Genomic DNA, 56315 nt, shown 5'->3' on the forward strand with positions numbered 1-56315 from the left:
AACATCACCCCAGAGCATATCGCAACCCATCTCGCGGCATTGCCAAGTTACGCCCGCCCAACTTCGGTGATCATGGTTCCTGCCAATCTGCCAAATCTATTGAAAGCAGGCGGCGGCATTGCTCGCAATATGCTGTCCGAATTGTCGAAAACCGCCCCGAAATTTCCCCTCACCTACCCAGCAAAGGAATATGCTTAATGTCGTCCCATCCACCCTTAGCTGTCATCACAGGCGCAGGTTCTGGCATTGGCCGCGCCCTTGCCCTCGAAGCGGGGCGAGCAGGCTACGATTTGGTTTTGGTTGGTCGCCGTCTTTCTGCACTTGAGGAAACAGCGGCACAGATCACGGGCGTTTCCATAGTTGTGGTCGATGCAGACATCACCCGTTGCGAAGATCGCCTTCGTATCTGTGATGCAATCGGGGATGGGTTGGATCTGCTGATCAACAATGCAGGTTGTCTCAGCGTAGGACGGATCACCGATCAACAAGATCACGACATTGCGCGCGTGATGGAGACGAACCTAATCGCACCGATTTTGCTCACGCGCGATCTGATCCCTGCCTTGGCGCGCCGTAAAGGGCATATCGCCAATATCGGCTCAATGTTTGGGATGATCGCTTTTCCTTATTTCACAAGCTATTCCGCAAGCAAATTTGCCTTGCGCGGCCTGTCCGATGCACTTCGCCGCGAATTAGAGGAATATTCCATCACCGTCAGCTATATCGCGCCGCGCGCCACACGGACACCAGCGCAATCGCAATTTGACCATCTCATCGCACCCTTTGAGATGAAATTAGATAGTCCCGAACAAGTCGCGCGCAAAGCATGGCACGGCATCACCAAACGGCGCAGCACTGTTTACCCAGGCATGGCTGAACGGATTTTTGCAGGGCTCAATGCGCTCATTCCCGCGGTGGTGGATAACGCCCTTATCAAGCAGTCCAAACGGATCCCCACGCATCCCTTGCCCTATGTGCCGTCAGAAAACGAAAAGGTCTGATCCATGAGCTATAATATCATCCGCCCCACTGCCGAGGCGCAAACCCTCACCGACCCAGCTGTTCTGACACAGCTGCGCGAAGATCTCACCCGTGACGGGTGGGTCATTCTCCGCGGGTTTGACGCTGATATTTCCAAATTCAGTGCCCTCACGACCGCCTTGTGCAAGAAGATCACGTTTGACCCCGCCCGCGAGTATGGCGACAAAAACACGCAAAAGGTTGATGCAGGCACGGGGCCTATCGGTCTGCATACGGAAAACGGCAACACACCTGTTTGCCCAGATATTGTTGCCTTCTACAGCCCAATCGCCGCCTTTGAAGGCTCGCAAACAACTATTTGTGACGGGCGCGCCGTGTTTGAAGGCATGACCGAGGATCAAAAAGCCCGTTGGCAACAACCGATGGTGGTTGAACGCTATTTGCCTGAGGCTCTTTGGAAACGCTATCTTGCTAACGAGCATCCCGCGATTTCCAGCCCTGACGAAGTGACCGACCGTCATATTGAGGAATTCCGCGCCTTTATTCCAAACCAAGATTTTGACCTCTTGGAAGATGGCGGGATGAATTACCGCCTGACCGTATCGCCAGTGCGCCCCTCAAACCTGTCTGGGGGTCAGGGTTTTGCCAATGCGGTGCTTGGCCCATCTCACAACTATGCCCCCCCGCGCTATTACTTCGCAGCAGATGATGTGGTTAGCGCAGAAGAAATTGGCCAATTGGCTGAATTGGCTGAGACGCATACCCACGAGATCAACTGGCAAGATGGCGATATCGCCGTCTTGGACAACACCCGCGTGATGCATGGGCGGCGTGAGATTGTGGATACAAACCGCCAACTCTTTATCGGAATGGGCAGCGTATGACGCGCGCAGAGCCTCACCTTTAGCCTTAGGAGACTTCCCAACATGAAATATCTTAAACAAGCGACAATGATCTTTCTTTTGGCTACAGGCGCAGCTTCGGCTGACCCGATCGAGGGGCTGTGGCGCACCGCGCCCGATGATCATGGCGATGTTGGCTATATCCGAATTAGCGCCTGCGATGCGGCCTATTGCGGAACGTTGGAGCGCGCCGAAAACAGCGCAGGCCAAGCCATTACGCCCGACACGATTGGCACCATGATTGTCTGGGATCTAACCCCTGCGGCCAATGGCGCCTATGAGGGACGCATCTACGCGCCTGATCGTGATAAAGAATATATGTCGCGGCTTGAATTGGCCACGAACCAGATCACTGTTAACGGCTGCGTCTTAGGCGGCCTGATCTGCCGCAATGGTGGCGAATGGGCACGGGTCGAATAACGGCACGAAAGCGCCAGCCAACACCCAAATGCACAGAAGCGGCATACTGAGCATCCAATAGCGGTGTAAATGGGGAAGACATGTATATTGGCCATCTGGCCAATATACTGATATTTCGTGATAATTTGCGTGCGAGTGGTGCCGCTGAAGGGACTCGAACCCCCGACCCCATCATTACGAATGACGTGCTCTACCAGCTGAGCTACAGCGGCCACGGGCGCGCTCTTAGCAAGGTTGTGCGCGCTTGTGTAGACCTAATGTGATCCGTGTTTAATTTACGCCACGGGCGGCCTGCACCGCGTCTGCGCCCTTACTGGCGTCCTCCTCATCATCAATCCGGAATTCAGGGCCCAAAGTTAACGTATCCTCGCCCGATACGGGCTCGACCATAGGCTCAGATGGGGCTGTCTGCTGCGGGGTCGCAACTGTTTCAGGCGTTTCCACCGCAGCGGGGCTTGGGGCATCTAAGGCACCCACGATCAAAGGCAGCATTTGTTCAGGCCCTTGCAACGCGGCCTCACTTTGCGGTGGCACCGCCCAATGCAATGTATCGAACCCATCACAATGGGTGCAGGTTGGGCGCCATTCGGCGTGAACATGGCCACAGGCCTCGCACAACCATTGCGGCCCACGCGATGCTGTAACTGCTTTTGCAAGCCAAGCCCGCACCAGACGATCTTCACCGCCTTCGCCGCGCTCAATTGCGGCCATAACAGTCAGGCTGCGCGCATCTGGCTCATCCTGTGCCAAACTGCCAAGGGCCTTGCGGGCCTCGCCAAATTCCTTCGCGGCGATTTGCAATTCCGCCTCCAAAAGGCGTGCCTCGCGGTGGCCTTGATGCTGCTTTAACAAAGGACGGAAGCGTTTTATCCGCGCCTCTGGCGTTTCTTCGGGAACGATTTCGGCAAAAGCCGCGGCTAGATCAGGGTGCGGCGCAAGACCCCATGCTTTTTGGATCACCGATGCGGCCTGCTTTGCCTTACCCTCGGCAATCGACATGCGCGCCGCCATCACTGCGGCGGGCACAAGGCTGGGAGATTGGCGATTGGCGGATTTTGCCAGCTCTGTCGCACGGGCAATTTGGCCATCTGCCAAAGCCTCACGCGCATCGGCAAGGGCCAAGACAGCATCACGGCGCTTATGCACATCGCGCGGCAAAGTGCCTGACCGCAGTTTTGCATTCAATGTGGCCCGTGCCCCTGCCCAATCTTCATATTGCGCCTGAAGACGCAGCAAGGTGTCCTGCATATCCGCATTTTTGGGCCGCAGGGCGAGGGCCTTTTCGGCGAGTTTCAAAGCGGTGTCGGTGTCACCTGCGGCCAATTTCTGCTGCAACAAGCCCCGAACACCAACAAAACGGGTGCGCTCATCTTGAACCAAGGCTTTGAATGCTTCGGTCGCGCGGGCCTTGTCGCCCGCCATTTCCGCCCCTTGGGCAATCAATAAATTCGTCACCTCTGGCCGCGCCAGCAGCTTGGCTGCGCGCTCTGCTTTACGGATGGCCAAATGCCCTTCACCCGCGGCAAGGGCGAGGATCGAGTCCGACAATGCCTCAAACCCGCGTTTTTCGCTGCGGCGATTGAAATAACGGGTCAATGCAGTTTCATCGCCATTGAGGAAACGGATACCCGCCACGACCAGCCCTGTGAGGCGCATCAAAACCCACACCAGAACCAAAGCGGCCAGCGCCAACAACACCGAGACAAAAGGTGTCAGAACAAATTCGCGCCCTGCCACCGTGATTAGCGCCACATCACCGATCTCGAGCAAATAGGTGGCCCCAATCGCCAAAAGGGCGGTGGCGGCTACGAAAATCAGCGCCTTGAGCATGGACCACAACATCACATCGCCCCCCTTAACCCGCTCGACCGATTGCGGCGCGATAGGTTTCGAAGGCCTCAGTCACAGAGAGACGCGCCTCAACCTGAGCGACCCAATCCGAAAACACGGCTTGGGCAGGGGCAGGCAGGGCCGAAAGTTCGGCCAAAGCCAAAGACAAATCGCCTTGATCAACGGCCCCTTGGGCACGGGACAAGATTGCATCTGGGTCATCCCCGTCACGCGGGCTGAGCGACCGACCGCCAATTTGGCCTTGCAGGAACGCCCCCACGCGCGCGCTTAGTGTATCGCCTGCCGTTTCGCGTAAGGCAATTGGCAGCGCATCGCGCGCCAAGGGCGCAAATTCCGTGCGAAGCTGCGACAGGCGCACCAGTCCCGTCTCGGCCACAGTGTGCAACAGGGCGGGGGCGGAGATGCCTGATCCTGCCTCCGCATCAGATAGCGCCGCTGCAAACGGCGCACCGCTTTCCATCGCCAATGTCAGGCGCACAATCGCGCTGCTGGCCTGCAGGCGCGCCACTTCATTGGTGATCGTCTCACGCAATGCGGCGAGTTCGGTTTCAGCATCTTGTGAAACGGCCTCAAGCGCGCCCCGTTGGCTGTCTACTAGGGCCTGCAATGTGGCAATCTGCTGATCCAACGCGACACCATTTGCCCCCAAAAGTGAAACATCTACACCTTCGGGGCGGGCTTCAAGCGTGGCAATGCGCGATTGCAGATCGGAGAGCGCGTTGGCTTGCGCCGCAAGATCGGCGTCAAGCGCATCAAGCTTGGTGGTGATTGGGGCCAAATCAACCTGCGGCACCGAGACTGCATCAAGATCCGCGCGAAGATCGGCCAAACCCGCCTCAAGCGGTGCAAGATCGACTGTGGCAGCCCCTTGGTCTGCGAGGCCTGCGCGTAGTTCATCCTGTGTTGCCTCAATGGCAGAGAGACGCGCAGCAATATCATTGGAGGGCTCCGCGCTTGGCAGAAGACTGGCCGCAGCGAAGCCAAGCCCGGCAGCAAGACCACCCCCTAAAACCATCGGCCAGACCGAATTGCGTGGCTTTGGCGAAGTCGGAGCAGCAGGCGCTGTTTCGGATTGGCTTGGCACAGCATCCGTTGCGGGCTTAGTTGCCGCTTTGGGTGCAGGTTTTGCAGTGGTTTTTGCCGTGGTCTTTACAGCCGCTTTGGGTGTCGCCTTCGCTGAGGTCGATTTGCGCGCCTGTGATGGTGTTCGTTTTGAACGCGACCCTGTCGAAGCCTGCGAAGATGTTGATTTTTTTTCCGCCATACAGACCTCTTACCCGTCAGAATCATGCTGTCCAGTTACATTGACAGCGTTTTTCGGCAGCTTAGAGCAGCCATCCCATGCGCTCAAGCCTTGCAGGCCACCCGATCGCGCCTTTAGCGAAGATATCTCGCTAGCGCATCAATCATCGCGCCTGCATTAGGGGATTGCGCCACAGATACCCGCGCCTGAAACGCAGCAGGGATGGCATCAGCGGTTGCTGCACTGATCGCAACAAGCCGCAAATCCGCGCCCATGTTTTCTGGCAAAGCTTCAAAAAACAAGGCTGCAGAGCGGGGTGAAAACAGTGGGACAACAATCAATCTATCGCTTTGAAAAAGTGAGGTAAATTCAACATCCGGGGCCAGTGCAACCTGCGCGTATATCCCCAAGTGATCAGCCGTCTGGCCTGCGGCTTGCAAGGTCGCGCACAGATCGCCCGCTTGGTGGTGCCCATGCAGATGGATCACCCGCGCCGAGCGCGGCAGATCGGCCAAGATCAACGCTGAAAGATCGGTGACATTACCCTCCGCAGATCGTGCCACGAAACCCAAAGCCTGCGCCGCTTGCGCGGTTTTTTGCCCAACACAATAGGCTGTGACCCCCAAAGCCGCGTCAGGTTCCTTTGACAATTCAGAAAAGGCAGAAACCCCGTTTTCCGAGGTAAACACGACCGCATCATAGCGCGAAATATCCACATCCACGGGGATCACAGACATCGTCATCAGCGGATGGATCGAAAGCGCGGGCCGCTGACCCAAAGCCGCCGTCATCTCATCAGCAAACCGCTGCGATTGCGCAGCAGAACGGGTCAGAAGGATCAAAGGGCAAGCATTGTCAGCCATAGCCTGCAATGATACCTGCCTTGCGAGGCGCTTACAATTGGCTTCCATCGCAGATATCTTTGGTCTGCAATGGGCGAAGGATCCACGGGGCATGACCGCAGGGCAAAGACTAACCATCTTGGGGCTGGAATCGAGCTGCGATGATACGGCCGCTGCGGTGCTGCGCCGCGAGGCTTCGGGGGATCTTGTTCTTCTGTCTTCTGTTGTGGCAGGTCAAACGTCCCTGCACGCCGAATTCGGTGGCGTGGTTCCCGAACTGGCCGCGCGCGCCCATGCTGAAAAATTGGATCACATGGTCGAAGAGGCCTTGGCGCAGGCCGATATCCCCTTAGCCGACATAGACGCCATCGCGGTCACTGCGGGCCCTGGTCTCATTGGCGGCGTTTTGTCAGGCGTCATGGCCGCCAAAGGATTGGCTTATGGTCTCGGCAAGCCCCTGATTGGGGTCAATCATTTGGCAGGCCACGCCCTGACCCCACGCCTTACAGATGGGATGCGTTACCCCTATCTGATGCTCTTGGTGTCAGGGGGGCATTGCCAGTTTTTACATGTCAAAGGCCCTGACGATTTCACGCGCCTCGGGGGCACAATTGACGATGCCCCAGGCGAAGCCTTCGATAAGGTTGCACGGATCATGGGATTGCCCCAACCTGGCGGGCCATCAGTGGAAAAGGCGGCACAATCTGGGGATGCCCGCCGATTTTCACTCCCCCGTCCGCTCTTGGATCGCGAGGGCTGCGATATGTCATTCTCAGGCCTAAAAACGGCTGTGCTGCGCCAACGTGATCAATTGGTTGCCGCCCAAGATGGGCTTTTTGAACAAGACCGCGCGGATATTTGTGCCAGTTTCCAAGCTGCAATGCGTGATGTTTTGGCCGAGAAATCACGCCGCGCTTTGGCCTTGGCGGATGGGATCACGGGCTTCGCTGTGGCAGGTGGGGTGGCCGCAAATCAAACCCTGCGCAAGGCGCTTGAGGCTGTCTCGGATGAGGCCAATACGCCATTTGTCGCGCCACCATTGGCCCTATGCACAGATAATGCTGCTATGATCGCTATGGCAGGGCTAGAACGCTATCTCGAAGGGGCGCGGGATGACATGACGTTATCCGCACGCCCACGCTGGCCCTTGGATCAAAGCGCCCATGCCATGCTTGGCTCAGGAAAAAAGGGGGCGAAGGCATGATTGATATTGCAGGCGCAGGCGCCTTTGGCACAAGCCTTGCCATAGCATTGGCCCGTGCGGGTCGGCCCGTGCGCCTTTGGGCCCGCGAGGGTGCCGAAAACATGCGCCAATCCCGCGAAAATGCAAAACGTCTGCCCGATATCCGCTTGCCTGACCAAGTAGAAGTTACGGATGATTTGGACGCGCTGAGAAGCGATATTTTGCTACTGGCCATTCCCACGCAAAAGCTTGGGTCATTTTTAGATGGCTATAGGCCGCGCGCGGGTCATCTTGTTTCCTGCGCGAAGGGGATTGATTTGATCACGGGTCTTGGCCCTGCATCCCTGCTGAGCGCACGATTTCCAGACAAAGTTGCGGCACAGCTCACAGGTCCCAGTTTCGCGGTCGATATCGCGCGCGGCCTACCAACTGCCCTGACCTTGGCGTGTCAGGATGCGACCGCCGTGACTACGCTGCAAAAGGCGCTATCCACGCCCAATCTGCGCCTTTATGGAAGCACAGATGTTATCGGGGCAGAGATGGGGGGCGCCCTTAAAAATGTAATCGCCATTGGGGCAGGTGCAGTCATGGGGCGGGGCTTGGGCGAGAGCGCGCGCGCCGCCTTTATGGCCCGCGGGTTTGCCGAAATGCGTAGGATCGCACGCGGGTTTGGCGCGATAGATGAAACGCTTTCAGGACTGTCGGGACTTGGCGACTTGATCCTGACCTGCACTTCGGAAAAATCGCGCAATATGCGCTTTGGCATGTCCCTAACCCAAGGCACAGCTTGGTCGGAGGACAGCACAGTAGAGGGGGTTGCGACCGCGCGGGGCTTGGCCGCGCGGGCTGAAATTGACACACCCCTTGTCGATGCTGTGGCGAGGCTCAGCGCAGGTGAAGTAGAGTTTGACGAAATAACAGAGGCGCTTTTGGCGCGCCCTTTGACCATGGAGTAAAGAAAATGCGTTACGCGTTGATGTGCACAGACAAGGCCGAAGCCCTACAAACCCGCCTTGATAACCGCGAGGCCCATTTGGCCTATATCGCCGAGACAGGCGTGGTTGAAATGGCAGGCCCACTTTTGGATGAGGCGGGCAAGATGATCGGATCGCTCGTCATCATCGAGGTCGAAACCCGCGCAGATGCCGAAGCTTGGGCCACAAATGATCCTTACGCAAAAGCAGGGCTTTTCGCGAAAACCCGCATCGAAGCATGGAAAAAGGTCATCGGCTGATGGCGTATTGGCTGTTCAAATCCGAACCCGACACGTGGAGTTGGGCGCAGCAATCTGCCCGCGGGGATCAGGGAGAGGAATGGAACGGCGTGCGCAATTATCAGGCACGTAACTTCATGCGGCAAATGGAAATCGGGGATCAGGGGTTTTTCTATCATTCCCAGACCGAAAAGGCCGTGGTGGGCCTTGTCGAAGTCATCGCCACAAGCCACCCCGACAGCACCACGGACGACCCGCGTTGGGACTGCGTGGACATAAAAGCCCTCTGTCCCATGCCCCGCCCTGTGAGTTTGGAAATGGTTAAAGCCGAGCCTCTTCTTGCCGAAATGGCCTTGCTGCGCCAATCGCGCCTCTCAGTGCAACCCGTGACACCAGAGGCTTGGGATATCATCTGTAAAATGGGTGGGCTGGAATAAAGAAGGAGGGCCCCGATCAGATCGGAACCCTCCGCCACCCACGCGCTCTTCTCGCTCCGCACGTGTTCGAATGAGGGCCCGCCATACTGATCAGGCAGGGTGTGGATAACATAACCCCCTGCGAGCAATCAAAGAAAAAGCACGTCGAATTTTATCGATCACATAAGAAGGCCCCCAAAACCGCCGTGGCAGTTGGGGGCCTGTTTGACTGATAAAGCGGTCAGGGTCAGCGATAGACGCTTTCTTTGCCGAAATGCTTGACCAGCATGTAATAGATCACAGCGCGGTATTTGTTCCGCTCTGAGCGACCATAGATTTCGATGACGCTATTGATCGCATCCATCAACTGAGGGCCATCGGCCAGACCCAGTTTCTTGATCAGAAAATTATTCTTCACCGTTTCCAATTCGGACGGTTGGCTGCCTGCCACTGTTGAGGCATCCGCATTGTAAATGGACGGCCCTAGACCAATCGTCACCTTGGTCAGAAGATCCATATCCGCATCCATGCCGCATTTGTTTTTCAAATCGCCCGCATAAGTGGCGATTAAATCATCACGTTTGCCCATCACAAACTCCCCCTAAAGACACATTGGCCCGAGGGTAATCCCATCGGGCTAAGGGTAGACTGGCAAGTCACGGATAAAAAATAAACCTAAAAATAAAAGATCGGGCGTTTTTGCCCGATCTTTCAATCTTTTCAGCCATATCGCGCAGGGTCGCGCGTCAGTAGCGGTAATGCTCTGGCTTGAATGGGCCTTCAGGCTGAACACCGATATAATCCGCTTGGGATTTATCCAGCTTGGTCAGCTTCACGCCAATCCGATCCAAATGCAGACGGGCCACTTTCTCGTCCAAATGCTTGGGCAGAATGTAAACCTCGTTCTTATAATTCCCGCCATTCTTCCACAGTTCAATCTGCGCAAGCACCTGATTGGTGAAAGAGGCAGACATCACGAAAGAGGGGTGGCCTGTGGCATTGCCAAGGTTCAACAAGCGGCCTTCAGACAAAAGAATGATGCGGCTGCCCGAGGGCATTTCGATCATATCCACCTGCTCTTTGATATTCGTCCATTTGTGGTTTTTCAAAGCCGCAACTTGGATCTCATTGTCGAAATGGCCGATATTGCCCACGATGGCCATATCCTTCATTTCGCGCATATGTTCGATGCGGATGACGTCCTTATTGCCCGTGGTGGTGATGAAGATATCCGCGCTTGCGACCACATCTTCCAACAGCACCACTTCAAAGCCATCCATGGCCGCTTGCAGCGCGCAGATCGGGTCAACCTCCGTGACTTTGACACGCGCGCCCGCGCCGCGCAAACTCGCGGCGGAACCTTTGCCCACATCGCCATAACCACAGACGACAGCAACCTTCCCTGCCATCATCGTGTCAGTCGCGCGGCGGATACCGTCAACGAGCGATTCCTTACAGCCGTATTTATTGTCGAATTTCGACTTGGTGACGCTGTCATTGACGTTGATCGCAGGGAAGGGCAACTGACCCTCACGCACCAATTGATAGAGGCGGTTCACGCCTGTGGTGGTTTCCTCAGACACGCCCTTGATCTGGTCGCGCACTTTAGTGAACCAGCCCGGGCTTTGCGCCATGCGCTTTTTGATCTGCGCTTTGATCACTTCTTCTTCTTCGGATTGCGGGACGGGGATGATGTCCTCACCCGCTTCAGCGCGCGCGCCCAAAAGAACGTAAAGGGTCGCATCACCGCCATCGTCCAAGATCATGTTGGGGCCATCCTCAAAGAGGAAGGATTTATCAAGATAATCCCAATGCTCTTCTAAGGTTTGGCCTTTGATCGCGAAAACCGGAATGCCGGCCTTGGCAATCGCGGCGGCCGCGTGATCTTGGGTCGAGAAGATATTGCAGCTGGCCCAACGCACATCGGCACCCAAAGCCGCCAATGTTTCAATCAGAACGGCGGTCTGAATGGTCATATGCAAAGAACCGACAATGCGCGCGCCTTTGAGGGGCTTTTCGGCGCCATATTCCGCACGCAATGCCATCAGGCCTGGCATTTCTGTTTCAGCAATGTCCAATTCTTTGCGGCCATAATCGGCAAGGGCGATATCTTTGACGATGTAATCGTTCACGAATGCAGCCTCCTTGAGGGCGGATAATCATGTCTCTAATTTGGCGTGGCCATAGCAGCCTTGCGGCCCCACGGCAATGGCACTGCGTCCATTTGCGTGGGATGCGTTGCATCTGAAGCGAAGGGCTATATGGTTTCGCAAAACGTGAAGGACAAAAGAACCTATGCCGCGCTCAACACCCATCCGTGCTTGGCAACGAATGCTATCGGGTCGAAGGCTAGACCTGCTTGACCCCACACCCGTTGATATCGAGATCGAGGACATCGCGCATGGCCTCGCATTCGTAGCGCGTTGGAACGGGCAAACGCGCGGCGATTATCCGTATTCCGTGGCTGAGCATTCGCTGTTGGTTGAACAGATTTACGACCTGCAACATCCCAACGGCCCCGTGAAATGGAATCTGGCTGCGCTTTTGCACGATGCACCCGAATATGTGATTGGCGATATGATCAGCCCCGTTAAATCCGCCGTGGGGCCTGGATATGCGGAGTTGGATGCACGCTTAACCGCTGCAATTCATCTGCGGTTTGGCCTGCCTGCAGAATTGCCCAAAACGGTCAAAACACGGATCAAACAAGCGGATCGTATCAGTGCGTGGATCGAAGCCGTGCAAATCGCGGGCTTTTCAGAAACCGAAGCAGATCAATTTTTTGGCAGGCCCGAAGCCAAGCTTCTGTCGCAAATCACCCTTGCGCTGCGCCCGCCCGCAGAGGTGCGCGCAGATTTCACCGCACGGCACAACGCGCTCATCGCGCGGATTTAAGACTTACTTCGGACTGCGCTTCGCCAAAATCCGTTGCAACGTGCGGCGATGCATATTCAAGCGCCGTGCCGTCTCGGACACATTGCGATCACAGAGCTCATAAACGCGTTGAATATGTTCCCAACGCACGCGGTCAGCACTCATCGGGTTTTCGGGCGGTGGGGGGAGATCATCATCACTGGCCAAAAGCGCGGCGGTGATGTCATTTGCATCCGCTGGTTTCGACAGATAATCAGTCGCGCCAATCTTTACCGCAGCGACCGCAGTTGCAATTGCGCCATAACCCGTCAAAACGACAATTCGCGCATCGGGCCGTTTGGCGCGGAGTGTTTCCACAACATCCAAGCCATTGCCATCTTCAAGCCGCAAATCGACAACCGCATAAGCAGGCGGGCGGGCCATCGCGATGGCTTTCCCTGCTGTCACAGTTTCGGCGGCTTCGACCTCAAAGCCACGCTTTTCCATGGCGCGCTGCAATCGGCGCAGAAACGGCTCGTCATCATCCACCAAGAGAAGTGACTTATCAGGCCCGATATCCCGTAAACTGCGCTCTTGCGACATTGGCGTTCCTCCCATGGAGCCAGTCTGCCCAAGGCTCTGGCGGCCAAAATTGGTCTGTATAGCTTAATTAGGGAGAAAATCTGCGCGGGTCAAATGCACGATGTCCGTGACCCACGCAAAGTGATTTTCAAGCAAAGGTTTAGCTGCTTGCATCTAGGAAACACTGCACCGCATCTGCCATCTCTGCAGGGGCGGTATCGCGGCGGAAAAATTCGACAAAACCTGCATCAGGCAACACCAAATAGGTAAAAGTCGAATGATCCACCAAATAATATGGATCGCTCCCATCATCATGGCTGTTGTAATAGGTGCGATAAGCACGGCTTGCAGCGGCGACTTGCGCGTCACTCCCCGTCAGGCCGATCATATCAGGGTGGATGTTTTCGGTAAATTCGCGCAGCCTTTCGGGCGTGTCGCGCTTGGGATCAATTGAAATGAAAACAGGCAAGACGGCTTCACCGCGTGCGGCAAGAATATCCACGACTTCTGCATTGCGCACCGTGTCCAGCGGGCAAACATCAGGACAAAACGTGTAGCCAAAATAAAGCAAGGTTGGCTCAGTGATCAGCGCCTCACTTGTGACCAACGCGCCGTCCTCGGTGATCAATTCAAACGGGCCGCCAATGGTATCAGACCCGCCCGCAATAACGGTTGAGCGGCATTGCGCATAGGCATCCTCGTTTTGAACAAGCCCCGCGCCGCCAAGCGCGCTTGGTTGTTGAAACAATGTCAAAGGCGAGCGCCCTTGCAAGATCAATGCCGTTGTCCCGCCCAAAACCAGGACGAGAATTGCAAAGGCACCAATTGCAAAATACCGTGTCATGAAGCAGCCTTTCACCGCGTTAGTCCCATGTGGGGCAATCTATGGCGAGACCCGCAGAAATTCATCCCCACCCGACTGTGACAGAAAGCCCCAATGACCAAAGACCCCGCCCAAAGATTATTTGCCGATGATGCGCGCAGCGATTGGGTGCGATTAGAGACGCTGTTGCTGTTGCGCTGGTTGGCGATCATTGGCCAGACGATCACTGTCGCCATTGCCGCCTATTTCATTGGCCTGCGGGTGGAATTGGGCCTGTGCTTTTTGGCCATTGGCGCGAGTGTCATCTCCAATCTTGTCGCGATGGCTATTTTCCCACGCAGCCAGAGATTGTCTGATCGCGATGCGATGCTTACCCTTCTTTTTGACCTCACACAGCTGGGGTTTTTGCTGTTTCTGACAGGGGGGTTAAACAATCCTTTCGCCTTGTTGATCTTGGCACCTGTAACCATTTCGGCCACCGCGCTGACGCTAGGTTCAACTGTCATGCTTGGCGGGATTGCCATTGGTCTGATTACAGTTTTGGCCTTTTACCATGTGCCACTGCGCAGTTTGGACGGATCAGTTCTACAAATCCCCCCGCTTTTCTTGCTTGGGTTTTGGACTGCGATTGTCATCGGAATCGTCTTTCTATCCTCCTATGCGCGGCGCGTGACCAAAGAAACGCATTCGATGAATCAGGCGCTCTTGGCCACGCAAATGGCCCTCGCGCGGGAACAAAAGCTCACCGATCTTGGGGGCGTGGTCGCTGCAGCGGCCCATGAACTGGGCACACCCTTAGCCACGATAAAACTTGTCTCGAGCGAACTGGCCGATGAACTGGCCGAGGCGCTATCAAGCCGACCAGATTTGTTTGAGGATGCAAAATTGATCCGTGACCAAGCGGATCGGTGCCGTGATATCCTTCATTCCATGGGGCGTGCGGGCAAGGATGATTTGCAAATGCGTTCCGCCCCCTTTGGCGAGGTGCTCCGCGAAGCTGCGGAACCCCATGCTGATCGCGGTATTGACCTGCTCTATGATCTCGCGCCCGCCCTACCCGATGTCGGCGATGAGGACAGTGCCCCGCCTGTGATCTATCGCAAGCCTGAAATCATCCACGGCCTGCGCAATCTTGTCCAAAACGCCGTAGACTTTGCCAATGCGACAGTCTGGATTGAGGCAACTTGGGATTTGGCCGAAATCCGTCTTTGCGTCATTGACGATGGTGCGGGCTTTCCCCCTGAGGTGTTAAGCAGGCTGGGCGATCCATTTTTACGCCGCCGCACCAGACAATCCAACAGCCCGCAACGTGTCGGGTATGAAGGCATGGGACTTGGCCTATTTATCGCCAAAACCCTATTAGAGCGTTCGGGCGCGCGGGTTAGCTTTCGCAATTCCAGCGACCCATTCCTGACAGCAGCCGAAAAAGGCGCCAAGCGCGGCGCGGTGGTTGAGGTTGTTTGGCCAAAGTCGCGGATTTGTTTGTCCGAAGAAGAACGAAACACGCCCCTAGGACAAAACAAACCTTTTTCTCCGTGAGAAACCCTCAAAATTTACGATAATTAACAGAATATTAAGATTTAATCCCCAGTGTTATCCCCAAGGGGTGCTTATGCCCTTCACGCAGCGCGCGTTCATTCTGAACAGTAAGCGCGCCAATATTAATTGGACGATGCACATCTCTGGGGGGTAAGGGTATGGCCGCAATCGGCGCAAACCCGCTATTCATTGTCGGTGGTGTCAGCTTCTTGGCGGCTTTGGTGGCCAGCCTGATGGTTCAGTTTGTCATTTTGCAACAAGGCCGCAAACTGGGGGGGCGGATGGATCGCATCCCGCAAGACGCGATGCGGAAATATGTGTTTCGCGAAAATTACCTGATTTCAGATGTAGAAGCCACTGATTGGTATTTGGCCGATCCCGAGGATCGCGCAGGCGCTTGGCGCAATCTTGCCCTAGGCTTAGAACATCTGCACCCAGATATCCGCCGCAAGATGGATCGCTTGTCACGCCATGGCGAGGGGTTCCTGCTGATCGGTCGGTTGGGGCAAGATGAAATCTCGCTCAGTGGCGGGTTTGAAGATGGGCAGATCACCATAACTGTCTCGCCGCTCACCCATAGCGGTCAGCGCAGCATTGTTGACCATGACAGCCTTGAACGCCTGCAAGAAGAAACAAAAACATTGCGCCACGCCATGGAAGCAAACCCCTACCCGATTTGGCGCCATGACGCGGACGGGAAAATTATTTGGGCCAATGCCGCCTATTTTGACCTTGTCGAGCGTTTGCGCGGTGAAACGGGGGTGGTGTTATGGCCAATTCCCGATGTGTTCTGCGACAGTCTGGCCGAGGCCGGCGCACAAGAGGACAAAGCCCGCGTTGGGTTGATGCCAGACCATCCTCCCAGCGGGGGCACAGGGCCTGATGGCAAATTGTGGTATGAGGTGCGCCAACATCGCACCGCGCCCGTAGGTGGAACCGCAGAATTGGAACCGCCAACAGACGGGTCACTCTATATCGCCACGCCGTGCAATCGTCTTGTCGCCGCAGAACGCTCTTTGCGGAACTTCGTTCAGACCCTGTCGAAAACCTTTGCCCATCTGCCTGTTGGTTTGGCCATATTCGACCGAAAGCGCGAGTTAATCTTGTTCAACGCTGCCTTGGTCGAGCTTTCCACGCTTGACCCCCGTTGGCTTAGCGGGCGACCCAGCCTCTTTGAATTTCTCGATCAATTGCGTGACAACCGCCGCATGCCAGAACCACGGGATTACCGCGCGTGGCGCTCAAGCCTGATCGCGTTGGAAAAAGGCGCAGAAAACGGCAATTACGAAGAAATCTGGAACCTACCTGATGGTCAAAGCTTTCGCGTCTTGGGCCGTCCCCACCCTGATGGGGCGGTTGCGCTGATCTTTGAGAATATAAGCTCGGAAATGTCGCTTACACGAAAATTTCGCGCAGATATGGAGATCTACCAATCCGCCTTGGATCATGACGAACAGGCAATTGCGATTTTCAATGGCGATGGTGAACTTGAGGTTTCCAACGCCGCCTATGCGATGCTGTGGGAAGATGACCCGCGTGAGCGGTTGACGCGCGATGATTTTGCGCAAGCCCTCCAAATCTGGGAGGGGCGCTGTCTGCCGCATCTTGTCTGGGAGGAGTTGCGCCAAACCATGACACAGGCGCAAGGCGAAGTGCGCTCTAGCATGAGTGATGTGGTCTGGATGTCGGATGGCAGACGGCTCAATATCTATCTCACGCCCCTGAAATCAGGGCGCACGATGATAAAATTCCGCACGAGTATGCAAAAATCGGGGCAACGCCCCCCACCCCCACAGGCGGTTGAGCCCAGTGGCGAGACACGAGCAACCTCACCAATCACAATGCTGATGAATTACGCCACATCACACAACGGGTAAATATCGAAGGCCGATCCCTTCTCTATGGCTTGCGCCCCGTCTGATCCCTTGTAAACTTGGCGCAATGTCTGATGGATCCGCTGCACCCCTCTCTGATTTGCCACCTTGCCATGCACACCTGCGCTTGGCTTCGCCCGAAGCCATGTCAGAATTTGCAGAGGCCCTCGCGCCGCTTTTGGAGCCAGGTGATATTCTGGCGCTTTCTGGTGATCTTGGCGCAGGTAAAACCCATTTCGCGCGTGGGGTCATCCGAACCCGACTCGCGCAAATCGGACGCGTGGAGGACATCCCCTCCCCAAGTTTTACGCTGGTGCAAATCTACGAGGCCCGCCCCTGTGAGATTTGGCATGTTGATCTGTATCGCCTCGGTGATCCACGTGATGTGGATGAGTTGGGCCTTATAGATGCGTTTGAAACCGAAATATGCCTGATCGAATGGCCCGAACGGATGATGGCCGATCTGCCAACGCGCACAATCTGGCTTTCGTTCCTCTATGACCAAAGCGCGCCTGATCAGCGGCATATCAGGCTCTGTGCGTCCCAAGATCATCCCAAACTTCCGCAACTTTGCGCCTTGGCCGAGAGGTATCCATGACCACGCTCTCACCAGAGGCACGCGCTTTTCTCGACCGCATGGGATGGGGCATGGCCAAGCCAAGCCCTGTTGCAGGCGATGCTTCGGCGCGCAGCTATACCCGCCTGCATCTCTCAGACGACTATAGTGCGGTTCTGATGCAGACGCCTAGGATCGAAATCAAAAGCCAAGCGGCATTTCGTGATGTGGCCGCCTATTTGCGCGGCTTGGGGTTATCGGCGCCCACAGTTTTTGGCGAAGATGCTGATGCAGGCTTCCTCTTGGTTGAGGATTTTGGTGATCAAACCTACAGCGCAATTTTGGATCAAGGCCTGACCCATGAGGTCGAGCTTTATCGCACCGCGCATGATCTTTTGGCGGTTTTGGCGCGGACGGGCGCAATGGGTGGGTTACCCATTTTGGCCGCCGCTGAATTGGCGCGATTGACCGCAGTCACCTTTGAAGAATTACCCGAAGATCATGCGCTGAAATCTGAACAAGCCAGCTTTCAAAACGACCTGCAAGGCCTTGCAACATGGATCTTGCGGGGCGTGCCTGTGACGGTGTTGCGCGATTTCCATGCGGGAAATCTGATTTGGCTACCTGACCGCACAGGGCTGCAACGTGCGGGCGTGATTGATTTTCAAGACGCACTCTGCGGCCCCAAAGGCTATGATCTCGTCTCGCTGATTGATGATGCACGGCGCGATCTGTCGCTGGAATTGCGCACCACATTGATCCGCGATCATGCGCATATTTTGAACATCAGCGAAGATGATATGATCCTGAGGACAAGCCTGCTCTCGCTGCAACGCAACTTCCGTATTTTGGGGCTGTTCCGCCGCCTCGCGCGGACAGGGAAACCAGGGTATCTGCGGCATGTGCCACGGGTTGCCGCCCATATTCTTCGCGCTTTAGATCATCCAACGCTTGCGCCCTTGGCCACAACAGCGCGCGCGATCTGCGCGCATTATCTGCAATCCACCGCCGATCACGCCCCCCGCGGTGCAATCATCATGGCCGCAGGGTTTGGCACGCGTATGGGGGCGTTAACCAAGTCCACGCCAAAGCCATTGCTGCGGGTGGCGGGACGGGCCTTGATTGACCATGCGCTTGATGTTGCGCGCGGAGGGCATGCCGCGCCATGCGTGATCAACACCCATTATCACGCCGATCAAATGCGCCACCATCTGCGCAAAGACGAGGTCATCCTCAGCGAAGAGCAGCCAGAGATTTTGGAGTCAGGCGGCGGTATTCGCCATGCCCTGCGCTACTTCTCGGATACTGCGATTTTTACACTGAATTCTGACAATGTTTGGACGGGCCCAAACCCCTTTGCCACGCTGTCTGCTGCATGGCGGCCCACGGAAATGGATGCGCTGATGCTGCTCATCCCACGGGACACGGCCACAGGCCGTCAGGGCGATGGTGACTTGGGCCTTGATGCCACGGGGCAGGTTTCATTTGACGATCCCCAAAAGCCCTATGTGTTCACAGGCGCACAAATCCTAAAGACCGCACCAATCGCCGCTATGGATATCCCCAAGTTCGGCCTTCGGATGCTGTGGGAAACCCTTGCGCGAGAGGGGCGGCTGTTTGGTGTCATCCATCAGGGCGGATGGGCCGATGTTGGGCATCCAGAGGGGATCACGTCAGCAGAAGACTTGCTTGCCACTGAAAAGGTCACCGTCACATGAGCGGGCGAAACCTTTTTGCCACACCCATCGGGGTAGAGTTTACCTCAGCATTGATTGCAGGGCTTGACGCACGGCTTGCAGGGCAGCCACCCGAGGCGATTGCGCGCGTGGAAATTTGGGTGAACTCCGCCCGAATGGAACGAAATTTGCGCGCCCAATATCTGAGAAAAGAGGCGGCATTTTTGCCCCGCATTCGGCCCTTCGAGGCCATGGCGCATCTGCCTGATTTGGGTGGTATGGCACAACCCGCCTCAGATTTGCGGCTGCGTTTGCATCTGGCGCAACTGGTCGGGCGGCTTTTGGATGCAGCCCCGGATTTAGCACCGCGTGCCTCAATCTGGTCGCTTGCCGATAGCCTTGCCGATTTATTGGCGGAAATGCACGAAGAACGGGTCGCGCCCGAGGTGCTAGAGCGTCTGAATGTCGAAGGACATTCAGAACATTGGCAGCGCAATCTAGAGTTCATCAAAATCCTGCGGCACTATTTTGAGGACAACCCCGAGCTGCTCACCCAAGCTGCACGCCAAAGCAGTTTGATTGATCGTTTAGCGCAACATTGGCAGGACAACCCACCTGACCATCCCGTGATTATTGCGGGCTCAACAGGGTCACGCGGGGCCACCGCGCGCCTGATGAAGGCGGTTGCAGGGCTTAATCACGGCGCGGTGGTTCTGCCAGGATTGGACTATGATCTGCCGCATGACATTTGGCAGGCGCTTTTGTCGGGCGATGGCCCCACGGGCGGCCTGACGGGGCAAGACCATCCGCAATACCGATTGGCGAAATTTGCGCATGACTTGAATGTGAACCCTTGGGAAATCCCCCGTTGGATTGAAACCACGCCCCATAATGAAAACCGCAATCGCCTTGTATCCCTTGCCCTAAGACCTGCCCCACAAACGGATCAATGGCTTGAGGAAGGGCCAAAACTTAACGATCCCCAAGGCGCTCTGCGCGATGTAACCTTGATTGAAGCTGAAACCCCGCGCGAGGAGGCGATGAGCATCGCCCTCGGACTGCGTCACGCCATCAAGGCGGAGAAACGGGTCGCGTTAATATGCCCTGATCGGATTTTGGTGCGTCAGGCCTGTGCCATCCTTGCCAGATGGTCGCTCTATCCTGATGATTCTGCGGGCGTGCCCTTGGGGGAAACAGCAACGGGGCGCTTCTTGCGCCATGTCAGTGATCTGATGCTTGCGCCTTTGACGGGCGAGCAGTTGTTGATCATGCTCAAACACCCGCTTTGTCATTCTGGCGGCGAAGATCGGGGCGCGCATCTGCGCCGCACCCGTGAGCTAGAACAAAAGATGCGGCGGTGTCTATGGGCGTTCCCAAAACGATCTCAGATTATGGATTGGGCAGCGAAGCAAACCGATGATCCAGACCTGATGATCTGGGCGGACTGGGTTTGCCGCGAATTGATAGATCGGCCCGTTTTGCCACAATCAGGTGCGATGGTTGAGTTCGTGCGCGCCCATATCGCCTGGGCCGAGCGTTTGGCAGCGGGCCCTCGGGCCACAACTGAGGCCGAAGCAGCGGGCGCACTTTGGCGCCAAAATGCGGGCGAAGAGGCACTACGCCTGATGAACCGCTTAGGCGAAGAAGCCGATGCCGCAGGCGCAGTGAGCTTGCGTGATTATCGTGACCTCTTTTCTGGCATCCTCAGCGAGGCCCTTTTGCGCAACCCCGTTCGACCACATGCAGATCTGTTGATCTGGGGGTCGATGGAGGCGCGGGTGCAAGGCGCAGATTTGTTAATCCTTGCAGGCCTGAACGAAGGGGTTTGGCCCAATTCAAGCGGCGCTGATCCATGGCTTAATCGCGCCATGCGGGCTGAGGCGGGGTTGCGCCTTCCAGATCGGCGCATCGGCCTTGCCGCGCATGATTTCCAACAGGCACTCGGCGCGCAGGAAGTTTGGCTCACCCGAGCAAAACGCGATGCAGAGTCCGCCACCATCCCGTCCCGATGGCTCAACCGCTTGGTGAACCTTCTGCGAGGCAGCAGCGATGCAAGCCGCGCGGCCTTGAGTGAAATGGCCGAACGAGGCGCGTTTTGGTTAAGCCTTGCCGCAGAGATCGATAGGCCAGAGACGCAAGACCTAAAGCCACGCGCCAAACGACCTGCCCCGAAGCCCCCCGCCGATGCGCGACCAAAATCCCTTTCGGTGACGCGCATAGAGACCCTCGTGCGCGACCCTTATGCGATTTACGCCCGCTATGTATTGGGTCTTTATAAATTGGGCGAATTAAACGCCCTGCCCAATGCCGCAGATCGGGGAACCGCGCTACACCGCGTGTTGGAGCGCTTCGTTGACCAATGCCGCAGTGCCGAAGATTTCGGCGACCTGACATCTGCCCGAAAAAACCTTTTGACCTTGGCCGATGAGGTATTTGCCACAGATGTCCCATGGCCCTCGGCCCAACGGATGTGGCGCGCCAGAGTCGTTAAATTCGCCGATTGGTTTCTTGAAGGAGAAGCGAAGCGGCGCCAAACCCAAACCCCTGAATTGCTTGAGGCCAAAGGATCTTGGCCGATTGCCGAAATTGATTTCACCCTTACAGGCAGTGCAGATCGAATTGACCGCGATCAAAACGGGAATTTGTGGATTTACGACTATAAGACAGGATCCGCTCCAACGCCCAAGCAAGAAGCGAACTTTACCAAGCAACTTTGGCTTGAGGCTTTGATGGCCGAAGCGGGCGCGTTTACGGGCAAACCTGAAACCGTTGCAGGGCATGGCTATCTTGCACTTGGGAAACAGTCGGATGGCAGCGATTACATCACTGCAGATGATCTGCGCGGCATGTATGAAAGCTTCCTGACACTCATCCGCGCCTATCAGTCGCCCGACAAAGGCTATATCTCGCGGCGCGCTGTGTTTGATCAGAATTTTGACGGCGATTATGATCACCTCGCACGCTACGGGGAATGGGACGAAACAGAGCTTCCACCACAAGAGGCTGACCCAGAATGACCCTGACGCCCCCAAAATTTGATGAAGCCACGCTGGCTCAGGTGATTTCAGCGGATCCTTTGCGCTCGACTTGGCTGTCGGCCAATGCTGGATCCGGAAAGACGCGGGTTCTGACAGATCGCGTATCGCGCCTCTTGCTGCAATCTGTGCCGCCTGAACGGATTTTATGCCTGACCTATACCAAGGCTGCCGCGGCAGAGATGCAAAACCGCCTTTTCGCACAACTTGGCGAATGGGCGATGTTAGCCGATGCCGAGTTAATCAAAGCCTTGGCGAAATTAGGGGTAGCCGAGGACGACCTTGGCACAGACACGCTCGCCCATGCCCGCACGCTGTTTGCGCGGGCGGTTGAAGCACCGGGCGGTTTGAAAATCCAGACAATCCACTCCTTTTGCGCCTCAGTTTTGCGGCGCTTTCCTGTTGAGGCGCACATATCGCCCGCCTTTGAGGAAATGGACGATCGCGACCAGACCGACCTCATCTCGGAAATCCTCGAAGATTTGGCCACCGATAGCCTTGGACATGGCCGTATCGCATTAGATGCGGTCGCCCCGTTTGTGTCTGACCTCGATGGGCACGAACTGGCCAAGGCGGTCATCAACAAGCGAGAGGCGTTTGATCCTGCCGCCACGGACGCCCAACTGCGCCAGTTTTTTGAGCTTGGAACCAAGACCTTTGCAGATCTGATCGCTGAGACATTCATGGGGGATGAACAGGCACTTTGCGATAAATTGGCCAAGCTGTTGAGCTATGACAACAACAGGCAACGAAAGTCCAAGATCACACTAGAAACCTATGATTGGTCAAAACACAGCCTTGCTTCCATCGCTGCGATAGAAGATGTTTTCGTCAATGGATCAACGGCGAAAACCAATCCAGATCAGGCTAAAGGCGCCACAATTTTCAACACAGATGTGCGCAAGGCAATGGGGGATGATTTCCCTACCCTCTGTGATTTCATGGAGCGCCTTGCAACAGCGCGGCAGACCCGCCGCGCCTTGACCATGTTTGAAAAATCAAACGCGCTTCATCAATTCGCGGCAGAGTTTCTCACCAGATATGATCGCGCCAAGGAACGGCGCGGTTGGCTTGATTTTGACGACCTGATCCGTCTGACCAATCGACTTTTGACCAAAACCAGTCTGGCCCAATGGGTGTTGTTCCGCCTTGATGGCGGCATCGACCATATGCTTGTGGATGAGGCGCAAGATACCTCTCCCGCGCAATGGCAGATCATTGCAAAACTGGCTGAAGAATTTGCAGCGGGCCAATCCGCGCGCGATGGTTTGACCCGCACAATTTTTGTTGTGGGGGATAAAAAGCAATCCATCTATTCTTTCCAAGGGGCCGATCCAGAAGGGTTTGATCGCATGCGCGATGAGTTTGATCATCGCCTTGCCGCGGTGCAGTCGAAACTCCATAAAAACGTGCTGAAATATTCGTTCCGCTCGGCGCCAAGCATTTTGCAACTGGTTGACCGCGTGGCCGCCGATCAAGCCTATGCAGGTTTGGGTCAAGATGTGGAACACGCGGCCTATTTTAGCGACCTTCCGGGGCGGGTGGATATTTGGCCCGCAATTCCAAAAACCGAAAAAGCGGATATCCCCGAATGGGACAGCCCCGTGGATTTGGTTCATGACAGCCACCACACCGTGATTTTGGCTGATCAAATCGCTGATTTCATCGCGCAAAAAATCAATTCAAAGCAGATGATCCGCCTGAAAGGGGTAGACCCGCGTCCTGTGCGACCGCGTGATTTTTTGATCTTGCTGCGCAAGCGCAGTGATTTGTTTCACCAAATCATCCGTGCGCTCAAGTCACGGAATTTGCCCATCATGGGCGCGGATCGCCTGCGCATCAGCGCAGAACTGGCTGTGCGCGATCTCACGGCATTGATGAACTTTCTTGCGACACCAGAAGATGATCTTTCACTGGCCGCTTTTTTGCGCTCTCCCCTTGGCGGTTTGAGCGAAGACCAGCTTTACGAGTTAGCCCATGGCAGGGCGGGTACGCTGTGGCAGGCGCTCTCTAACCACTCTGCTTACGCGGGGATCGTGTCCACGCTGCGGGAGTTGCGGAACAAGGCCGATTTTGAGAGGCCCTACGAGATTCTGGAAAATATCCTCACCCAAAAAGATGGCCGGCGCGCTTTGATTGCGCGGTTGGGTCAAGAGGCCGAGGATGGGATCAACAGCCTGCTGCAACAGGCGATGAGCTATGAGCGCCACGATGTGCCTAGCATTGCGGGCTTTGCTGCATGGCTTCGGCGCGGGGATGTGACCATCAAGCGGGACATGTCAGGGGATGATGACCAAATCCGCGCGATGTCCATTCACGGGGCCAAGGGTTTAGAAGCCCCGATTGTGATCCTGCCCGATACAGCGCGACAGAATAGTCGTGGCGGGGGTGGGGTTAATCTTCTTCAACCCAAAGACGGGCCACTGATTTGGGCGAATGCGTCAGACGACCTCGATGCGGATCTGCGCGAAGTCCACGAGGCGCGCAAAGCCGCGCAGAACGAGGAAGAAAACCGCCTGCTTTACGTTGCAATGACCCGCGCAGAGACTTGGTTGGTCGTTGCAGCCGCAGGTGATTTATCAGCAAAATCGGGCGACAAACTATGTTGGTATGATCAAATTCGCGCCGCCGCAGAAAACCTGCCCAATGTGAAAGCCATAGACATGGCAGGGCAAACGGGGCTGCGACTGGAAAATGGCAACTGGGATAGTCACGCTCTCGACACATCTGAATCTGAACCCGCCTCGCCTCAAGGTGTTTCTGCAAAGGTGAAAGCAGCCCTCGCCTCATGGGTGCGACAAACACCGCCTCAACAGGCAAAAGACAAACCTGCACTCAGCCCTTCGGATTTGGGGGAGACACCCGCACCTAGCCCGCAAGAGGCCGCCCTCAAGACCCAATGGCGCGATGCGGAGGCAGCCAAACTGCGGGGGCGGCGTCTGCATCTGTTGTTAGAGCATTTGCCCAAAACAACACCCGCCGCATGGGCTGCAACCGCGCCCATGATTTTGGCGACTGAGGGCGATTGCAGTCCAGAGGAATGCGCAGCCCTCTTGAGAGAGGCAGAGCGCGTCCTGACCCACCCCAATTTGCGTGAGCTGTTTTTAGGGGATGCCTTGGCCGAAGTGCCGCTGACAGCCTTTAGCAAAAAATTGAACCATCAGGTCTATGGCGTGATTGACCGCTTGATCCTGCGCGATGCAGAAGTGTTGGCAGTGGATTTCAAATCCAATCAAATCGTGCCGCAAAGCCCTGCTGAGGTTTCCGAAGGTTATTTGCGCCAAATGGCGGCCTATGGCGAAATGCTAAGGGCGCTATATCCCACACGGGTCGTGAAATTGGCCATTTTGTGGACAAGCGGGCCAAGCTTGATGGAACTGCCCGATGATCTGTTAGAACAAGCGCTGCAAAGAGCCGCAGGGAAAGGCGTGGGTTCTTGACGCGGGGCAACGGCATTCATAGGTTCCGTGTTAACCACTGTCATCCCAAGGAGGGCTATATCATGGCCACGACCGCAGTTACCGATGCGACCTTCGATAGCGAAGTTCGCCAATCTTCTATCCCCGTCATCGTTGATTTTTGGGCAGAATGGTGTGGCCCTTGCCGCCAAATTGGCCCCGCTTTGGAAGAGCTTTCATCCGAGTTTGAGGGAAAGGTGAAAATCGTCAAAGTGAATGTTGATGAAAACCCATCCTCGCCGATGGAGCTGGGCGTGCGCGGCATCCCTGCATTGTTCATGTTCAAAGATGGCGAAGTGATTTCAAACAAGGTCGGCGCAGCGCCTAAAGCCGCGCTTCAGAAATGGATCGAAGACACGATCTAATTCACCTCTCAGATGTGATCAAAAGGGCGCCTGATCTTGGCGCCCTTTTTCGTTACTCATAGCCCCGCATGGCAAGCGTGGTTCCGTCAGCGCGTATCAAACTGGTTGCATTGATCTCGCGCGGGCCATCATCGTCAACCATACCCGTAACGCGCACCGTTTCATTAAGGGCAGGCAAGGTTGCATTCGGCCCCAAATAGACAAGGATCTTGCCGCTCTCATCGCGAAGCATGATTTCATCCTCGTCAGGGATATGATCAACCACGCCCACTACAGTCACGCTTTGGTTGCGCTGCAAATCCGCAATGCGCGTGATTTCGGCCATGACCGTTTGCGGAAAGCTGAACGTGATGAGGCCCCAAAAAACCAGTCCGCCGCGCATATCAGTCCAGCGCAACAAGCAACAGGATCGCTGCAACAAGCCCAGCGCCAACGATAAAGCCGCGCGGCAGTTTGAATTCAACCTCTGCCTTCAGCCATGCTATGACAGTGGCCGTGGTGACTTGTTTTTCGTCCGTATCGGATTTTGAAGCGTTGTTTTCCATATGTGATACCTTCCCAGAATTTAGCGGTGATACAGATATGGGCAGGCCAAAACGCAACAAAAAGACAATCGGTTGCTAAATTCTGATAGTTTTTAGCTATATATTTTTTCGCGCAAAATAAAAGGGCGCCCTGTTGGGGCGCCCTTTCTCGTATGCCTCTGCCTGAAGGGAGGGAGGGAGGATCAGGCAGAGGTCGCGTTCTTTACTCAGCCTTTGGTGAAGTCAGGATAGGCTTCCATGCCCAACTCTGCCACATCAAGGCCACGGATCTCGTCCTCTTCGGATGGGCGTAGACCCATGATGCCTTTGAGGATGATCCAAACGATCAACGAGGTGACGAAGACGAAGGCACCGATTGCCACGATACCGATGATCTGCGCGCCCCAGTTGCCTGTGTAGAAGGCCACGGCAAGTGTGCCCCAGATACCTGCTACGAGGTGAACGGGGATTGCACCCACAACATCGTCAATCTTCATTTTGTCGAGCATTGGCACCGCAAAGACCACGATGACACCACCCACAGCACCTGTCAGCAGGGCGCCGAACAAGGATGGAGCAAGAGGCTCGGCAGTGATCGACACCAGACCTGCGAGAGCGCCGTTCAGCACCATGGTCAAGTCAACCTTGCCATAGAGAACCTGCGTCAGGATCAGGGCGGCAACGGCACCTGCTGCTGCTGCCATATTGGTGTTGGCGAAGATACGGCTTACATCCGCAACGTCACCCACAGTGCCCATGGCCAACTGCGAACCACCGTTAAAGCCAAACCAACCCAACCACAGGATGAATGTGCCAAGCGTGGCCAAGGCAAGGTTAGAACCAGGCATTGGGTTTGTCTTGCCGTCTTTGAACTTGCCCAAACGAGGGCCAAGGACGATTGCGCCTGCGAGTGCGGCAAAGCCACCTGCTGCGTGTACGAGGGTTGAACCAGCGAAGTCGGAGAACCCAAGTTCAGACAACCAGCCGCCGCCCCACTGCCAAGATGCTTCGATCGGGTAGATGAAGCCAGTCAGCACGACAACAAAGACCAAGAATGGCCACAGTTTGATGCGCTCGGCCAATGTGCCCGAAACAATCGAAGCGGTTGTGGCACAGAACATCAACTGAAAGAAGAAGTCGGAACCAACAGATGCATAATCCAATGCGGTATCTTCTGGGGACACGCCGACAGGCTCAAGCGAGGTTGGCGCGAAGGCCCCAAGCCAGCCGCCGATGCTCCAACCATCGCCTGGATACATCAGGTTAAAGCCAACCAACCAATACATGATCGCGGCCAAGGAAAAGAGCGCGATATTTTTGGTCAGCTGCATGGTTACGTTCTTGGAACGCACCAGACCCGCTTCCAACATGGCGAAACCTGCCGCCATCCAGAACACAAGGAAACCACCCATCAAGAAAAGAAGGGTCGTCAAAATATAAGATGTGTGAAGCGCAGGTTCACCCGTAGCAACGGTGGCGTCCTGTGCAAGCCCCATCGAAGGCAACGCGACCGAAGCGGCCACGGCGGCGAGGGGAAGGAGGAATTTGGTATTCATTAGAATGATGTCCTTCTTGTCGAAAGAGCGCTCAAAGCGCATCGTCGCCTGTTTCGCCCGTGCGCACGCGCAACGAAGATGCAACGTCCAGAACGAAAATCTTGCCATCGCCGATTTTGTCGGTTTTGGCGGTTTTGTGGATGGTGTCGACCACTTGGTCGGCAAGACCATCAGCGACCACGATTTCCAATTTGACTTTCGGCACGAAGTTCACGGCATATTCCGCGCCGCGATAGATTTCAGTATGACCAGATTGCGAGCCAAAGCCTTTGATCTCGGTCACCATCATGCCGCGCACGCCGATCGAAGTGAGCGCCTCGCGCACTTCTTCCAGCTTGAACGGTTTAATTGCTGCAATGATGAGTTTCACGTCATTTACCCCTTGCGGTTGATGCTGTCCCCTAAGGACGTCACGGTTCTCACAACACTGTGAGACGGGGGTGGCGACAATAAAACGGGCGGTTTCCAAGGGGCTGGAACGGGAAAAATGCAAAAATTTTGCGCAAATTTTGGTATCTGCCCAATTATTAATCACATGATTTATGACTTCTTTGGCCCCTCCCCCCTCCACAAGTGAGTCGAAAACGCCTATTTTGTAGAAAAATTGGCAGGTCAAAATGAGCAAGCCCCCTTCAGGCAAACGGCCCCTCGTGGCCCCGCGCCGCAATTCCGCTTCTGCATCACGCAGTGGCCGCGGTGCAGCTCAGCCTGCGCGGCGCAGTTCCAAGAAGAAGAAAAAACCAAGCGGCAATCATTCCCTGCTTGGGCGGTTTTTCCGTTGGATTGGACGTATGGTGTTTGCCGTGGCGTGGCGTGGCGCGCTTTTGCTTGCGCTGATCCTATTTGGCTTCACCTTCTATTATTACAACAAGCTGACCCCCGTGTCCGACCTGTTAGACGCCCGCGCGCGCGGCTCAGTGACGATGTTAGATCGCTACGGCGAGGTTTTCGCATGGCGCGGCGAGCAATTTGGCGGCGCAATCACACCTGACACTGTCAGCCCTCACCTCTTGCATGCGGTGGTCGCAACCGAAGATCGCCGTTTTTACAATCATTTTGGCGTGAGCCCGCGCGGCATTTTGGGCGCAATGATCATTAATATGCGCGAGGGGCGCGGGCCCTTGCAGGGGCATGGTGGCTCAACCATTACGCAGCAGGTGGCCAAGCTGATGTGTTTGGGCACACCCTATGATCCAGAACTCTGGGACAGCGAAGCCGCCTATGAGGCCGATTGCCGTGAAACAACCATCGCCCGCAAATTACAGGAAGTGCCCTTCGCCCTCGCAATGGAGTGGCGCTACAGCAAAGATGAAATCCTGAGCATCTATTTCAATCGCGCCTATCTGGGTGCGGGCACTCGGGGGTTTGAGGCGGCAGCGCAGCGGTATTTTGGAATTTCCGCCGCCGAAGTTAACGCACCCCAAGCCGCAATGTTGGCAGGGCTCTTGGTGGCACCTTCCTATTTCGCCCCCACCCGCAACTTGGAGCGTGCGCAAGAGCGGGCCAATGTGATTTTGGGCCTCATGGCGCGCGAAGATTATTTGACGGCTTCTGAATTATCCGCCGCGCGAGCCAACCCTGCCACGCTTTCGGATGCAGCCCGCGACAATATGGGGGGATATTTCGCCGATTGGATCATGTCCGAAGGGCCAAGCTTTCTGACACGCGACACCACAGAAGATGTGATCCTGCGCACCACCTTTGACCCCGCCATGCAGCGCGCCGCTGAAGACGCAATCAATGATGTCTTTACCAACCAAGTCCGCGAAGGATCAGAGGCGCAAGCCGCAATTGTTGTGATGAGCGCCGATGGGGCCGTGCGTGCCATGGTCGGGGGGCGCGATCTGCGGGGGGCAGGTTTGTTCAACCGCGCAACACAGGCACAGCGGCAGACAGGCTCCGCGTTCAAGCCCTTTGTCTACGCAACCGCGCTGGATTTGGGATGGCGTTTTGACGACCTTATTCTTGATGCGCCGCTGACATTGAACATTCCAGGCTCTGGCGCATGGTCACCTGAGAATTACTCGGGGGAATTTTATGGCGAGGTCACCCTGACCGAGGCGCTTCAAGCCTCGCTCAACACCGCTGCGGTGCGTTTGTCTGAACAGGTGGGCCGCGATTTGGTGCGGCAGGTGGCCAGTGAATTCGGCATAGACAGCGATTTGGCGGCTGGCCCTGCCTTGGCGCTTGGGGCCTCTGAATCAAGCCTCTTGGAAATGTCGGGCGCCTATGCAGGTATTTTGAATGGTGGCTCTGCGGTTACGCCTTATGGCTTGTTGGAATTGCGCCTCATGGGGGAGGACACTCCTTTAATGGGCCAAACAGGGGGTATTCGCGAGCGTGTGATCACGGATAATGCAGCGCGCCAATTGATCTATATGATGAACCAAGTGGTCGAAAATGGCACAGGGCAACGGGCCAATCTTGCCAATGTTGAAGTGGCGGGAAAGACAGGCACCACCAACTCAGCGCGGGATGCTTGGTTTATTGGCTTTACCTCCGATTATGTCGCAGGCGTTTGGATGGGCTATGACGATAACCGCCCTCTAACAGGTGTCACAGGCGGCGGATTACCCGCCGAGTTGTGGCGCCAAACAATGGAGCGTATCCAAGCAAATCAACCTGCCTCGCCTTTGCCGATGATTGACCCAATCGCCGAAGGCAGCCGCGGGCCAAATCGTGTGTTGAGCACCAATGAGGGCACAGGCCAAGTCCTAGAGGGCGCGGCTGATCTCGCAGAGCAAATTTTGATGCAGGTTTTGGGCGGGCTTTTAGGGCGCGGCGGCCAATAATCAGCTGGCGTTGAGCGCTGCAATGAGGGCGTCAATGCTGCCGCCATTGGCATCGAGAATCGAGCGCATTTCTTGGCCTTCGGTGCTGCGAAGGTCGATGCCTTCAATCAAGATATTAAAGATGCGCGGCTGCCCAGATCCATCAGACACAAGCCAAATCACCTCAACAGGTGACTGCCCTGCAAGACGCGCGCGGGAGCGCACTTCGAAAAAGCTGCGGATCGGACGCGCACCCGTCACTTCGATTGAGCCGCCCTCAAATTCGTGGAAACGCGCACCGTATTTACGGGCAAGATACCCGCGCAAGGCCTGTGTGAACCCACGCCGCTGCGCATCTGACGCACTGCGCCAATCCACCCCCAAGACAGTTTGGGCAATGATCGGCATATCCGCATAGCGATCCAAAATGCGCTCGAACTGTGCGGGTGAAGCCGCGGCACTGCCCGATGCAATGGCGTTCAAATCAGCGCTGACGGTCTGGATCAATGCAGCCGCATCGCCCTCGGTCATCGCGGCTTGCGCCATATGCGCTGTGGAAAGCGCAAAGGACGAGGCCGCGATCAAGGCTGTCAACACAGCACGGCGGTTGGGACGGTCAAACATAGCGCGGCCACCTTTCACTGTGCATAAGGATCCGCGTAGGGATCCAGATATGGATCAGCATAGGGGTCAGATGCGGAGGCAGCCCCCCCCTCGCCACTCACGGTTTCCAAATCACCACTTGCGAAATCGTTCAACTCAAACCGTCTGTTCTGCAGATAAATTAGTCGTGACTGCGCATAGCTATCCGCGCTGTCATAAAGAACTGTATCAATTGTGCCGCGCAACGCGTAGCGCACGCCAACAGCGTCAGCCACGCGCACCCGCCGCGCAGCAGACAGGGCATCATCACTGGGGCTGAGATGCCCCAAGGGATTCATGGCAAAGTCAACAATAAGCCCCGTTGCATCCCGTGTGGTTGACGGGCCGAACAAAGGCAATTCCAAATACGCCCCCTCGCCCGTGCCCCAAACATGGAGCGTCTCACCGAAATCGGCGGATTGCCCCTCGATCCCCATCAGGGTTGCAACATCAAATAAACCGACCACACCGATGGTCGAGTTGATCAAAAACCGCGCCCCATTGGTTGCCGCCTGATCCAAACGGGCCTGAAGAAGATTATTCACGAAATTCGAAGGCTCGCCCAAATTCGAGGCCATATTACCGATACCCGTGCGCACAGGCGCAGGGATAACCGTGCCGTAGACCATCGAAACAGGGCGCAAAACAACCGTATCGACACCTTTGTTAACCGCGTGCATTCCGCGATTAACGGGTTCCAAAGGATCATTGGCGCTGCGGCTTGCTGCACCATCGCCCACGGTCGAGCAGCCTGCCAGAATGGCAAAAAGACCTGCGCCAAGCACAGCTCTTGCTCCCCGCTTTTGCGATGTAAAGGTCTTCACAGCCGCCACTTACCAAAATCCTATGAGTCGCATCATGAGGATAATAGATTAGTGCTGCCTGTTGGCCAGCCCAAGGTCAGAAACAATATTTTTTAGATTTAATCACCAATGTGTGCCCATTTGGCCAAGTTATTTGCAGCTGCACTAAAATGCATCGCAATTGCCAATTGGCGGCGGCTGTGGCAGCGGTAGGGTCAAAGCAATGTTATCACAAGGGATACTGCAATGAGCCAAACCTACGAAGCCCGTCTTGCCGAACTGGGCGTGACCCTTCCAGACGCGCCCGCCCCTGCCGCCAATTACGTGCCATTCGTGCAATCGGGCACCATGGTCTATGTATCGGGCCAAATCTCGATGAAAGATGGCGCGCTGATTACGGGCAAATTGGGTGCCGATCTTGATGTGACCGAAGGAGCGGCTGCCGCCAAATGTTGCGCCATTGCTCTATTGGCCCAACTTAAGGCGGCCTGTGGCGGTGATCTTCAACGTCTACGCCGCGTGGTGAAACTGACGGGGTTTGTAAACTCTACCCCAGATTTTACCGATCAGCCCAAAGTCGTAAACGGCGCCTCGGATTTTCTGGTTGAGGCCTTGGGGGATGCAGGGCGTCATGCCCGCTCTGCGGTTTCCGCTGCAGCTTTGCCGTTGAATGTGGCGGTTGAAATCGAGGCGATTTTCGAAATTTCCGCCTAAAGCGAACTCGCACTGCGCGGGTCTGCCTTGACCCGCGCGGGCCATGCGCCACATCTCATACTCTGACAACAGGGTCACAGCGCGCGCAATGAGCAACGACAATCTCACCATCGAAACGCATGATCGGATCAGCGCAATTGATGCCGAAGATTGGGATCGTTGCGCCTGTCCAGAAGCGCGCGATGGGGGCAGGCCCCGCGACCCTTTCACAACCCACAGATTTCTTGCGGCGCTTGAAGATAGCGGCTCCGTTGGGGCGGGAACAGGATGGCAGCCGCTCTATCTCAGCGTCAAATCCGAGGGAAAAATCATCGCCTGCGCGCCGATGTATGCCAAGTCGCACAGCCAAGGCGAATATATCTTCGACCATGCTTTTGCCGATGCCTATATGCGGGCGGGTGGACGCTATTACCCCAAGCTGCAAATCGCCGTGCCTTTTACCCCCGCCACAGGGCGGAGATTGCTTGTCGCCCCAGAAGCCGAAGGTGTTGGGGATCGCGCGCTGATCACGGGTGCGCTTTCGGTGATGGAAGATCACCACCTATCTTCGCTTCATATCACCTTTTGCACCAAGGACGAGGTGGCCGCCCATGCCGATGCCACCCTCCTGCCACGCAAGACCCAGCAATTTCATTGGCATAATCAGGGCTATCAATCCTTCGATGATTTTCTTGCCGCGCTCTCCTCGCGCAAGCGTAAGAACATCCGCAAAGAACGGGCAGAAGCACAGAATTTTGGGGGCGAAATTGTGCTTTTGACGGGTGATCAGATCGAACCGCATCACTGGGATGCATTCTGGGAATTTTACCAAGATACGGGCGCGCGCAAATGGGGGCAGCCCTATCTAACACGGCGCTTTTTCGATATCGCCCATGAAACCCTGCGTGACGATATGCTGTTGGCCCTTGCCATGCGCGCGGGGCAGCCCGTGGCGGGGGCGCTGAATTTCATCGGACGCGAGACGCTTTATGGCCGCTATTGGGGCTGTGTCGAAGACCATCCCTGCCTGCATTTTGAGCTGTGCTATTATCAGGCGATTGACTGGGCGATTGCGCAAGGTCTGTCACGGGTCGAGGCGGGCGCACAGGGCGGGCATAAACTGGCGCGCGGATATCTGCCCGTTGAAACCTATTCGCTGCATGCGATGCGCGAGCCCAGTTTTTCGCGCGCTGTGGCGGAATATCTCAAAGCCGAGGCCCGCGCGATGGAGGAGGAGATCGAGATCCTCACCAGCTATGGCCCGTTTCGGAAAACAGCCGCGGAGGAACAGGAATGAGCATTGCAAAACTGACCCAAGCTGAGCGCGATAGTGATCTGGCCAACCTTATAGAAAACGGATGGTCACTTGTGGATAACCGCGATGCAATCGCGAAAACCTATCAATTTTCCAATTTTATTGCCGCTTTCGGTTGGATGACCCGCGCTGCGCTACAGGCGGAGAAACTGGATCATCACCCCGAATGGTTCAACGTTTACAACCGTGTCGAAGTGGTTCTGTCCACCCATGATGCAGGCGGCCTGACAGCTTTGGACATCAAATTGGCCCGCGCCATGGATCGCCTTGCAAGCTGAACGCCCTGCCCAACGCGAGGCAGGGCGCGCTTGTCTTTTAGATCGCCGCCAAAAGGGCTTCACCACCTGAGATTTCGCAGGTGCCAGGGCTTTCTTCGGGATGGAAGGCTGTAACAACCCCATCTTGCGCATAAAGCGCGTAACGCTTGGAACGCGCCAAAAGGCCAACAGGCTCGGCGGTGAAATCCATACCAATCGCCTTGGTAAAGGCGCTGCCTGCATCCGAGAGCATCGTCAACCCCGCCTCGGTCGCACCCGTGGCCTCGCCCCATGCTTTCATCACAAATGGATCATTGACCGAAATGCAGATGATCTCATCCACGCCTTTTGATGCAAACTGATCTTTGTTGCGGATAAAACTTGGCACATGCGCTGAATGACAGGTTGGGGTGAAGGCACCTGGAACGGCGAAAATCACCACGTTACGCCCTGCCAATTTCTCCGACAATGACACGGTTTCTGGGCCATCTGCCCCCAATCGGATCAATTGGGCCTCTGGCAGTTTATCCCCGACACTGATGGACATTTTTTACTTCCCTCGCTTCTTGCAAATCCTATCCGCCCATATAGGGTGAAGCCGAAACAACGCCAGACCAAATCTGACGAAGGGCGCGCAAATGGCAGGGATTGCAATTATTGGGGCCGGGCAGGCAGGGGCGGCGCTTGCCGCAAAACTGCGCAGCGAAGGGTATGAGAGCGAAATTGCGCTCTTTGGCCGAGAGCGCGTGCCCCCCTATCAGCGCCCGCCCTTGTCAAAGGCCTATCTCTTGGGAGAAAGCCCGAAAGAACGCCTCTTTCTTCGCCCTGAAACCTTCTACGCCGATCAGAACATCAGCCTGCATCTTGGGCAGACCATCACCGAAATTGATGCCGCAGCACAAAGCATCACCACGGCTGAGGGGGCGGTGTTCACCTATGACCAACTTGCCTTTACCACGGGCGCAGAACCCCGCCGCCTGAGTGCCGAACAAGGGGGCGGTTTGGGTAATGTCTTGACCATGCGCAGCATGGATGATGCCGACAGGCTCGCGCCCCTATTGGAGGACGGCAAACGCGCTGTGATTATCGGAGGCGGTTATATCGGTTTAGAGGCCGCCGCAGTCTGCGCCAAGCGCGGGATGCAGGTTACCGTGATCGAGGCCGCCCCACGCATCTTAGGCCGTGTCGCTTGTGAAGAAACCGCCACCTATTTCCGCGACTTGCATGAGGGCAATGGTGTCACCATCTGCGAAGGCGTGGGGCTTGATCGGCTCAGTGGCACCGATGTGGTGCAGGCGGTGCATCTCACCTCGGGCGAGACTTTGGCGGCGGATTTGGTTCTGGTGGGCATAGGGATCATACCCGAAACCCAACTGGCCGAAGCCGCAGGGGTTGCGCTGGATCGGGGGATCGCAACAGACGAGATGGGGGCAACCTCGCTTCCGCATATTTGGGCCGCTGGGGATTGCACAAGCCTACCCTATCGGGGGGAACGTATCCGCCTTGAATCGGTGCAAAACGCGATAGATCAGGCTGAGGCCGTGGCCTGTAACATGCTTGGGGCTGTAACACCTTATGTCCCAAAGCCTTGGTTCTGGTCGGATCAATATGACACGAAACTGCAAATCGCAGGATTGAACACGGGCTATGATCGCATTGTCATTCGCGACAATGGCGAGGGTGCGCGCTCGCATTGGTATTATCAGGGCGACACGCTCTTGGCGGTGGATGCGATGAATGACCCCCGCGCTTATATGGTCGGCAAGCGATTGATAGAGGCGGGCAAAAGCCCCGATGCCGCAGCCATTCAAGATACAAGCGGCGATATAAAATCGCTCCTGCGCTGATGCGGATTATTGGCGGGACATTGCGCGGCAAGAAATTGGCCGAGCTTGGCGCGGGTGATCTGGCCGCACATTTGCGACCGACCTCTGACCGCGTCCGCGAAAGCCTGTTCAATCTTTTGATCAACGGGGCGCGCGGAAATCTTGTATCAGAGGCGCGCGTCCTTGATCTTTTTGCGGGGACGGGCGCCTTGGGATTGGAGGCACTGAGCCGAGGGGCGGACTATGTGCAATTCGTGGAGAACGGCGCGAAATCAAACACCATTCTGCGCGAGAATGTCACTGCCTGCCGCGCCGAAGCGACAACCCACATTCACCGAATGGACGCGCTCAAACTGGGGCGCGCGACATTGCCCCCCTCGACCCTTATCTTCCTTGATCCGCCCTATGGAAAATCCATGGGTGAAGCAGCCCTTGCCGCAGCCCTGTCGGGCGGTTGGATCGCGCCCGAGGCCATTGTGGTTTGGGAGGAAAGCAGCCCCCCTGTTTTGCCACCAGAATTCACCCTTCTTGATCAGCGCAGCTATGGTGGCACGCTGATTACCTTAGCCCAAAGATTTTAATCATGTCCCTCTCTGCTGCCCCTCATCTTGTGATTTTCGACTGCGATGGCGTCTTGGTGGATAGCGAGCCAATCACAAACCAAATCTTGGTCGACAATCTGGCGCGTTATGGTTTGCAGGTGTCACTTGCCGATTGCATGACGCTTTTTGTGGGCGGCACCATGCGGGGGGTAGAGACCCGCGCGCGCGAATTGGGGGCCGACTTACCCAAAGATTGGATTGATGAGATTTACGGCGATATTTACGCGCGCCTGCGCCAAGGCCTGCCATCAGTTCGCGGAATCGAAGCCGTGCTTGATCGGCTAGAGGCGGCAGATATTCCCTATTGCGTGGCCTCAAATGGCAGCGAGGAAAAGATGGAGATTACCCTTGGCGCAACGGGGCTCGCGCGCCGCTTTGAGGGCAATCGCTTTTCGGCCCATACGCTTGGCGTGGCCAAGCCTGATCCGCGCTTGTTTTTGATTGCGGCTGAGAAAATGGGGGGCGATGCCGCCCATGCCGCAGTGATCGAAGACAGCCCCACAGGCGCAAAAGCGGCCGCGCGGGCGCATATTCCTTGCTTTGGCTATGCGGAACATGATGACGGCGCGCGCCTTGCTGCGGAAGGGGCCTATGTGTTCCACGATATGGCAGATTTGCCTGCGCTTTTGCGCTTGCCTTAACCTTGTGCCTTTGGCCCCGATATGGGACAGAAGGGCCAAAGCAGCAAAAAAATAATCAGGCATGAGCAGCGCAGAGGCCCTTTTATCCCGTGTATTCGGCTTCCAAAGTTTCCGCCCTGGACAGGCGGAGATTGTCGAGGCCGTGGCCAAAGGTGAAAACGTCCTTGCCATTATGCCGACAGGTGGGGGGAAATCCCTTTGCTTTCAGCTGCCAGCCTTGATGCGTGATGGCGTAACCTTGGTCATTTCGCCCCTGATTGCATTGATGCGAGACCAAGTGCGGGGCTTGCGCGAAGCAGGGATCAATGCAGGCGCGCTCACCTCAGGCAATACCGCCGAAGAAACCGATGCGGTCTGGGACAGTCTGTCCAAAGGCGAATTGAAACTTCTCTACATCGCGCCAGAACGCTTGGCCTCGGGCGGGATGGAGCGGGTTTTGGCAAAATCGAATGTCAGCTTGATTGCCGTGGATGAAGCCCATTGTGTGAGCCAGTGGGGCCATGACTTTCGGCCTGATTATCTGAAAATTGGCGCGCTCAGGCGCAGCCTTGATGTGCCGCTTGCGGCCTTTACCGCGACAGCGGATGCCGAAACCCGTGCCGAGATTGTCACGCGGCTCTTTGATGGCCAAGCCCCCCAAACTTTTTTGCGCGGCTTTGACAGGCCAAATCTGAGCCTTGCCTTCGAGGTGAAAAATCAACCACGCCAACAAATCTTATCTTTTGCAGCAGCGCGCAAAGGACAGTCAGGCATTGTCTATTGTGGCACACGCGCAAAGACAGAAACCTTGGCACAAGCCATGCGCGAGGCGGGGCACAATGCCTGCTTTTATCATGGCGGGATGGAGGCCGAAGATCGGCGCATCGTTGAAAGCCGCTTTGCCAATGAGGATGGTTTGGTTGTGGTTGCCACCATCGCCTTTGGAATGGGGGTCGATAAACCTGATATCCGTTGGGTGGCCCATGCCGATCTGCCCAAATCCATTGAAGGCTATTACCAAGAAATCGGGCGCGCAGGTCGCGATGGCGCACCTGCGGACACGCTCACACTCTATGGCCCCGAAGATATCCGATTTCGCCGCACCCAAATTGACGAGGGGCTTGCCCCGCCAGACCGCAAAGCGGCGGATCACGCACGGCTGAACGCGCTTTTGGGTTTGGCCGAGGCTATTTCTTGCCGCAGGCAGGTCTTGCTGCGTTATTTCGGGGAAGATAGCGCGCCTTGCCAGAATTGCGATCTGTGCCAAACCCCGCCCGCGTTATTCGAAGCGGGCGAGGCCGTTCAAAAGGCGCTATCGGCAATTTTGCGCACAGGCGAAAGTTTCGGCGTTGGCCACCTAACCGATATTCTGGTCGGCAATCCCACCGAAAAAGTGCGCGAGCGGGGCCATGACAGTTTGCCCACATTTGGGGTCGGGCGCGAATTTGATACGCGCGGATGGTCAGCCGTTTTTCGGCAAATGATGGGCCATGATTTGGTGCGGCCCGACCCAACACGGATGGGGGCCTTGCGGATGACTGAGGCCGCGCGACCGATATTACGCGGCGAACAGGGCATCACACTGCGCCGCGATACGGTGCAAAAAACAACGCGCCAACCACAGGTCAAATCACTCGTTTCCGAGGATGATGCGCCCCTATTATCTGCCCTGAAGGCCAAGCGCCGTGCATTGGCCGAGGCGGGCGGCGTGCCACCCTATGTCATTTTCACCGACAAAACCCTGATCGAAATGGCGCAAACGCGGCCCCAAGACCTTGACGCTATGGCACGCATCTCAGGCGTAGGCGCAGTTAAACTGGAACGCTATGGCGCGGATTTTCTGGCCATCATTACAGGGGAAAGCAGCGCCAAACTACATCCTGCACGCCGCAAATTGGCGGGGCAGGCAGGGGCTGATCTCTATGATCAATTGCTCGAATGTCAGGCGGGGCTCTATTACGGGGCAGATAACACCGAAAAACCCTTAAGCTGCACCGCTGCGCAAATCGCGAAAATTGCGCAAATGCGTCCGCGAGATGCGCAGAGCCTGTCACGGATTCTCGATGAAAAGCGTATCGCACGATTTGGTGACGCTTTTCTCGAAATTTTGCGCACGGGTGGATAATCACCGCGCCTAACCCTAAGTTAGGGTCAAGTTCTGGTTCAGGAGGTTTGATATGCTGGTCGTCATTTCCCCCGCAAAGCGTCTTGATTGGGCTGCGCAAGAGGCAGCCACAACCACACCTGCCTTTGCCGCGAACGCGCGCGAATTGGCGGCTGTGGCCAAGAAACTGAATCCCGCTGATCTGAAAAAGCTGATGTCCATCTCTGACGATTTGGCAAGGCTGAACCATGAGAGGTTCCAGAATTTTGAGGCCGAAACCGATCTGCGCCCCGCAATCTATGCTTTTGCAGGGGACACTTATACGGGACTAGAGGCGCAAAGCCTCTCTGACGATGGATTGCGCTATGCCCAAGACCATTTGCGAATTTTATCGGGGCTTTATGGTGTTCTGCGCCCGCTGGACGCCATTGCGCCCTATCGCCTTGAGATGGGCAGCCGCATGAAAAACGCCAAAGGGGCCAACCTCTATGCCTATTGGGGCGATCGTTTGGCACAAGCCTTAAACGAGCAAGCACAAGCCACTGGCAGCACATATTTGGTTAACTGCGCCTCGGTCGAATATTTCGGCGCGGTGGATGAAAGCAGCCTCGCCCTGAAGGTCATCACCCCCGTTTTCATGGAGGACAAACCCGCAGGGCCAAAAATCGTGAGTTTTTTCGCGAAAAAGGCACGCGGTGCAATGGCGCGGTTTATTGTTGAAAACCGCATCACCGACCCTGAAGGCCTCAAGGATTTTGATCTTGGCGGCTATAAATTCGCGCCAGAGCTCAGCACAGCAGAAAAGCCGACTTTCCTGCGGGATGAGGCCGCTGCAAAGGCGGCCTAATCGGCGGGTTTGTTCTTCTCGAAATCCGCCAATTGCGCGGCGCTGGCATCGGATTGATACTGCGCTTTCCAATCGTCATAGGGCATTCCGTAAATTGCTTCGCGGGCCGTTTCTTTGTCGATGGAAAGACCCTGTGCCTCAGCCGCTTCTTGATACCACCGCGAGAGGCAATTGCGGCAGAACCCTGTCAGGTTCATCATATCAATATTCTGAACATCTTTGCGGCTATCAAGATGCGCCAACAGGCGGCGAAATGCGGCGGCTTCAAGTTCGGTGCGGGTCTGCTGATCCATTCTGCCCTCTCCTTTATCTTACGCTAAACTTGGGCATCCCGAAGGGCTTGGTCAAGCAAAGGGGCCAATCGCACGGCCCATGCTTTTTGATCCTCAGGGCGTTCAATCAAATCATTGCGCAATTCAATCAACACATGGGGTCGCCCTGTCTGTAGGCCATGGCGATCCATTGCATCCCCACCCAAGGCCCCTGAATAGGGTTGGTTATCACCCACACAAAGATCCGCTTCGCCACGCAATAGATCAAGCAGTGGCGCAGCCAAGCGCGTGTCTTGTGCATAGAGCACCCCAACCTGCCACGGGCGCAGGGCGCGACCGCGGAATTGCGGGGTAAAGGAATGCACGGCCAAAAGCACAGGGTTGGGCCGCGCGGCAATCACTTGGGCCAAAGCGTTGTGATAGGGGCGGTGGAACTTCGCCAAGCGGCGCTCAACTTCAACTTCGTCTACATGGCGATTGGTCGGAATGATGGTGCCATCATACAGTTTCATCACCAAGGTCGGATCATCCTCGCCCCGATTGGGATCAATCACCAAACGTGAAAAAGTCGAGGCGACAACGGGCGCATCCATCAGCACACCCAAATGGCGCGCGACACCCAAAGCACCGACATCATAGGCGATATGGCGCGCCATATCTTCGGGCGCGATTTGAAGATCACCGCCGTTGACACAAGGCGGCACCGTATTGGACGCATGATCCACCGAAATTACCCAACGAGAGGGACGCATTTCCCCCTCGACTGTGACGGGCACAAAATCAGGATCCGATATTTGCAGGTTTGACTTGGCCATCGTCACGGAATGCTCACACTTGTTTGTCAGATTGGGGTTGAATATCAATCGAACTGACAAAGGGCTAGGTCATCAATTCGAATTGAAGATAGATTGCTCTTATGCGCGCTTCGTCTATAAGAGGCGCAAGATGTGAGCGCTAACATTCGCGCAAAGCAGAACCAGACCAAGAGAGCGGCCAGAGGGGAAGATCGGATGAAACGGATGCGGAATGTGAAAATTGTTGCCACATTGGGGCCTGCCTCCAGTGACGAAGCGACAATTGAGGCGCTGTTCGAAGCAGGCGCGGATGTGTTCCGCCTTAATATGAGTCACGGCACGCAGGATGACATCGCCGCCCGCCATGCAATCATTCGCCGTATCGAAGAAAAAACAGGCCGGCCCATAGCAATCTTGGCCGATTTGCAAGGGCCAAAACTACGCTGCGGCGTGTTTGAGGGCGATGCCGCGCAAGATCTCGAAGAGGGGGCTGCCTTCCGTTTTGACCTCGACAAAACACCGGGCGATGCGACCCGCGTTTGTCTACCCCATCCAGAAATTTTCGAAGCCTTGGAAGTTGGCGCGCATCTTTTGGTCAATGATGGCAAGCTTAAACTGCGTGTCACCAAATGCGGCAAGGATTTTGCCGATTGTGTCGCGCTGAATGCGGGCACAATTTCGAACCGCAAGGGCGTGAACGTGCCTGATGTGGTGCTGCCTTTGGCGGCGCTTTCGGCAAAAGACCGCAGTGATCTGGAATTTGCTTGCGAATTGGGGGTGGATTGGTTGGCGCTGTCCTTTGTGCAGCGTGCCGCTGACGTTGAAGAGGCCCGTGGATTGGCGAAGGGCCGTGCGGCGATCTTGTCGAAAATTGAAAAGCCCGCGGCCGTGAAGGCGTTTGATGAAATCCTTGCCGCGTCAGATGGCATCATGGTGGCCCGCGGTGATTTGGGCGTGGAATTGCCAGTGCAAAACGTGCCGCCCATCCAAAAACGTCTGGTGCGCAAATGCCGTTCTGCGGCCAAGCCCGTGATTGTGGCAACCCAGATGCTTGAATCCATGATCGAAAGCCCCGTGCCAACCCGCGCCGAAGTCTCGGATGTGGCAACCGCGATTTATGAGGGTGCGGATGCTGTCATGCTCAGCGCTGAGTCAGCGGCGGGCCAATATCCGATTGAGGCCGTTCGCACGATGGACGCGGTCGCGCGCGAAGTGGAAAGTGATCAAACCTATCGCGAAGTTATTGACGCGTCCCGCCGTGTGAACCGCGCCAGTGTTGCGGATGCAATCGTGGTGGCCGCGCGGGAAATCGCCGAAACCACCAACATCAAAGCGATTTGCTGCTTCACCCAATCGGGCACCACCGCCGCCCTTGTGGCGCGCGAGCGGCCTTGCGTGCCCGTGATTGGCCTGACGCCCGTCTTACGGGTGGCGCGGCGGATGTGTTTGACATGGGGAACAACCTGCGTGCTGACCGAAAAGGTCGAGCGCTTCAAAGGCGCAGTCATCAGCGCCGCGCGCGCCGCGCGCGAAGGTGGCTTCGCTGAAGCTACGGATCAGATTGTGGTGACCGCAGGCGTGCCGTTTAACGTGCAAGGCACGACAAATATTCTGCGGGTCGCCCCTTGTGATGAACGGCTGATTTATTCTGCCGATCCTGAGTAACTGTGAATGCCCCTCGTGAACCTATTTTTGGTGACAGGGACACTCTGCGCAGGGCTTGGCGCGGTTGCGGTGATCTCAGCTTGGGCAAATCGCAAACGAAACGTCACCGCGGCGGGCGTTTTGGGGGCAGGGCTGGCGATGCTGATTGCGGTTTATACCCTCGGCGGTCTTCCCATCGGATGGGCGCCATTTGCAGAAAGTTTTGTTGAGGTGGCGGCACTTATACTCCGCTGAAGAGGGGTTGCGCTTTCACCGTTTTGGGGGTAAGCGGCGCTTTCCAACGGTGCGATCGGCCAAAAGTGGCATGCCGAATCGCGCTTGAACGTTGCCTAAGAAGGAGACGAAAATGCCCAAGATGAAGACGAAGTCGAGCGCCAAAAAGCGCTTCAAAATGACGGCGAGTGGCAAGGTCAAAGCTGGCCAAGCTGGCAAGCGCCACGGCATGATCAAGCGGACAACCAAGTTCATCCGCGACGCGCGCGGCACGACAACATTGTCTGCCCCTGACGCGAAGATCGTCAAAACCTACATGCCATACGCTCGTTAAGGAGGCGCTGAGATGTCCCGCACAAAAGGTGGTACCGTCACCCATCGCCGTCACAAGAAGGTTCTTGACGCGGCAAAAGGTTATTATGGCGCGCGTTCGCGCAACTTCCGCACTGCAACCCAGGCGGTCGATAAAGCCAACCAATACGCAACCCGCGACCGCAAGGCGCGTAAGCGTCAATTCCGCGCTTTGTGGATTCAGCGCATCAACGCTGCCGTGCGCAGCTTTGACGCCGATCTGAGCTATTCGCGCTTCATCAATGGCCTTGCAAAAGCAGGGATTGAAGTCGACCGCAAGGTTCTGGCTGATCTCGCTGTGCATGAGCCAGAAGCGTTTGGGGCGATTGTTGCACAGGCGAAAGCCGCGCTCTAATCTGCGCCAAAATTTGGTAAGTGAAACCCCTGCCAACGATTTGGCGGGGGTTTTTCTTTGCTCAACACACAGCCAAAAGCCGTTGCCCCTGTTGCAGGCCTTGCATTTGAGGGTTCTTGTGATAGCTCAAGCGGCAATTCTACGGAGACAAACCCATGACCGCATTTGATGACCTGCGCCACCTTTGGCTTGATCGCATTGCTCAGGCTTCGGACGAAGCCTCGCTTGAAGAGTTGCGCGTGGCTGCCCTTGGCAAAAAAGGTGAGATCAGCCTGAAGATGCGCGAGCTTGGGCAGATGAGCGCCGAAGAGCGTCAGGTGGCAGGCCCCGCGCTCAACGCGCTGAAGGATGAGGTCAACAGCGCGCTTGTGGCGAAGAAAGCCGCGCTTGGCGATGCCGCACTAGATGAACGGCTCAAGGCAGAATGGCTAGATGTGACCCTGCCCGCTCGCCATCGCCGTCAGGGCAGCATCCACCCCGTGAGCCAAGTCACCGAGGAAGTCACCGCGATTTTCGCGGATATGGGCTTTGCCGTGGCAGAAGGCCCGCAGATTGAAACGGATTTCTACAATTTCGATGCGCTAAATATTCCAGGCCATCACCCTGCCCGCGCGGAGATGGACACATTCTACACCCACCGCGCCGAAGGGGATGACCGCCCGCCCCATGTGCTGCGCACGCATACAAGCCCCGTGCAAATCCGTTATATGGAGGCCAATGGCGCGCCTTGTCGCATCATTGCACCCGGTCGCGTCTATCGCGCCGATTACGACCAGACCCATACACCGATGTTCCATCAGGTCGAGGGCTTGGCAATTGATAAAGATATCTCCATGGCCAATCTGAAATGGGTTTTGGAGGAGTTCTTCTCGGCCTTTTTCGGCACATCGGTCAAAACCCGCTTCCGCGCCTCGCATTTCCCCTTCACCGAACCTTCCGCCGAGGTAGACATCCAATGCTCGTGGGAAGGCGGCACGGTGAAAGTGGGCGAGGGCAATGACTGGCTTGAGGTGTTGGGGTCAGGCATGGTGCATCCAAAGGTGCTGCAAGCAGGCGGGATTGACCCCAATGAATGGCAAGGCTTTGCCTTCGGCATCGGGATCGACCGCTTGGCGATGCTGAAATACGGCATCCCAGATCTGCGCGCGTTTTTCGATTCAGACCTGCGCTGGCTGCGCCATTACGGCTTTGCCGCCTTGGATATGCCGAATTTGCATCGGGGGTGAGGGGGATCAATCCCCACACCCCGCCCGAATAGCGCCGAAGGCGCCGGGCGAGCGCCTGCCCGCCCCACCGGGCTGGCGCGCGCCCTCATTCCACCCTTCCAATCACGCGCGCCGTGGTTTAATCGACATCCGACCGCTTAAACGGAGGCCCGCGCCATGAAATTCACGCTGTCTTGGCTGAAAACCCATCTCGACACCACTGCTTCGGTTGAGGACATCGCCGATGCGCTCACCGATCTTGGGCTTGAGGTGGAAGGGGTCGAAAACCCCGCCGCGAAATTGGCAGGGTTTCGTCTGGGCCGCGTCACCCATGCCGAACAGCACCCCGATGCGGATCGTCTGCGCGTCTGCACTGTGGCCACCGATGAGGGGGACAAGCAAATTGTCTGCGGTGCGCCGAATGCGCGTGCGGGCATCACTGTGGTTGTCGCGCGCCCTGGTGACTATGTCCCTGGCATTGATGTGACCCTTTCGGTCGGCAAAATCCGCGGGGTCGAAAGCCACGGGATGATGTGTTCCGAGCGGGAATTGGAGCTTTCGGACGAACATAACGGCATCATCGAATTGTCCTCAGGCGAGGTTGGTCAAAGCTTTGCCGATTGGTTGGCAGAGCATGATCCAGAAAAGATTGACCCTGTGATTGAAATTGCCATCACCCCGAACCGCCAAGATGCGCTTGGCGTGCGTGGCGTGGCGCGGGATTTGGCCGCGCGCGGTCTTGGCACGTTGAAACCCTATGAGGTCGCCCCCGTCAAAGGCAGTTACCCCTGCCCGATCTCCGTGACGATTGACACCGATACGCTTGATGGCGCGCCGCATTTCACAGGCCGCGTGATCCGTGGCGTAAAGAACGGGCCATCGCCCGCATGGTTGCAAGCGCAGCTCAAAGCCATCGGCCTGCGCCCCATTTCCGCCTTGGTCGATATCACCAATTTCTTCACCTATGACCAAAACCGACCCTTGCACGTTTTTGATGCCGATAAGGTCAAAGGCGGCTTGCGCGTTCATCGCGCCAAAGGTGGCGAAGAATTATTGGCCTTAGACGAGAAAACCTACCGCTTCGGCGCGGGCCATATGGTGATTTCCGATGACAATGGCCCCGAAAGCATCGCGGGCATCATGGGCGGTGAAGAAACGGGATGCACGGATGAAACCGTGAATGTGTTCCTTGAATCGGCTTGGTGGGATCCTGTGCAAATCGCCTATACAGGGCGTGATCTGAAAATCCATTCGGATGCGCGGTATCGCTTTGAGCGGGGGGTTGACCCTGAATTCACCCGTGACGGGCTTGAGGCGGCAACGCAGATGATTCTTGATCTCTGCGGCGGTGAAGCCTCAGATGTGGTTGAGGCGGGCGCGGCGTTAAAAACGGCGCGCAGCTACAGCTTGAACCCTGCGCGCGTGATCAGCCTTGTCGGCATGGACATCCCGCGCGAGGAACAGGTGCGCATCCTGACCGCGCTTGGTTTTTCGGCCAGCGGCAGCGGCGAGACGCTCGAGGTTTGGGTGCCCTCGTGGCGGCGCGATGTTCAAGGTGAGGCGGATTTGGTCGAGGAAGTGGCGCGTGTCGCCTCGCTCACCAAACTGGCGCCAAAGCCCTTGCCCCGCCTCAGCACAGGCGTGACCCGCGCCGTACTGACCCCAATGCAAAAACGTGAAGCCACGGGGCGGCGCACCCTTGCCGCTTTGGGGTATAATGAATGTGTCACCTATAGCTTTATTGATCAAAAATCTGCGGCGCTCTTTGGCGGCGGCACGGATGCGGTGCGTTTGGAAAATCCAATTTCTTCGGAAATGAGCCACATGCGTCCCGCGCTTTTGCCTGGCCTTTTGCAGGCAGCGGCCCGCAACCAGGCGCGCGGCATGACAGATTTGGCCTTGTTTGAACTGGGGGCCGCGTTCCACGGCGGGGAACCTGAAGAACAGCACACGCAGGCCGCTGGTCTTTTAATTGGTCAAACAGGCCCGCGTGATCCGCATGGGGCACGCCGCGCTGTAGATGTATTTGATGCCAAAGCCGATGCTGAAGCTGCCCTTTCGGCCATGGGTGCGCCTGCGCGGATGCAAATCATCCGCAGCGATGATCCATGGTGGCATCCCGGGCGGCATGGGGTTCTGTGCCTTGGCCCTAAGAAAATCTTGGGCGTATTTGGTGAAATTCATCCCAAAATCTTGCGCGAGATGGATGTGAAAGGCCCTGCGATGGGGTTTGTTCTTTATCCAGCTGAAATTCCATTGCCCAAAAATACCACGGCCAGCCGTGGCGCCTTGGAAATCAGCGATCTGCAACCCGTGGAGCGCGATTTCGCCTTTGTCACCGATGTCACCACCGCTGCCCTTGATCTGGTCAATGCGGCTCTTGGTGCCGATAAGGCTTTGATCACCGATGTTAGCGTCTTTGACGAATTCATCGGCGGCTCACTTGGGGAAGGGCGCAAGTCAATCGCGCTGACTGTGCGAATGCAGCCGCGCGACAAAACATTGACCGAGGACGAAATCGAAGCCACTGCCGCCAAAATCATTGAAAAAGTGGGTAAGGCGACAGGGGCAACCTTGCGCGGTTAATCTGCGCCCGTTTCGCTGCAATGGCGGCGAAAGGCGGATTTCAGCAAATCAAATTCTGCGCGCAGCATGTCCAACTCAGCGCGCAGATCCCCCGCAATCTGCGGATCACAGACCACAGAAAACCGATCTAACACCGCCCCTGTCTCGTGGCGGATGTCGACAATTTGCACCTGCGCCCCAATCAGATGTGCGGGCAGCTCAAGGCGCAATAGACAGGCTTGACCCGTGCCACGCGTGGCTGTTCCGGTGGCAATGATCTGCCCGTTCACAACAGCCTCAAAGCGCAATGCGTCCTGGGTCATATGGGCCACTGTGGCCTCATAAACCCCATCTTTCAGGCTCAACCGCGCAAGCGTCAGTTCCGTCATGCTTTGATCCCCTAACTCAAAGTTCGGCGCGCGGCATGCACACCACGAGAAAATCGCCCATCTGCAATAAGTTCATGCTGGGGCGCTCGAAAATCAGATCAATCCAGATTTTTTCGATCCGTTTGTCGTTTACTTTGGAATAGGCCATATCGAATTCGGCACTGAGCCTGCCGTTGTGCCATTCCATTTTGCGCACCAATTGCTCGGAATTCGGGCCATGGATCACATTGACCCGCGCATAAAGGTCAATCGGGAAATCCATGCTGATATCGAGCGAAACTTGAAGAATATCCGACAGCTTAACGCTCGCCGCCCGCGCACGGGGCACATCAAGCGCCATGGATAAAAACGATCCATCAAACCGAAAAACTTCTAAGGAAATGGCAAAAGGGGCGCTTGCGTGAGGATCATTGCGCGGGGTTTGGCGCAAAATAATCTCTGATTGCGCGCAATCATGAAAAATCTTGAGCCCCCCTTTCAGATCAAAGGGGCTTTGCACCGCAACTGTGGTCGCGGGTTCAATCGGTTGAAACAAGGCATCAGGGCGATACCCCCAATGCGCAATTTCAGGCAAACCCTCGTGGCGGCGGTCTTCTCCAATGGCGCGGCGGCGTAAATCCTGATCAGCCAATCGCGCCAACGCCATCAAATCACTTGCATAGGCGATGGCCTCAGCGCGGCGCTTTTGCAAATCCGATAGGGACAGTTTGCCAAGCCGCGCTTTCAAAGCCGTAATATCGGCGTTGAATTTTATCCATCTGGCCTGCGAAAATGACGGCCTGCGCCAGAACCCCATCCGATTGCCCTCAAGCTTGGCCCGCCCCTCCCAGTCAGAGGGGGGCCTTTTTCCAGTTTAGCAAAGATAGAGGTAAGGGGATTTTCTCTAATTGAAAAGCCTACGCAGCAATCCAACCGTATCAAGTGTGCGCACAACGGTGCGCGCTGCCCGTGCGGGTGACACGGTGCGGGTGGTTGGGCGGGTTGGGGCACTGCTTCCTGAACCATCGCCGCTTTGCGCGGTGGCTTGATCACTATCATATGGGCCATCGGGCAAGGGGGTTGGTTCCGCCTCGGCCAAAATCGCGGGCTGTAAACTTGTTTGATTATTGGCCGCAGCGATTTGACCAGCAAAGGCGCGCAACGTCTCAAGGCTTTGCGCCTCGGTGAGGTTACTGTCTTCAAGCGCAAGAACACTGAGGGTAGCGATGCGATTGCCCACATCCATATAGACGCGCCAGTAATCTTCTTTCACACCCCGAATGCTGCTGGCCGAACTGTCGCGCGCATTCAAGAAGAACACATCGCCTTGGTGAAACATATCCAGAATTTCAACCGAATTTGGATCTTGGTCGCGGCTCAACAAGCCACGCCCTTGCTCGGAGGTGAAAAATGCAGCCATTGCAGGGATATTGCTGCGCAAACTGCCCTCTGGCCCTGCCTCGGAAATGGCGGCCGTCAGGATTGAGGGATGTTCTGGCTGTGGCAGGCGCGGTGAATTTCCAATAGCCGCGCAATTTCCCAAAAGCACAAAGGCGCTTATGCCGCGATCTTGGGTCGCCGCAGGATCTATGCAAAACCCATCAGGCCCAGTGACCACCAAGCGGTCACTGGTTACGGCAATTTCTGTATCCACATCTGGAAGGGGCCCCGCATAAGGCGCCCCACCGCCCGAGCAGCCGAAAAGAAAAAGGCCCGCACCCAAGAGAGTGCAGGCCTGAACGGATTTAGATGTCCATATAGACATGCTTCTCCTCTTTGCCGCCTGGATGCGTGACCGCCCCATAGCGCGCTGAACCCACCTGTTGCGCATATTTCCAAAGCGCGCCAGTGGCGTAGATGGTTGGCTTTGCGCCTTGCCAATCGGCGCGGCGGGCTTCCAATTCGGCGTCAGACAGATCAACGCTGATCTCCCCATTGATCGCGTCAATCGTGATCATATCCCCGTTTTTCAAGAGACCGATTGGCCCACCATGGGCGGCCTCTGGCCCAACGTGACCGACACAGAAACCACGGGTCGCACCCGAGAAGCGGCCATCGGTGATAAGCGCCACTTTCTTACCCATGCCCTGACCAGACAGGGCCGCCGTGGTTGCCAACATCTCACGCATACCTGGCCCGCCAGACGGGCCTTCATTGCGGATGACGATCACTTCGCCCTCTTTGTAATCACGGGTTTGAACAGCCGCGAAAGCATCTTCTTCTGATTCAAACACGCGGGCAGGGCCCGTGAATACAAGCTGCTCTTTTGCCATACCCGCAACCTTTACGATGGCACCATCTGGGGCAAGGTTCCCTTTCAGACCGACCACACCGCCTGTTGGCGATAGGGGTTTCTCGATGGAATAGATCACGCGACCATCTGCTTCGCGGGTGATGATGTCGATCTCTTCACCAATGCTGCGGCCTGTTACGGTCAAGCAATCCTCATGGATCAGACCTGCTTTCCGCAGTTCTTTGAGAACGACAGGAACGCCGCCCGCCTCATACATATCTTTGGCCACATATTGGCCACCGGGTTTGAGGTCGACAAAGTAGGGGGTGTCTTTGAAAATCTCGCAGACATCAAACAGGTCGAAATCAATACCCGCCTCATGGGCGATGGCCGGCAAATGAAGGCCTGCATTGGTCGAGCCACCTGTGCAAGCCACAACGCGCGCCGCGTTCTCAAGGCTTTTGCGGGTCACGATATCGCGGGCGCGAATGTTCTTTTCGATAAGCTTCATCACAGCTTCGCCCGAAGCCACGCCATATTGGTCGCGGGACTCGTAAGGCGCAGGCGCACCTGCTGAATTGGGCAGGGCCAAACCGATGGCCTCAGATACACAGGCCATGGTGTTTGCAGTAAACTGACCGCCACAGGCGCCTGCCGAAGGACAGGCTACACGTTCCAAAATAGCGAGCTGTTCGTCTGAGTAATTGCCCGCCTGATGTTGACCCACCGCCTCAAAAACGTCTTGCACGGTCACATCTTTGCCGTCCAACCGACCCGGCAGGATGGAGCCGCCATAGATAAACACCGATGGCACATTGAGGCGCACCATGGCCATCATCATACCAGGCAGGGATTTATCACAGCCCGCCAAACCCACCAGCGCGTCATAGCAATGCCCGCGCATGGTCAATTCCACAGTATCCGCAATCGCTTCACGCGAGGCCAAGGAGGAACGCATCCCCTCATGCCCCATCGCGATCCCATCGGTCACAGTGATGGTGGTAAACTCGCGCGGCGTGCCATTGGCGTGCTTTACACCCAATTTCACCGCCTGCGCCTGACGGCTGAGCGCAATGTTACAGGGCGCTGCCTCGTTCCAGCAGGTAGCGACACCCACAAAAGGCTGCGCGATTTCGTCCTCGGTCAAGCCCATCGCATAGTAATACGAGCGATGCGGTGCGCGCGCAGGCCCTTGCGTCACGTGACGGCTTGGCAGTTTGGACTTATCGAATTTGCTCTGCGACATGGCAGCCTCCCTTGGGGTCGATAGAAATGTTACACTCGGCATAAACTTTGGGCCCCTGCGGCACAAGCGCGATTGGAAAAAGACCCATGAAACCTAAGTTTCAGACTATAGATGGGCCATTTATGGGTTCAAGCGGAATGGGGATTTAAAGCGCTGATGCTTCGGGGATTTTTTGCACCACAAAATCAGCCCAATTTGATGGTCGAGGCCGCGCGGGCGCAACCTGCTTTGTGGCGGGTGATTGTGGGCATGGTCATCTGCCTTTTGACCTATGTCTTGGGGCTGTTGGCCTATTTCTATGCAATGTCGCATCTGATCGGCACAAAATTCGAAGCCGTATGGACGGCTGACCCGCAAACATCTGGCCCGAGCCTGACGCTGATCCTTCTGGGCAGTTTCGTGACCATGCTGGTTGGCCCGTTTTTTGTGGCATGGCTGCTGCATGATCGCAGCCCATGGTCACTGTTTGGCCCATTGCGCCAAATGCACCGACAGTTCTGGGTCGCGGTGGCGGTGTTTTCTGCACTCGCGACACTCAGCGCGCTGATCCCGACCGATTTTGCCCTTGTGAGAAGTCTGGGCCTCAAAGAATGGTTGCTTTTGCTGCCTCTCGCCCTTGGGCTGATTGCCATTCAGACAGGGGCTGAAGAACTTCTGTTTCGCGGCTATATTCAAAGCCAACTGGCCGCGCGGTTCAAATCCCCAATCATCTGGGCGGTTTTGCCGTCCGTTCTGTTTGGTCTTGCCCATTTTGCACCAGAAGAACATGGCAGCGCGGCGTGGTATCTTGTTTTGGCCACAGGCGTTTTCGGGCTTTGCGCCGCTGATTTGACCCATCGCTTTGGCACAATCGGGCCAGCGTGGGGATTTCATTTTGCGAATAATGTGATGGCAATGTTGGCTGTTTCGCTGCCCGGTGCTTTGGGGGGGCTTGCCCTTTATCATTTACCGATTGCGGCCAATGATGCCGAGGCCATGGTTCCCCTTATCTTGCGCGACATTGCTGTTACAATTGTGATTTGGCTTGGCATCCGTTTTGCCCTGATATGGCGCGAAAATGCCCATCGCTGATTGCAATCTGCCGCGCCATTGCCTATTGCGAGTGTAAGGATCGGCCAATGGAAAAGACCCAATGAACTGGATCACCAACTACGTCCGCCCAAGGATCAATTCGATGTTCTCGAAGCGCGATATGCCCGAGAACCTTTGGACGAAATGCGATGAATGCGGAACCATGCTGTTCCATCGTGAATTGAGCGACAATCTGAATGTCTGCACAAATTGCGATCATCATATGGTCATCACCCCGCGAGAGCGGTTCAATGCCTTGTTCGATGGCGGTATTTTCACCGAGGTCAAAGTGCCAAAGCCAATTGCAGACCCGCTGCAATTCCGCGATCAGAAACGCTATCCCGACCGCATGAAGGCGGCACAGAAATCCACGGGCGAAACCGATGCGATGCTTGTGGCCGAGGGTGAAATGGGGCGCACGCCCATCGTGGCCTGTGCGCAAGATTTCAGCTTCATGGGCGGCTCGATGGGGATGTATGTCGGCAATGCCATCATTGCTGCTGCCGAGCGCGCGATTAAATTAAAGCGCCCTCTGATCCTGTTCTCCGCCGCAGGTGGCGCGCGGATGCAAGAGGGAATCCTCAGCCTGATGCAAATGCCCCGCACCACAGTTGCGGTAAATATGCTCAAAGAGGCGAACCTGCCTTATATCGTGGTGCTGACCCATCCAACCACAGGGGGCGTAACTGCCTCTTATGCGATGCTCGGCGATGTGCAGATTGCCGAACCAAATGCGTTGATCTGCTTTGCTGGGCCACGGGTGATTGAGCAAACTATTCGCGAAAAATTGCCCGAAGGGTTCCAGCGCGCCGAATATCTGTTGGATCACGGGATGCTTGACCGCGTGACCCATCGCACCGCGTTGCGCGATGAGTTGATCTCGATCCTTCGGATGCTGATGGGCATGGAACCTCCAGTCAAAGGGGATCTGCCCGCCCCAACTGAGGCTGCGCCAAACGCGGCGGAGGCAAAATAAAAGTGAGCACCCCCCGCTCGGATCTCCTGTTGGAGCGCATGATGGCGCTTCACCCAAAGATCATTGACCTGACGCTCGATAGAATGTGGAGGATCTTGGCCGCCCTTGGTGATCCGCAACAGGCGTTGCCGCCTGTCATTCATATCGCGGGCACCAATGGCAAAGGGTCGACCCTCGCCTATATTCGCGCGGGGCTTGAGGCGGCAGGGAAACGCGCACATGCGTATACATCACCGCATTTGGCACGGTTTCATGAACGCATTCGGTTGGCGGGAACGCTGATTGACGAAAACCACCTATCTGACATTCTTGATGAATGTTTGGCGGCCAATGGCCCAGATGCGATTACCTATTTCGAAATCACCACCGCCGCCGCGCTTTTGGCATTTGCCAGAAATCCTGCCGATTACACGCTGTTAGAGGTGGGTTTGGGCGGACGTTTGGATGCAACCAATGTCATCGACAGCCCCGCATTAAGCGTGATCACCCCCGTTGATCTCGACCATCAACAATATCTTGGCGATACAATCGAGGATATCGCAGGCGAAAAGGCAGGCATTATCAAGCGCGGGCGTCCCGTAATTGTTGCCCCGCAGCAAGAGGCCGCACTGGAGGTGATCGAGGCACGCGCCGCGCGGCTTGGCGCGCCCATCTATGCCTATGGCCAACACTGGCATATTGCGACCGAAGCAGGGCGATTGATTTTCCAAGATGAAACAGGCCTTTTAGACTTGCCGCTGCCCGCCCTTGCGGGCCCGCATCAAATCCAAAATGCAGGCACGGCCCTTGCGGCAATGCGGGTACTGGGTTTGGACGAGGCGGCCTGCGAGGGTGCCATGCGCAACGTCTCTTGGCCCGCGCGCATGCAGCGCCTGCGCCACGGGCCGCTGTTTGACACTGCACCCGATGCTGAACTTTGGCTTGATGGGGGGCACAACCCCCATGCCGCGCTTGCCATTGCGGCCACGCTCAAAGGCTTGCCCCAGCGCGAGACGCATTTGATTTGCGGCATGCTGAACACAAAGGATGTGACAGGCTTCATGGCCCCGCTTGCGCCTTTCGCGTCATCGCTGCACGCTGTCTCAATTCACGGCCAAGCCGCAACACTGAGTGCCGAGGACACCAAGGCAGCGGCAAACCGTGCAGGTATAGCGGCCCAAACCGCACCAGATGTGATCAGCGCCTTGCGCGACATCTGCGCCACAACCCCGAATGCGCGGGTTTTGATCTGTGGTTCCCTTTACTTGGCGGGCGAAATTCTAAAAGAAAACGGCTAGGCTACTAGACAGCGCCTGCACTCTGGCCTAGCCCTATTTCATGCTCGCGATATTCCTCAAAACACTTCCATTTTTTGCGCTGATCGGTGTGGGTTTCCTTGCCGCGTATCGTGGGTTTTTCACGCAAAGCGCGACCGCCTATCTGACAAAATTCGTGTTTTACTTCGCGCTATCGGCCATGTTGTTTCGCTTTGCCTCGACCTTATCGCTTGGCGATATTTTCGATTGGAATTTCATCGGGGCCTATCTGTTTGGATGTTTCGCGATTTATGCGCTTGCGACTGTCGTTGCCTTGATCCGAAAGCGGCCCGCTTCGGAAGCGGCAATTGAAGCGCAATGTGCCGTGATCGGGAATACAGGGTTCTTGGGCGTGCCTATGTTGGTTGTTTTGATGGGGCCTGCGGCGGCGGGGCCTGTCTTGATGATCTTGGCCACTGATTTGATCGTTTTCTCAAGCTTGATCGTGATCATTATCACGGCAAGCCGCGATGGCCGCATGAGCCTGACAATTTTCCGCTCAATCGCGATTGGGTTGGTAAAAAATCCGATGATTGTGTCGATGGTCGCGGGGCTATCCGTCTCTGCCGCGGGGCTAAGCCTTCCTGCACCTGTGGATGAATTCATGGCACTATTGGGCGCGGCGGCGACCCCATGTGCGCTCTTCGCAATAGGGGCGTCATTGGCAGGCAAATCAACCGAGCGGGCTTCGGTCGCGCTTTGGCTGTCCTTCGCCAAGCTGATCTTACACCCTGCCGCAGTCGCCATTGGTGCGCTTATAATTTTCGAGGTTGATCCCTATGCCGCGGCAGTGATGATCGCGGCCTCCTCGCTGCCTGTCGCAGGAAATATCTATATGCTGGCGCAGCATTACAACGTGGCCCCGCAACGGGTGTCTGCCTCGATTCTGATGTCGACTGCCATTTCCATCCTCACTGTGTCGCTTGTGATCGGATGGCTATCTCAAATGGCGGGCCTAAGCCTGCCCTGATCGCGAAAGGTTTGATCATGTCCCAGATTGAAGCGGTGATTTTTGACATCGGCAATGTGCTGATTGAATGGCAGCCCGAGCGGTTCTACGACCGCACCATCGGGGAAGCGCGCCGCCGCGAGATGTTTGCCACTGTGGATTTGCACGGCATGAATGACCGCGTGGATTTAGGTGAAGGGTTCCGCGATATCATCTATGAAACGGCAGAAGCCTATCCTGAGTTTCGCGCGGAAATTCGGATGTGGCATGATCACTGGTTGGAATTGGCAAACCCTGTGATTGATCATTCCGTGATGCTCTTGCGCCGCCTTCGTGCCAAGAATGTGCCCGTCTTCGCATTGACCAATTTCGGGATCGAGAGCTT

General features: G+C 56.2%; 56 protein-coding genes and 1 tRNA gene (2 of these 57 running past the window's edge). 36 read left to right on the forward strand and 21 right to left on the reverse strand.

From position 1 onward, the window contains the following. The 4 genes in view from AAC620_RS07010 to AAC620_RS07025 are tightly spaced (at most 42 nt apart) and all read left to right on the forward strand, a layout consistent with a single transcriptional unit that may run on beyond the window. Window positions 1–198, forward strand: partial view of an AMP-binding protein gene (locus AAC620_RS07010; protein WP_340243801.1) — the final stretch only. 1230 nt of this gene lie to the left of the window's left edge; 198 of the gene's 1428 nt are visible here — the last part of the coding sequence; its start codon lies off the left edge, out of view; the stop codon is at window positions 196–198. Continuing rightward, complete coding sequence (locus AAC620_RS07015; RefSeq protein WP_340243802.1) at window positions 198–1001, forward strand: SDR family NAD(P)-dependent oxidoreductase; 804 nt, start codon at window positions 198–200, stop codon at window positions 999–1001. The genes AAC620_RS07010 and AAC620_RS07015 overlap by 1 nt, the downstream gene beginning before the upstream one ends. Window positions 1002–1004: 3 nt before the next feature. Then, window positions 1005–1865 (forward strand): TauD/TfdA family dioxygenase, encoded by an 861-nt coding sequence (locus AAC620_RS07020; RefSeq protein ID WP_340243803.1) that lies wholly within the window; start codon window positions 1005–1007, stop codon window positions 1863–1865. Window positions 1866–1907: 42 nt separating this feature from the next. Continuing rightward, the gene (locus AAC620_RS07025; RefSeq protein WP_340243805.1) at window positions 1908–2303 is read left to right on the forward strand and encodes a DUF2147 domain-containing protein; all 396 of its coding nucleotides are present in this window, start codon (window positions 1908–1910) and stop codon (window positions 2301–2303) included. A 136-nt stretch (window positions 2304–2439) separates the two neighbouring features. Here the strand turns inward: AAC620_RS07025 and AAC620_RS07030 are convergent. From AAC620_RS07030 to AAC620_RS07045, 4 genes are all read right to left on the reverse strand, one after another. Further along, a tRNA-Thr gene (locus AAC620_RS07030) sits at window positions 2440–2515 on the reverse strand. 58 nt (window positions 2516–2573) lie between these two features. After that, entirely contained in the window at window positions 2574–4145 is a 1572-nt protein-coding gene (locus tag AAC620_RS07035; protein ID WP_340243807.1) for a heme biosynthesis protein HemY, read from the reverse strand. Between the two features lie 13 nt (window positions 4146–4158). Then, window positions 4159–5418: a COG4223 family protein gene (locus AAC620_RS07040; protein ID WP_340243808.1), complete on the reverse strand. Its 1260-nt coding sequence runs from the start codon at window positions 5416–5418 to the stop codon at window positions 4159–4161. 113 nt (window positions 5419–5531) lie between these two features. Next, window positions 5532–6260, reverse strand: a complete 729-nt coding sequence (locus AAC620_RS07045; protein ID WP_340243809.1) for a uroporphyrinogen-III synthase — start codon at window positions 6258–6260, stop codon at window positions 5532–5534. Between the two features lie 91 nt (window positions 6261–6351). Between AAC620_RS07045 and tsaD the strand changes: the two genes are divergently transcribed. Genes tsaD through AAC620_RS07065 form a run of 4 tightly spaced genes read left to right on the forward strand, consistent with a single transcriptional unit; the run spans window position 6352 to window position 9072 of the window. Continuing rightward, entirely contained in the window at window positions 6352–7443 is a 1092-nt protein-coding gene (tsaD, locus tag AAC620_RS07050) for a tRNA (adenosine(37)-N6)-threonylcarbamoyltransferase complex transferase subunit TsaD (protein WP_340244279.1), read from the forward strand. Then, window positions 7440–8378: an NAD(P)H-dependent glycerol-3-phosphate dehydrogenase gene (locus AAC620_RS07055; protein WP_340243811.1), complete on the forward strand. Its 939-nt coding sequence runs from the start codon at window positions 7440–7442 to the stop codon at window positions 8376–8378. The genes tsaD and AAC620_RS07055 overlap by 4 nt, the downstream gene beginning before the upstream one ends. A gap of 5 nt (window positions 8379–8383) precedes the next feature. Further along, a complete protein-coding gene (locus tag AAC620_RS07060) occupies window positions 8384–8656 on the forward strand; it encodes a YciI family protein (RefSeq protein WP_317657184.1) in 273 nt (90 codons plus the stop codon). After that, the gene (locus AAC620_RS07065) at window positions 8656–9072 is read left to right on the forward strand and encodes an EVE domain-containing protein (RefSeq protein ID WP_340243814.1); all 417 of its coding nucleotides are present in this window, start codon (window positions 8656–8658) and stop codon (window positions 9070–9072) included. Before AAC620_RS07060 ends, AAC620_RS07065 begins: the two co-directional genes overlap by 1 nt. A gap of 226 nt (window positions 9073–9298) precedes the next feature. On the opposite strand, the gene AAC620_RS07070 is transcribed toward AAC620_RS07065, so the two are convergent. Then, window positions 9299–9640, reverse strand: a complete 342-nt coding sequence (locus AAC620_RS07070) for a DUF2853 family protein (RefSeq protein WP_340243816.1) — start codon at window positions 9638–9640, stop codon at window positions 9299–9301. A 157-nt stretch (window positions 9641–9797) separates the two neighbouring features. Next, on the reverse strand, window positions 9798–11183 hold the full coding sequence (ahcY, locus tag AAC620_RS07075; RefSeq protein ID WP_340243818.1) for an adenosylhomocysteinase: 1386 nt from the start codon (window positions 11181–11183) through the stop codon (window positions 9798–9800). A gap of 163 nt (window positions 11184–11346) precedes the next feature. Between ahcY and AAC620_RS07080 the strand changes: the two genes are divergently transcribed. Continuing rightward, on the forward strand, window positions 11347–11946 hold the full coding sequence (locus AAC620_RS07080) for an HD family hydrolase (RefSeq protein ID WP_340243820.1): 600 nt from the start codon (window positions 11347–11349) through the stop codon (window positions 11944–11946). Between the two features lie 3 nt (window positions 11947–11949). Here AAC620_RS07080 and AAC620_RS07085 read toward each other — a convergent pair whose 3' ends face one another. Together AAC620_RS07085 and AAC620_RS07090 are read right to left on the reverse strand one after the other, a co-directional pair. Next, window positions 11950–12507: an ActR/PrrA/RegA family redox response regulator transcription factor gene (locus AAC620_RS07085; protein ID WP_340243822.1), complete on the reverse strand. Its 558-nt coding sequence runs from the start codon at window positions 12505–12507 to the stop codon at window positions 11950–11952. Window positions 12508–12646: 139 nt separating this feature from the next. Beyond that, a complete protein-coding gene (locus tag AAC620_RS07090) occupies window positions 12647–13330 on the reverse strand; it encodes an SCO family protein (protein WP_340243824.1) in 684 nt (227 codons plus the stop codon). 93 nt (window positions 13331–13423) lie between these two features. Between AAC620_RS07090 and regB the strand changes: the two genes are divergently transcribed. The 7 genes from regB (at window position 13424) to trxA (ending at window position 25812) form a co-directional block, all read left to right on the forward strand. Continuing rightward, window positions 13424–14848: a sensor histidine kinase RegB gene (gene regB, locus AAC620_RS07095; RefSeq protein WP_340243825.1), complete on the forward strand. Its 1425-nt coding sequence runs from the start codon at window positions 13424–13426 to the stop codon at window positions 14846–14848. A gap of 158 nt (window positions 14849–15006) precedes the next feature. Beyond that, window positions 15007–16725 (forward strand): PAS domain-containing protein, encoded by a 1719-nt coding sequence (locus AAC620_RS07100; RefSeq protein ID WP_340243827.1) that lies wholly within the window; start codon window positions 15007–15009, stop codon window positions 16723–16725. A 64-nt stretch (window positions 16726–16789) separates the two neighbouring features. Then, window positions 16790–17320 carry a tRNA (adenosine(37)-N6)-threonylcarbamoyltransferase complex ATPase subunit type 1 TsaE gene (gene tsaE, locus AAC620_RS07105; protein ID WP_340243828.1) on the forward strand — a complete coding sequence of 177 codons (531 nt, stop codon included), beginning with the start codon at window positions 16790–16792 and terminating at the stop codon, window positions 17318–17320. After that, entirely contained in the window at window positions 17317–18996 is a 1680-nt protein-coding gene (locus tag AAC620_RS07110) for a phosphotransferase (protein ID WP_340243830.1), read from the forward strand. The genes tsaE and AAC620_RS07110 overlap by 4 nt, the downstream gene beginning before the upstream one ends. Next, complete coding sequence (gene addB, locus AAC620_RS07115; protein WP_340243831.1) at window positions 18993–21971, forward strand: double-strand break repair protein AddB; 2979 nt, start codon at window positions 18993–18995, stop codon at window positions 21969–21971. Before AAC620_RS07110 ends, addB begins: the two co-directional genes overlap by 4 nt. Continuing rightward, window positions 21968–25429, forward strand: a complete 3462-nt coding sequence (gene addA / locus AAC620_RS07120; protein WP_340243833.1) for a double-strand break repair helicase AddA — start codon at window positions 21968–21970, stop codon at window positions 25427–25429. The genes addB and addA overlap by 4 nt, the downstream gene beginning before the upstream one ends. 62 nt (window positions 25430–25491) lie before the next feature. After that, window positions 25492–25812 (forward strand): thioredoxin, encoded by a 321-nt coding sequence (gene trxA, locus AAC620_RS07125; protein WP_317657170.1) that lies wholly within the window; start codon window positions 25492–25494, stop codon window positions 25810–25812. 52 nt (window positions 25813–25864) lie between these two features. On the opposite strand, the gene AAC620_RS07130 is transcribed toward trxA, so the two are convergent. The 4 genes from AAC620_RS07130 to AAC620_RS07145 all read right to left on the reverse strand — a co-directional run bounded on the left by AAC620_RS07130 (window position 25865) and on the right by AAC620_RS07145 (window position 28262). Beyond that, complete coding sequence (locus AAC620_RS07130) at window positions 25865–26194, reverse strand: hypothetical protein (protein ID WP_340243835.1); 330 nt, start codon at window positions 26192–26194, stop codon at window positions 25865–25867. Window position 26195: 1 nt separating this feature from the next. Further along, window positions 26196–26357: a hypothetical protein gene (locus AAC620_RS07135; protein WP_340243836.1), complete on the reverse strand. Its 162-nt coding sequence runs from the start codon at window positions 26355–26357 to the stop codon at window positions 26196–26198. A 206-nt stretch (window positions 26358–26563) separates the two neighbouring features. Then, window positions 26564–27892, reverse strand: a complete 1329-nt coding sequence (locus AAC620_RS07140; RefSeq protein ID WP_317657168.1) for an ammonium transporter — start codon at window positions 27890–27892, stop codon at window positions 26564–26566. A gap of 31 nt (window positions 27893–27923) precedes the next feature. Then, window positions 27924–28262, reverse strand: a complete 339-nt coding sequence (locus AAC620_RS07145) for a P-II family nitrogen regulator (protein ID WP_317657167.1) — start codon at window positions 28260–28262, stop codon at window positions 27924–27926. A gap of 247 nt (window positions 28263–28509) precedes the next feature. Here AAC620_RS07145 and AAC620_RS07150 point away from each other — a divergent pair, with 247 nt between their 5' ends. Further along, the gene (locus tag AAC620_RS07150; RefSeq protein WP_340243840.1) at window positions 28510–30684 is read left to right on the forward strand and encodes a transglycosylase domain-containing protein; all 2175 of its coding nucleotides are present in this window, start codon (window positions 28510–28512) and stop codon (window positions 30682–30684) included. Here AAC620_RS07150 and AAC620_RS07155 read toward each other — a convergent pair whose 3' ends face one another. Together AAC620_RS07155 and AAC620_RS07160 are read right to left on the reverse strand one after the other, a co-directional pair. Further along, window positions 30685–31287: an MlaC/ttg2D family ABC transporter substrate-binding protein gene (locus tag AAC620_RS07155; RefSeq protein WP_340243842.1), complete on the reverse strand. Its 603-nt coding sequence runs from the start codon at window positions 31285–31287 to the stop codon at window positions 30685–30687. Window positions 31288–31301: 14 nt separating this feature from the next. Then, a complete protein-coding gene (locus AAC620_RS07160) occupies window positions 31302–32090 on the reverse strand; it encodes an MlaA family lipoprotein (protein ID WP_340243844.1) in 789 nt (262 codons plus the stop codon). Window positions 32091–32354: 264 nt separating this feature from the next. Here AAC620_RS07160 and AAC620_RS07165 point away from each other — a divergent pair, with 264 nt between their 5' ends. From AAC620_RS07165 to AAC620_RS07175, 3 genes are all read left to right on the forward strand, one after another. Continuing rightward, window positions 32355–32822, forward strand: a complete 468-nt coding sequence (locus AAC620_RS07165) for a RidA family protein (protein WP_340243846.1) — start codon at window positions 32355–32357, stop codon at window positions 32820–32822. An 88-nt stretch (window positions 32823–32910) separates the two neighbouring features. Beyond that, window positions 32911–34098 carry a GNAT family N-acetyltransferase gene (locus AAC620_RS07170; RefSeq protein ID WP_340243848.1) on the forward strand — a complete coding sequence of 396 codons (1188 nt, stop codon included), beginning with the start codon at window positions 32911–32913 and terminating at the stop codon, window positions 34096–34098. Beyond that, complete coding sequence (locus AAC620_RS07175; protein WP_340243850.1) at window positions 34095–34394, forward strand: 4a-hydroxytetrahydrobiopterin dehydratase; 300 nt, start codon at window positions 34095–34097, stop codon at window positions 34392–34394. The genes AAC620_RS07170 and AAC620_RS07175 overlap by 4 nt, the downstream gene beginning before the upstream one ends. 37 nt (window positions 34395–34431) lie before the next feature. On the opposite strand, the gene AAC620_RS07180 is transcribed toward AAC620_RS07175, so the two are convergent. Next, a complete protein-coding gene (locus AAC620_RS07180) occupies window positions 34432–34920 on the reverse strand; it encodes a peroxiredoxin (RefSeq protein ID WP_340243852.1) in 489 nt (162 codons plus the stop codon). Between the two features lie 91 nt (window positions 34921–35011). On the opposite strand from AAC620_RS07180, the gene AAC620_RS07185 reads away from it, so the two are divergent. The 5 genes from AAC620_RS07185 (at window position 35012) to yaaA (ending at window position 40372) form a co-directional block, all read left to right on the forward strand. Further along, window positions 35012–36220, forward strand: coding sequence for an NAD(P)/FAD-dependent oxidoreductase (locus AAC620_RS07185; protein ID WP_340243853.1), 1209 nt, complete (start codon window positions 35012–35014; stop codon window positions 36218–36220). After that, window positions 36220–36780: a 16S rRNA (guanine(966)-N(2))-methyltransferase RsmD gene (gene rsmD / locus AAC620_RS07190; protein ID WP_340243854.1), complete on the forward strand. Its 561-nt coding sequence runs from the start codon at window positions 36220–36222 to the stop codon at window positions 36778–36780. Before AAC620_RS07185 ends, rsmD begins: the two co-directional genes overlap by 1 nt. A 2-nt stretch (window positions 36781–36782) precedes the next feature. Continuing rightward, entirely contained in the window at window positions 36783–37442 is a 660-nt protein-coding gene (locus AAC620_RS07195) for an HAD family hydrolase (RefSeq protein ID WP_340243856.1), read from the forward strand. A 61-nt stretch (window positions 37443–37503) separates the two neighbouring features. Beyond that, a complete protein-coding gene (gene recQ / locus AAC620_RS07200; RefSeq protein WP_340243857.1) occupies window positions 37504–39546 on the forward strand; it encodes a DNA helicase RecQ in 2043 nt (680 codons plus the stop codon). 52 nt (window positions 39547–39598) lie between these two features. Continuing rightward, window positions 39599–40372, forward strand: a complete 774-nt coding sequence (gene yaaA / locus AAC620_RS07205; protein WP_340243859.1) for a peroxide stress protein YaaA — start codon at window positions 39599–39601, stop codon at window positions 40370–40372. Here the strand turns inward: yaaA and AAC620_RS07210 are convergent. Both AAC620_RS07210 and AAC620_RS07215 read right to left on the reverse strand, forming a co-directional pair. Next, entirely contained in the window at window positions 40369–40665 is a 297-nt protein-coding gene (locus AAC620_RS07210; RefSeq protein ID WP_340243861.1) for a DUF1244 domain-containing protein, read from the reverse strand. The genes yaaA and AAC620_RS07210 overlap by 4 nt on opposite strands. A 23-nt stretch (window positions 40666–40688) precedes the next feature. Continuing rightward, the gene (locus AAC620_RS07215; protein WP_340243863.1) at window positions 40689–41459 is read right to left on the reverse strand and encodes an N-formylglutamate amidohydrolase; all 771 of its coding nucleotides are present in this window, start codon (window positions 41457–41459) and stop codon (window positions 40689–40691) included. Window positions 41460–41654: 195 nt separating this feature from the next. Between AAC620_RS07215 and pyk the strand changes: the two genes are divergently transcribed. The 6 genes from pyk to pheT all read left to right on the forward strand — a co-directional run bounded on the left by pyk (window position 41655) and on the right by pheT (window position 47813). Next, window positions 41655–43103 (forward strand): pyruvate kinase, encoded by a 1449-nt coding sequence (gene pyk / locus AAC620_RS07220; RefSeq protein ID WP_317657152.1) that lies wholly within the window; start codon window positions 41655–41657, stop codon window positions 43101–43103. 30 nt (window positions 43104–43133) lie between these two features. Continuing rightward, the gene (locus AAC620_RS07225; RefSeq protein WP_340243865.1) at window positions 43134–43337 is read left to right on the forward strand and encodes a hypothetical protein; all 204 of its coding nucleotides are present in this window, start codon (window positions 43134–43136) and stop codon (window positions 43335–43337) included. 112 nt (window positions 43338–43449) lie between these two features. After that, window positions 43450–43650, forward strand: coding sequence for a 50S ribosomal protein L35 (gene rpmI / locus AAC620_RS07230; RefSeq protein ID WP_317657150.1), 201 nt, complete (start codon window positions 43450–43452; stop codon window positions 43648–43650). A gap of 12 nt (window positions 43651–43662) precedes the next feature. Further along, window positions 43663–44022 carry a 50S ribosomal protein L20 gene (gene rplT, locus AAC620_RS07235; protein ID WP_317657149.1) on the forward strand — a complete coding sequence of 120 codons (360 nt, stop codon included), beginning with the start codon at window positions 43663–43665 and terminating at the stop codon, window positions 44020–44022. Between the two features lie 155 nt (window positions 44023–44177). Continuing rightward, window positions 44178–45248, forward strand: coding sequence for a phenylalanine--tRNA ligase subunit alpha (gene pheS, locus AAC620_RS07240; protein WP_340243868.1), 1071 nt, complete (start codon window positions 44178–44180; stop codon window positions 45246–45248). A 156-nt stretch (window positions 45249–45404) separates the two neighbouring features. After that, a complete protein-coding gene (gene pheT / locus AAC620_RS07245) occupies window positions 45405–47813 on the forward strand; it encodes a phenylalanine--tRNA ligase subunit beta (RefSeq protein WP_340243870.1) in 2409 nt (802 codons plus the stop codon). On the opposite strand, the gene AAC620_RS07250 is transcribed toward pheT, so the two are convergent. The 4 genes from AAC620_RS07250 to ilvD form a co-directional block, all read right to left on the reverse strand. Then, entirely contained in the window at window positions 47810–48181 is a 372-nt protein-coding gene (locus AAC620_RS07250; protein WP_340243872.1) for a hypothetical protein, read from the reverse strand. The genes pheT and AAC620_RS07250 overlap by 4 nt on opposite strands. A gap of 16 nt (window positions 48182–48197) precedes the next feature. Continuing rightward, window positions 48198–48977 carry a DUF6478 family protein gene (locus AAC620_RS07255; protein ID WP_340243874.1) on the reverse strand — a complete coding sequence of 260 codons (780 nt, stop codon included), beginning with the start codon at window positions 48975–48977 and terminating at the stop codon, window positions 48198–48200. Window positions 48978–49064: 87 nt separating this feature from the next. After that, window positions 49065–49925, reverse strand: coding sequence for a hypothetical protein (locus AAC620_RS07260; protein ID WP_340243875.1), 861 nt, complete (start codon window positions 49923–49925; stop codon window positions 49065–49067). Beyond that, a complete protein-coding gene (gene ilvD, locus AAC620_RS07265) occupies window positions 49906–51639 on the reverse strand; it encodes a dihydroxy-acid dehydratase (protein ID WP_340243876.1) in 1734 nt (577 codons plus the stop codon). Before ilvD ends, AAC620_RS07260 begins: the two co-directional genes overlap by 20 nt. A gap of 156 nt (window positions 51640–51795) precedes the next feature. On the opposite strand from ilvD, the gene AAC620_RS07270 reads away from it, so the two are divergent. The 5 genes from AAC620_RS07270 to AAC620_RS07290 form a co-directional block, all read left to right on the forward strand. After that, window positions 51796–52710 (forward strand): CPBP family intramembrane glutamic endopeptidase, encoded by a 915-nt coding sequence (locus tag AAC620_RS07270; protein WP_340243878.1) that lies wholly within the window; start codon window positions 51796–51798, stop codon window positions 52708–52710. Between the two features lie 61 nt (window positions 52711–52771). Continuing rightward, complete coding sequence (gene accD / locus AAC620_RS07275; protein ID WP_317657141.1) at window positions 52772–53686, forward strand: acetyl-CoA carboxylase, carboxyltransferase subunit beta; 915 nt, start codon at window positions 52772–52774, stop codon at window positions 53684–53686. 2 nt (window positions 53687–53688) lie between these two features. Further along, the gene (locus AAC620_RS07280) at window positions 53689–54963 is read left to right on the forward strand and encodes a bifunctional folylpolyglutamate synthase/dihydrofolate synthase (protein ID WP_340243881.1); all 1275 of its coding nucleotides are present in this window, start codon (window positions 53689–53691) and stop codon (window positions 54961–54963) included. A 40-nt stretch (window positions 54964–55003) separates the two neighbouring features. Further along, window positions 55004–55951, forward strand: coding sequence for an AEC family transporter (locus tag AAC620_RS07285; protein ID WP_340243882.1), 948 nt, complete (start codon window positions 55004–55006; stop codon window positions 55949–55951). A 17-nt stretch (window positions 55952–55968) separates the two neighbouring features. Then, window positions 55969–56315, forward strand: the 5' portion of a protein-coding gene (locus AAC620_RS07290; RefSeq protein WP_340243883.1) for an HAD family hydrolase. 280 nt of this gene lie beyond the right edge of the window; the window shows 347 of its 627 coding nt (coding positions 1–347); it begins with the start codon at window positions 55969–55971; its stop codon lies beyond the right edge, outside the window.

It is taken from the genome of Roseobacter sp. HKCCA2468, from assembly GCF_037805105.1.
Classification (GTDB): Bacteria; Pseudomonadota; Alphaproteobacteria; order Rhodobacterales; family Rhodobacteraceae; genus M30B80.

What these genes read in the sequence shown, in the direction of transcription:
- AAC620_RS07260 (WP_340243875.1), bottom strand. Translation starts at nt 49,925, where the DNA reads ATGTCTATATGGACATCTAAATCCGTTCAGGCCTGCACTCTCTTGGGT.
- AAC620_RS07150 (WP_340243840.1), top strand. Translation starts at nt 28,510, where the DNA reads ATGAGCAAGCCCCCTTCAGGCAAACGGCCCCTCGTGGCCCCGCGCCGC.
- accD (WP_317657141.1), top strand. Translation starts at nt 52,772, where the DNA reads ATGAACTGGATCACCAACTACGTCCGCCCAAGGATCAATTCGATGTTC.
- AAC620_RS07065 (WP_340243814.1), top strand. Translation starts at nt 8,656, where the DNA reads ATGGCGTATTGGCTGTTCAAATCCGAACCCGACACGTGGAGTTGGGCG.
- AAC620_RS07135 (WP_340243836.1), bottom strand. Translation starts at nt 26,357, where the DNA reads ATGGAAAACAACGCTTCAAAATCCGATACGGACGAAAAACAAGTCACC.
- AAC620_RS07285 (WP_340243882.1), top strand. Translation starts at nt 55,004, where the DNA reads ATGCTCGCGATATTCCTCAAAACACTTCCATTTTTTGCGCTGATCGGT.
- AAC620_RS07070 (WP_340243816.1), bottom strand. Translation starts at nt 9,640, where the DNA reads ATGGGCAAACGTGATGATTTAATCGCCACTTATGCGGGCGATTTGAAA.
- AAC620_RS07165 (WP_340243846.1), top strand. Translation starts at nt 32,355, where the DNA reads ATGAGCCAAACCTACGAAGCCCGTCTTGCCGAACTGGGCGTGACCCTT.
- AAC620_RS07255 (WP_340243874.1), bottom strand. Translation starts at nt 48,977, where the DNA reads ATGGGGTTCTGGCGCAGGCCGTCATTTTCGCAGGCCAGATGGATAAAA.
- AAC620_RS07140 (WP_317657168.1), bottom strand. Translation starts at nt 27,892, where the DNA reads ATGAATACCAAATTCCTCCTTCCCCTCGCCGCCGTGGCCGCTTCGGTC.
- rsmD (WP_340243854.1), top strand. Translation starts at nt 36,220, where the DNA reads ATGCGGATTATTGGCGGGACATTGCGCGGCAAGAAATTGGCCGAGCTT.
- pheS (WP_340243868.1), top strand. Translation starts at nt 44,178, where the DNA reads ATGACCGCATTTGATGACCTGCGCCACCTTTGGCTTGATCGCATTGCT.
- AAC620_RS07090 (WP_340243824.1), bottom strand. Translation starts at nt 13,330, where the DNA reads ATGACACGGTATTTTGCAATTGGTGCCTTTGCAATTCTCGTCCTGGTT.
- AAC620_RS07085 (WP_340243822.1), bottom strand. Translation starts at nt 12,507, where the DNA reads ATGTCGCAAGAGCGCAGTTTACGGGATATCGGGCCTGATAAGTCACTT.
- yaaA (WP_340243859.1), top strand. Translation starts at nt 39,599, where the DNA reads ATGCTGGTCGTCATTTCCCCCGCAAAGCGTCTTGATTGGGCTGCGCAA.
- AAC620_RS07080 (WP_340243820.1), top strand. Translation starts at nt 11,347, where the DNA reads ATGCCGCGCTCAACACCCATCCGTGCTTGGCAACGAATGCTATCGGGT.
- AAC620_RS07270 (WP_340243878.1), top strand. Translation starts at nt 51,796, where the DNA reads ATGCTTCGGGGATTTTTTGCACCACAAAATCAGCCCAATTTGATGGTC.
- rplT (WP_317657149.1), top strand. Translation starts at nt 43,663, where the DNA reads ATGTCCCGCACAAAAGGTGGTACCGTCACCCATCGCCGTCACAAGAAG.
- AAC620_RS07110 (WP_340243830.1), top strand. Translation starts at nt 17,317, where the DNA reads ATGACCACGCTCTCACCAGAGGCACGCGCTTTTCTCGACCGCATGGGA.
- rpmI (WP_317657150.1), top strand. Translation starts at nt 43,450, where the DNA reads ATGCCCAAGATGAAGACGAAGTCGAGCGCCAAAAAGCGCTTCAAAATG.
- AAC620_RS07100 (WP_340243827.1), top strand. Translation starts at nt 15,007, where the DNA reads ATGGCCGCAATCGGCGCAAACCCGCTATTCATTGTCGGTGGTGTCAGC.
- AAC620_RS07055 (WP_340243811.1), top strand. Translation starts at nt 7,440, where the DNA reads ATGATTGATATTGCAGGCGCAGGCGCCTTTGGCACAAGCCTTGCCATA.
- pheT (WP_340243870.1), top strand. Translation starts at nt 45,405, where the DNA reads ATGAAATTCACGCTGTCTTGGCTGAAAACCCATCTCGACACCACTGCT.
- tsaE (WP_340243828.1), top strand. Translation starts at nt 16,790, where the DNA reads ATGTCTGATGGATCCGCTGCACCCCTCTCTGATTTGCCACCTTGCCAT.
- AAC620_RS07020 (WP_340243803.1), top strand. Translation starts at nt 1,005, where the DNA reads ATGAGCTATAATATCATCCGCCCCACTGCCGAGGCGCAAACCCTCACC.
- AAC620_RS07175 (WP_340243850.1), top strand. Translation starts at nt 34,095, where the DNA reads ATGAGCATTGCAAAACTGACCCAAGCTGAGCGCGATAGTGATCTGGCC.
- addB (WP_340243831.1), top strand. Translation starts at nt 18,993, where the DNA reads ATGAGCGGGCGAAACCTTTTTGCCACACCCATCGGGGTAGAGTTTACC.
- AAC620_RS07025 (WP_340243805.1), top strand. Translation starts at nt 1,908, where the DNA reads ATGAAATATCTTAAACAAGCGACAATGATCTTTCTTTTGGCTACAGGC.
- AAC620_RS07045 (WP_340243809.1), bottom strand. Translation starts at nt 6,260, where the DNA reads ATGGCTGACAATGCTTGCCCTTTGATCCTTCTGACCCGTTCTGCTGCG.
- trxA (WP_317657170.1), top strand. Translation starts at nt 25,492, where the DNA reads ATGGCCACGACCGCAGTTACCGATGCGACCTTCGATAGCGAAGTTCGC.
- addA (WP_340243833.1), top strand. Translation starts at nt 21,968, where the DNA reads ATGACCCTGACGCCCCCAAAATTTGATGAAGCCACGCTGGCTCAGGTG.
- AAC620_RS07155 (WP_340243842.1), bottom strand. Translation starts at nt 31,287, where the DNA reads ATGTTTGACCGTCCCAACCGCCGTGCTGTGTTGACAGCCTTGATCGCG.
- AAC620_RS07015 (WP_340243802.1), top strand. Translation starts at nt 198, where the DNA reads ATGTCGTCCCATCCACCCTTAGCTGTCATCACAGGCGCAGGTTCTGGC.
- recQ (WP_340243857.1), top strand. Translation starts at nt 37,504, where the DNA reads ATGAGCAGCGCAGAGGCCCTTTTATCCCGTGTATTCGGCTTCCAAAGT.
- pyk (WP_317657152.1), top strand. Translation starts at nt 41,655, where the DNA reads ATGAAACGGATGCGGAATGTGAAAATTGTTGCCACATTGGGGCCTGCC.
- AAC620_RS07250 (WP_340243872.1), bottom strand. Translation starts at nt 48,181, where the DNA reads ATGACGGAACTGACGCTTGCGCGGTTGAGCCTGAAAGATGGGGTTTAT.
- tsaD (WP_340244279.1), top strand. Translation starts at nt 6,352, where the DNA reads ATGACCGCAGGGCAAAGACTAACCATCTTGGGGCTGGAATCGAGCTGC.
- regB (WP_340243825.1), top strand. Translation starts at nt 13,424, where the DNA reads ATGACCAAAGACCCCGCCCAAAGATTATTTGCCGATGATGCGCGCAGC.
- AAC620_RS07210 (WP_340243861.1), bottom strand. Translation starts at nt 40,665, where the DNA reads ATGGATCAGCAGACCCGCACCGAACTTGAAGCCGCCGCATTTCGCCGC.
- ilvD (WP_340243876.1), bottom strand. Translation starts at nt 51,639, where the DNA reads ATGTCGCAGAGCAAATTCGATAAGTCCAAACTGCCAAGCCGTCACGTG.
- AAC620_RS07060 (WP_317657184.1), top strand. Translation starts at nt 8,384, where the DNA reads ATGCGTTACGCGTTGATGTGCACAGACAAGGCCGAAGCCCTACAAACC.
- AAC620_RS07180 (WP_340243852.1), bottom strand. Translation starts at nt 34,920, where the DNA reads ATGTCCATCAGTGTCGGGGATAAACTGCCAGAGGCCCAATTGATCCGA.
- AAC620_RS07170 (WP_340243848.1), top strand. Translation starts at nt 32,911, where the DNA reads ATGAGCAACGACAATCTCACCATCGAAACGCATGATCGGATCAGCGCA.
- AAC620_RS07215 (WP_340243863.1), bottom strand. Translation starts at nt 41,459, where the DNA reads ATGGCCAAGTCAAACCTGCAAATATCGGATCCTGATTTTGTGCCCGTC.
- AAC620_RS07035 (WP_340243807.1), bottom strand. Translation starts at nt 4,145, where the DNA reads ATGTTGTGGTCCATGCTCAAGGCGCTGATTTTCGTAGCCGCCACCGCC.
- AAC620_RS07185 (WP_340243853.1), top strand. Translation starts at nt 35,012, where the DNA reads ATGGCAGGGATTGCAATTATTGGGGCCGGGCAGGCAGGGGCGGCGCTT.
- AAC620_RS07195 (WP_340243856.1), top strand. Translation starts at nt 36,783, where the DNA reads ATGTCCCTCTCTGCTGCCCCTCATCTTGTGATTTTCGACTGCGATGGC.
- AAC620_RS07130 (WP_340243835.1), bottom strand. Translation starts at nt 26,194, where the DNA reads ATGCGCGGCGGACTGGTTTTTTGGGGCCTCATCACGTTCAGCTTTCCG.
- AAC620_RS07040 (WP_340243808.1), bottom strand. Translation starts at nt 5,418, where the DNA reads ATGGCGGAAAAAAAATCAACATCTTCGCAGGCTTCGACAGGGTCGCGT.